49 protein-coding genes (1 of these 49 cut by a window edge) are annotated in these 56,521 nt (G+C 62.9%); 35 read left to right on the forward strand and 14 right to left on the reverse strand.

Going from position 1 to position 56,521, the window contains the following annotated elements; all coding sequences use genetic code 11:
* Positions 1–368 precede the first annotated feature (368 nt).
* The 3 genes from ACJRW5_RS05755 to ACJRW5_RS05765 all read left to right on the forward strand — a co-directional run bounded on the left by ACJRW5_RS05755 (position 369) and on the right by ACJRW5_RS05765 (position 3,434).
* The gene (locus tag ACJRW5_RS05755) at positions 369–1,742 is read left to right on the forward strand and encodes a multicopper oxidase family protein (protein ID WP_484569578.1); all 1,374 of its coding nucleotides are present in this window, start codon (positions 369–371) and stop codon (positions 1,740–1,742) included.
* 59 nt (positions 1,743–1,801) lie between these two features.
* The gene (tadA, locus tag ACJRW5_RS05760) at positions 1,802–2,278 is read left to right on the forward strand and encodes a tRNA adenosine(34) deaminase TadA (protein ID WP_484569579.1); all 477 of its coding nucleotides are present in this window, start codon (positions 1,802–1,804) and stop codon (positions 2,276–2,278) included.
* Between the two features lie 340 nt (positions 2,279–2,618).
* The gene (locus tag ACJRW5_RS05765) at positions 2,619–3,434 is read left to right on the forward strand and encodes a substrate-binding periplasmic protein (RefSeq protein WP_484569580.1); all 816 of its coding nucleotides are present in this window, start codon (positions 2,619–2,621) and stop codon (positions 3,432–3,434) included.
* A gap of 88 nt (positions 3,435–3,522) precedes the next feature.
* Here ACJRW5_RS05765 and mltF read toward each other — a convergent pair whose 3' ends face one another.
* Complete coding sequence (mltF, locus tag ACJRW5_RS05770) at positions 3,523–4,989, reverse strand: membrane-bound lytic murein transglycosylase MltF (protein WP_484569581.1); 1,467 nt, start codon at positions 4,987–4,989, stop codon at positions 3,523–3,525.
* 167 nt (positions 4,990–5,156) lie between these two features.
* Here mltF and purL point away from each other — a divergent pair, with 167 nt between their 5' ends.
* From purL to ACJRW5_RS05785, 3 genes are all read left to right on the forward strand, one after another.
* Positions 5,157–9,053, forward strand: coding sequence for a phosphoribosylformylglycinamidine synthase (gene purL / locus ACJRW5_RS05775; protein ID WP_484569582.1), 3,897 nt, complete (start codon positions 5,157–5,159; stop codon positions 9,051–9,053).
* Between the two features lie 329 nt (positions 9,054–9,382).
* Complete coding sequence (locus ACJRW5_RS05780; protein WP_484569924.1) at positions 9,383–9,559, forward strand: CDGSH iron-sulfur domain-containing protein; 177 nt, start codon at positions 9,383–9,385, stop codon at positions 9,557–9,559.
* Positions 9,560–9,715: 156 nt separating this feature from the next.
* Entirely contained in the window at positions 9,716–10,033 is a 318-nt protein-coding gene (locus tag ACJRW5_RS05785) for an NGG1p interacting factor NIF3 (protein WP_484569583.1), read from the forward strand.
* Positions 10,034–10,069: 36 nt separating this feature from the next.
* Here the strand turns inward: ACJRW5_RS05785 and ACJRW5_RS05790 are convergent, their stop codons facing one another.
* Together ACJRW5_RS05790 and ACJRW5_RS05795 are read right to left on the reverse strand one after the other, a co-directional pair.
* Positions 10,070–10,573 carry a L,D-transpeptidase family protein gene (locus ACJRW5_RS05790; RefSeq protein WP_484569584.1) on the reverse strand — a complete coding sequence of 168 codons (504 nt, stop codon included), beginning with the start codon at positions 10,571–10,573 and terminating at the stop codon, positions 10,070–10,072.
* A gap of 19 nt (positions 10,574–10,592) precedes the next feature.
* Positions 10,593–11,147, reverse strand: a complete 555-nt coding sequence (locus ACJRW5_RS05795; protein WP_484569585.1) for an NUDIX hydrolase — start codon at positions 11,145–11,147, stop codon at positions 10,593–10,595.
* Positions 11,148–11,295: 148 nt separating this feature from the next.
* On the opposite strand from ACJRW5_RS05795, the gene ACJRW5_RS05800 reads away from it, so the two are divergent.
* The 5 genes from ACJRW5_RS05800 to ACJRW5_RS05820 are packed head-to-tail and all read left to right on the forward strand — an operon-like array spanning position 11,296 to position 14,565.
* Positions 11,296–11,898 carry a CoA pyrophosphatase gene (locus tag ACJRW5_RS05800; RefSeq protein WP_484569925.1) on the forward strand — a complete coding sequence of 201 codons (603 nt, stop codon included), beginning with the start codon at positions 11,296–11,298 and terminating at the stop codon, positions 11,896–11,898.
* Between the two features lie 21 nt (positions 11,899–11,919).
* Positions 11,920–12,444 (forward strand): gamma carbonic anhydrase family protein, encoded by a 525-nt coding sequence (locus tag ACJRW5_RS05805; protein WP_484569586.1) that lies wholly within the window; start codon positions 11,920–11,922, stop codon positions 12,442–12,444.
* Positions 12,437–12,631: a DUF1289 domain-containing protein gene (locus tag ACJRW5_RS05810; protein ID WP_484569587.1), complete on the forward strand. Its 195-nt coding sequence runs from the start codon at positions 12,437–12,439 to the stop codon at positions 12,629–12,631. Before ACJRW5_RS05805 ends, ACJRW5_RS05810 begins: the two co-directional genes overlap by 8 nt.
* Before the next feature lie 21 nt (positions 12,632–12,652).
* A complete protein-coding gene (gene purT / locus ACJRW5_RS05815) occupies positions 12,653–13,834 on the forward strand; it encodes a formate-dependent phosphoribosylglycinamide formyltransferase (RefSeq protein WP_484569588.1) in 1,182 nt (393 codons plus the stop codon).
* Positions 13,831–14,565 (forward strand): SGNH/GDSL hydrolase family protein, encoded by a 735-nt coding sequence (locus ACJRW5_RS05820; RefSeq protein ID WP_484569589.1) that lies wholly within the window; start codon positions 13,831–13,833, stop codon positions 14,563–14,565. Before purT ends, ACJRW5_RS05820 begins: the two co-directional genes overlap by 4 nt.
* Here ACJRW5_RS05820 and ACJRW5_RS05825 read toward each other — a convergent pair.
* The gene (locus ACJRW5_RS05825) at positions 14,537–15,823 is read right to left on the reverse strand and encodes an HlyC/CorC family transporter (protein ID WP_484569590.1); all 1,287 of its coding nucleotides are present in this window, start codon (positions 15,821–15,823) and stop codon (positions 14,537–14,539) included. The genes ACJRW5_RS05820 and ACJRW5_RS05825 overlap by 29 nt on opposite strands.
* Positions 15,824–15,833: 10 nt before the next feature.
* The gene (locus ACJRW5_RS05830) at positions 15,834–16,634 is read right to left on the reverse strand and encodes a cytochrome C assembly family protein (RefSeq protein WP_484569591.1); all 801 of its coding nucleotides are present in this window, start codon (positions 16,632–16,634) and stop codon (positions 15,834–15,836) included.
* Positions 16,635–16,791: 157 nt separating this feature from the next.
* Here ACJRW5_RS05830 and ffh point away from each other — a divergent pair, with 157 nt between their 5' ends.
* From ffh to ACJRW5_RS05860, 6 genes are all read left to right on the forward strand, one after another.
* Positions 16,792–18,168, forward strand: a complete 1,377-nt coding sequence (ffh, locus tag ACJRW5_RS05835) for a signal recognition particle protein (RefSeq protein ID WP_484569592.1) — start codon at positions 16,792–16,794, stop codon at positions 18,166–18,168.
* 141 nt (positions 18,169–18,309) lie between these two features.
* Entirely contained in the window at positions 18,310–18,561 is a 252-nt protein-coding gene (gene rpsP / locus ACJRW5_RS05840; protein ID WP_009867795.1) for a 30S ribosomal protein S16, read from the forward strand.
* 8 nt (positions 18,562–18,569) lie between these two features.
* Positions 18,570–19,106 carry a ribosome maturation factor RimM gene (gene rimM, locus ACJRW5_RS05845; RefSeq protein WP_484569593.1) on the forward strand — a complete coding sequence of 179 codons (537 nt, stop codon included), beginning with the start codon at positions 18,570–18,572 and terminating at the stop codon, positions 19,104–19,106.
* A 5-nt stretch (positions 19,107–19,111) separates the two neighbouring features.
* Positions 19,112–19,855, forward strand: a complete 744-nt coding sequence (gene trmD / locus ACJRW5_RS05850; RefSeq protein ID WP_484569594.1) for a tRNA (guanosine(37)-N1)-methyltransferase TrmD — start codon at positions 19,112–19,114, stop codon at positions 19,853–19,855.
* A gap of 42 nt (positions 19,856–19,897) precedes the next feature.
* Entirely contained in the window at positions 19,898–20,248 is a 351-nt protein-coding gene (rplS, locus tag ACJRW5_RS05855) for a 50S ribosomal protein L19 (RefSeq protein WP_003246155.1), read from the forward strand.
* 99 nt (positions 20,249–20,347) lie between these two features.
* The gene (locus ACJRW5_RS05860) at positions 20,348–20,761 is read left to right on the forward strand and encodes an acyl-CoA thioesterase (protein ID WP_484569595.1); all 414 of its coding nucleotides are present in this window, start codon (positions 20,348–20,350) and stop codon (positions 20,759–20,761) included.
* Positions 20,762–20,773: 12 nt separating this feature from the next.
* Here the strand turns inward: ACJRW5_RS05860 and ACJRW5_RS05865 are convergent, their stop codons facing one another.
* Both ACJRW5_RS05865 and ACJRW5_RS05870 read right to left on the reverse strand, forming a co-directional pair.
* Positions 20,774–21,454: a cyclic di-GMP-binding domain-containing protein, MshE-related gene (locus ACJRW5_RS05865; protein WP_484569596.1), complete on the reverse strand. Its 681-nt coding sequence runs from the start codon at positions 21,452–21,454 to the stop codon at positions 20,774–20,776.
* Between the two features lie 93 nt (positions 21,455–21,547).
* Positions 21,548–23,389 (reverse strand): cation:proton antiporter, encoded by a 1,842-nt coding sequence (locus tag ACJRW5_RS05870; protein ID WP_484569597.1) that lies wholly within the window; start codon positions 23,387–23,389, stop codon positions 21,548–21,550.
* Between the two features lie 427 nt (positions 23,390–23,816).
* Here ACJRW5_RS05870 and xerD point away from each other — a divergent pair, with 427 nt between their 5' ends.
* The gene (gene xerD, locus ACJRW5_RS05875) at positions 23,817–24,713 is read left to right on the forward strand and encodes a site-specific tyrosine recombinase XerD (RefSeq protein ID WP_484569598.1); all 897 of its coding nucleotides are present in this window, start codon (positions 23,817–23,819) and stop codon (positions 24,711–24,713) included.
* A 60-nt stretch (positions 24,714–24,773) separates the two neighbouring features.
* Here the strand turns inward: xerD and ACJRW5_RS05880 are convergent, their stop codons facing one another.
* Genes ACJRW5_RS05880 through ACJRW5_RS05890 form a run of 3 tightly spaced genes read right to left on the reverse strand, consistent with a single transcriptional unit; the run spans position 24,774 to position 26,559 of the window.
* Positions 24,774–25,790, reverse strand: coding sequence for an alpha/beta hydrolase (locus ACJRW5_RS05880; protein ID WP_484569599.1), 1,017 nt, complete (start codon positions 25,788–25,790; stop codon positions 24,774–24,776).
* A 35-nt stretch (positions 25,791–25,825) separates the two neighbouring features.
* Entirely contained in the window at positions 25,826–26,074 is a 249-nt protein-coding gene (locus ACJRW5_RS05885) for a DUF2790 domain-containing protein (RefSeq protein ID WP_484569600.1), read from the reverse strand.
* Positions 26,075–26,133: 59 nt separating this feature from the next.
* Positions 26,134–26,559 carry an organic hydroperoxide resistance protein gene (locus ACJRW5_RS05890; RefSeq protein ID WP_036994554.1) on the reverse strand — a complete coding sequence of 142 codons (426 nt, stop codon included), beginning with the start codon at positions 26,557–26,559 and terminating at the stop codon, positions 26,134–26,136.
* 301 nt (positions 26,560–26,860) lie between these two features.
* On the opposite strand from ACJRW5_RS05890, the gene dsbC reads away from it, so the two are divergent.
* From dsbC to thrC, 3 genes are all read left to right on the forward strand, one after another.
* The gene (gene dsbC / locus ACJRW5_RS05895; protein ID WP_484569601.1) at positions 26,861–27,586 is read left to right on the forward strand and encodes a bifunctional protein-disulfide isomerase/oxidoreductase DsbC; all 726 of its coding nucleotides are present in this window, start codon (positions 26,861–26,863) and stop codon (positions 27,584–27,586) included.
* A gap of 305 nt (positions 27,587–27,891) precedes the next feature.
* Positions 27,892–29,196, forward strand: coding sequence for a homoserine dehydrogenase (locus tag ACJRW5_RS05900; protein WP_484569602.1), 1,305 nt, complete (start codon positions 27,892–27,894; stop codon positions 29,194–29,196).
* A 92-nt stretch (positions 29,197–29,288) separates the two neighbouring features.
* Positions 29,289–30,698, forward strand: a complete 1,410-nt coding sequence (thrC, locus tag ACJRW5_RS05905; protein ID WP_484569603.1) for a threonine synthase — start codon at positions 29,289–29,291, stop codon at positions 30,696–30,698.
* Between the two features lie 46 nt (positions 30,699–30,744).
* Here the strand turns inward: thrC and ACJRW5_RS05910 are convergent, their stop codons facing one another.
* On the reverse strand, positions 30,745–30,996 hold the full coding sequence (locus tag ACJRW5_RS05910; RefSeq protein WP_484569604.1) for a hypothetical protein: 252 nt from the start codon (positions 30,994–30,996) through the stop codon (positions 30,745–30,747).
* A gap of 288 nt (positions 30,997–31,284) precedes the next feature.
* On the opposite strand from ACJRW5_RS05910, the gene bacA reads away from it, so the two are divergent.
* The 9 genes from bacA to ACJRW5_RS05955 all read left to right on the forward strand — a co-directional run bounded on the left by bacA (position 31,285) and on the right by ACJRW5_RS05955 (position 45,168).
* Complete coding sequence (gene bacA, locus ACJRW5_RS05915; RefSeq protein ID WP_484569605.1) at positions 31,285–31,905, forward strand: biofilm formation regulator BacA; 621 nt, start codon at positions 31,285–31,287, stop codon at positions 31,903–31,905.
* 14 nt (positions 31,906–31,919) lie between these two features.
* Complete coding sequence (locus ACJRW5_RS05920; RefSeq protein ID WP_484569606.1) at positions 31,920–32,615, forward strand: PspA/IM30 family protein; 696 nt, start codon at positions 31,920–31,922, stop codon at positions 32,613–32,615.
* A gap of 67 nt (positions 32,616–32,682) precedes the next feature.
* On the forward strand, positions 32,683–33,324 hold the full coding sequence (locus ACJRW5_RS05925) for a hypothetical protein (RefSeq protein ID WP_484569607.1): 642 nt from the start codon (positions 32,683–32,685) through the stop codon (positions 33,322–33,324).
* A gap of 83 nt (positions 33,325–33,407) precedes the next feature.
* On the forward strand, positions 33,408–35,441 hold the full coding sequence (locus tag ACJRW5_RS05930; RefSeq protein WP_484569608.1) for a hypothetical protein: 2,034 nt from the start codon (positions 33,408–33,410) through the stop codon (positions 35,439–35,441).
* A 168-nt stretch (positions 35,442–35,609) separates the two neighbouring features.
* Entirely contained in the window at positions 35,610–35,849 is a 240-nt protein-coding gene (locus ACJRW5_RS05935; RefSeq protein WP_037049404.1) for a hypothetical protein, read from the forward strand.
* Positions 35,850–35,969: 120 nt separating this feature from the next.
* Positions 35,970–41,207, forward strand: coding sequence for a DNA repair ATPase (locus tag ACJRW5_RS05940; protein WP_484569609.1), 5,238 nt, complete (start codon positions 35,970–35,972; stop codon positions 41,205–41,207).
* The gene (locus ACJRW5_RS05945) at positions 41,204–41,755 is read left to right on the forward strand and encodes a rhomboid family intramembrane serine protease (protein ID WP_484569610.1); all 552 of its coding nucleotides are present in this window, start codon (positions 41,204–41,206) and stop codon (positions 41,753–41,755) included. The genes ACJRW5_RS05940 and ACJRW5_RS05945 overlap by 4 nt, the downstream gene beginning before the upstream one ends.
* Positions 41,756–41,767: 12 nt before the next feature.
* A complete protein-coding gene (locus tag ACJRW5_RS05950) occupies positions 41,768–42,457 on the forward strand; it encodes a phospholipase D-like domain-containing protein (protein WP_484569611.1) in 690 nt (229 codons plus the stop codon).
* The gene (locus tag ACJRW5_RS05955; protein ID WP_484569612.1) at positions 42,457–45,168 is read left to right on the forward strand and encodes a DEAD/DEAH box helicase; all 2,712 of its coding nucleotides are present in this window, start codon (positions 42,457–42,459) and stop codon (positions 45,166–45,168) included. Before ACJRW5_RS05950 ends, ACJRW5_RS05955 begins: the two co-directional genes overlap by 1 nt.
* Before the next feature lie 8 nt (positions 45,169–45,176).
* Here the strand turns inward: ACJRW5_RS05955 and ACJRW5_RS05960 are convergent, their stop codons facing one another.
* Positions 45,177–46,913 (reverse strand): hypothetical protein, encoded by a 1,737-nt coding sequence (locus ACJRW5_RS05960; protein WP_484569613.1) that lies wholly within the window; start codon positions 46,911–46,913, stop codon positions 45,177–45,179.
* Between the two features lie 242 nt (positions 46,914–47,155).
* On the opposite strand from ACJRW5_RS05960, the gene gtfA reads away from it, so the two are divergent.
* From gtfA to recJ, 3 genes are all read left to right on the forward strand, one after another.
* Positions 47,156–48,595: a sucrose phosphorylase gene (gene gtfA, locus ACJRW5_RS05965; RefSeq protein ID WP_484569614.1), complete on the forward strand. Its 1,440-nt coding sequence runs from the start codon at positions 47,156–47,158 to the stop codon at positions 48,593–48,595.
* Positions 48,596–48,659: 64 nt separating this feature from the next.
* Positions 48,660–49,199, forward strand: a complete 540-nt coding sequence (locus tag ACJRW5_RS05970) for a YaeQ family protein (protein WP_484569615.1) — start codon at positions 48,660–48,662, stop codon at positions 49,197–49,199.
* Between the two features lie 154 nt (positions 49,200–49,353).
* Positions 49,354–51,063 (forward strand): single-stranded-DNA-specific exonuclease RecJ, encoded by a 1,710-nt coding sequence (gene recJ, locus ACJRW5_RS05975; protein ID WP_484569616.1) that lies wholly within the window; start codon positions 49,354–49,356, stop codon positions 51,061–51,063.
* Positions 51,064–51,081: 18 nt separating this feature from the next.
* On the opposite strand, the gene dapA is transcribed toward recJ, so the two are convergent.
* A complete protein-coding gene (gene dapA / locus ACJRW5_RS05980; protein WP_484569617.1) occupies positions 51,082–51,948 on the reverse strand; it encodes a 4-hydroxy-tetrahydrodipicolinate synthase in 867 nt (288 codons plus the stop codon).
* Between the two features lie 378 nt (positions 51,949–52,326).
* Here dapA and ACJRW5_RS05985 point away from each other — a divergent pair, with 378 nt between their 5' ends.
* Positions 52,327–53,070: a tellurite resistance TerB family protein gene (locus ACJRW5_RS05985; RefSeq protein ID WP_484569618.1), complete on the forward strand. Its 744-nt coding sequence runs from the start codon at positions 52,327–52,329 to the stop codon at positions 53,068–53,070.
* Positions 53,071–53,083: 13 nt separating this feature from the next.
* Here the strand turns inward: ACJRW5_RS05985 and ACJRW5_RS05990 are convergent, their stop codons facing one another.
* On the reverse strand, positions 53,084–54,859 hold the full coding sequence (locus ACJRW5_RS05990; RefSeq protein ID WP_484569619.1) for a SulP family inorganic anion transporter: 1,776 nt from the start codon (positions 54,857–54,859) through the stop codon (positions 53,084–53,086).
* 171 nt (positions 54,860–55,030) lie between these two features.
* Between ACJRW5_RS05990 and ACJRW5_RS05995 the strand changes: the two genes are divergently transcribed.
* On the forward strand, positions 55,031–56,521 hold the 5' portion of the coding sequence (locus ACJRW5_RS05995; protein ID WP_484569620.1) for a GMC family oxidoreductase. It continues 162 nt past the right edge of the window; only the first 1,491 of its 1,653 coding nucleotides appear in the window; it begins with the start codon at positions 55,031–55,033; its stop codon lies off the right edge, out of view.

The raw sequence follows: 56,521 nt of genomic DNA on the forward strand, positions 1-56,521 counted from the left end.
GTAACGCTTCAACCCTGTATCGATGCACTTTCCAGTTCAGGCCAGGTGAGGCGGGGCAAATGCCCCGCCTCATCTGGCCTGATTGGGTGCTGGGCGATTTCGTTTTGATCAGACACTTGTGCCACCTAAAGCTGAGGATTTATTTACCGAGGCGTTGTCCTCTTCTGGCGAATTCAGGCTCGTGCGACCGGTTCAAGATGGTCAGAGGCGGTCTGTGCAGTAGGCGTCCTCAGCGTTAGGTGGTCTTCCGTTTGGGAGATACCCCACTGGAATCGCGGCAATTTGTCCTTCCATGATGCTCGTCTCTTTACTCATGAAAATGAGAAGATACTGCAATTGAGTATGCCCGCAGATTGCTGAGGATGAAGATGTCGTTTTCCCGCAGACAAGTGCTCGCCGGCCTGGCCGGTCTTGGTGTCGTTGGCCTGGGTGCTGGTGGCGTGCGCTACTGGTTGGGGCGCCCGGAGAATGTGGCGACCCATGATTACGAGCTGATCGCTGCTTCGGTCGATATGGAATTGGTGCCGGGGCATGTGACGCCGGCCTGGGGGTACGGCGGGCAGGCGCCGGGTGTCGAGCTGCGTTGCCGCCAGGGTGAGCGGCTGCGGGTACGCTTCATCAACAAGCTGGAGCAGCAGAGCACCATCCACTGGCATGGCATCAGGCTGCCGCTGGAAATGGATGGCGTGCCCTATGTCTCGCAGGCGCCGGTTTTGCCGGGCGAGTACTTCGACTATGACTTCATCTGCCACGACGCCGGCAGCTTCTGGTATCACCCGCATACCACCAGCGCCGAGCAACTGGGCCGGGGTCTGGTCGGGCCGCTGATCGTCGAGGAGCGCGAGCCGACCGGTTTTCGCCATGAGCGCACGCTGAGCCTGAAGACCTGGCATATCGATGAGCAGGGCGCCTTCACACCGTTCATGGTGCCGCGCCAGGCCGCGCGTGAAGGCACCCGCGGGCGCCTGACCACGATCAATGGCGAACCGAACCCGACGCTGGAGCTGCCGGCCGGGCAGGTGGTGCGCCTGCGCCTGATCAACCTCGACAACACCGTTACCTACCGCCTCAACCTGCCGGGTGGCGAGGCGCGTATCTATGCGCTGGACGGCAATCCTGTACAGCCTCGGCCGTTGGGCAAGGAGTACTGGCTTGGCCCGGGTATGCGTATCGATCTGGCGCTCAAGGTGCCGTCAGCCGGCGAGGAGTTGTCACTGCGCAATGGTCCGCTACGCCTGGCGACGCTGAAAGGTGCAGTCAGCACCGAGGCGGCCGGTGACTGGCCACCGGCGTTGCCGGCCAACCCGATCGCTGAGCCTGATCTGTCGCGTGCCGAGACCTTGCGCTTCAACTTCGAGTGGGCGGCGGCTTTGGCGTCGCCGGCCGATGAGGCTGCCGGACGCTACAAGTATTGGCAGATCAACGGTCAGGCCTGGGATATCAACGACAAGACGTGCGCCGACCGGCCCATCGCCACGTTGAAGAAGGATGGTCACTATATCTTCGTACTGCGCAACATGGCGCAGTACCAGCATCCTATCCATCTGCACGGCATGACCTTCAAGGTGCTGGGCTCCGACCGGCGCAAGATCATTCCGTACTTCACCGATACCTATCTGCTGGGCAAGAACGAGACGGCGCGCATCGCCTTCGTCGCCGATAACCCCGGCGTATGGATGTTCCATTGCCATGTGATCGACCATATGGAAACGGGACTGATGGCCGCCATCGAAGTGGTGTAGGGTGAGCGCCGTTTGCAGACCTGCCCGGATGGCGGGTCGCCCTACGGATTATTGATGCAATGAAACGACCGCAGATCATCGACCGCTCGCGCGACGAGCACTTCATGCGCCTGGCGCTCGACCAGGCACGCCTGGGTGCGGAGCAGGGTGAGGTGCCGGTCGGTGCGGTGCTAGTCCAGGACGGTGAGGTGGTGGGGCAGGGCTACAACTGCCCGATCCTGCGCCATGACCCCAGTGCGCACGCCGAGATGGTGGCGATCCGCGCTGCCGCGCAATCGGTGCAGAACTACCGGCTGCCGGGCAGCACCCTGTACGTCACGCTGGAACCGTGCAGCATGTGCGCCGGGCTGATCGTGCATGCACGTATCGCCCGTGTGGTATTCGCAGCCAGCGAGCCGCGTGCCGGGGTGGCGATCAGTCAGGGGCAGTTCTTCGATCAGGGCTTTCTCAACCATCGGGTGTTGGTGGAAGGCGGCTTGCTGGCCGAGGAGAGCGGGGCGCTGCTGAAACAATTCTTCAAGGCCCGGCGTGGCTGAGAGGTTACAGGGCGCTGCGACGACGAAACGAGTGATGACCCTGCTGACCGCCCCGGCTGTAGGCGCGGTATGTGCAGAGTCGTTTCTCGGCGGTTTGCAGTAGACGTTAGCTAAGCGCTCCGCAAGCCTTACCCTCAAACGTGGGCGCTTAACGCGCATCAAATCGCAGCGTGCAGCGAGCAATACCACGTCTTCCATACACTGTGCCGCCGACAGGCGTTAGAGCAGGCAAGGTGAAATCGGTGGGTTTCACCAGCGCAGGGCGCTTTTCTCGGGCCATCCTCAGGCTGAGCTATCCTTGCCGAGGGCGTTGTTGCCTGGGAGCGGGCTGATGATAGGTATGGGTATCGCCGGTATCCGGATTTTTTCAGGATACCTGAGGCGATTGTATTTGATGGGCGCTCTTGGGCTTGCATGGAGTTATTGCAGCGCAACTTATGCAGCCCCACAAACATTGATTATTGTCACCAGCGAGTTGCCCCCCTATACCAGCGCTGAACCGCAGAACAGTTTTCTAAGCTCGTTACTGCAGGAAGTGGGCAAGGTAATGGGTGTCAATTTCGAGTTCCGTTTTATGCCCTGGGCGCGTTGTGAGCAAGCCGTGGATTCGCTGCAAGCATGGGCCACCATGCCTTATGTTCAGACGCCGGAGCGTGAGAAGAAGTTTCTGTTCTCCAACCCTCTGTATGCCAAGCGAACAATGCTCTTTCACTACAATGAAGAGCCACCGACACTTCCGCTGACCTTCACTGATTTGAGTGAACTCAGCCAATATAAAGTCGGCGGTGTGCGCGGCTATTACTACGAAAGCGTTTTTTCTGAAGCCGGAGTGAGGCTATCGCTTGCTTCAAGCGATGAGCAGGGTTTCAGAATGCTGCGTGCTGGCCGCGTTGATCTGATGCCAGCCCTGGAGGTGGTGGGCTGGGATATCATCCGTCATATGTTTCCGCTTGAAGAGCAAGCTAACTTCCATGTCATGGAGACGCCTCTGAATGTCGGCCACAACTACCTGATGACTTCGCGTCGTTACCCGCAGGCCGAGCAACTGCTTGAGCGTTTCAATCATGCACTGCGTGTTCTGGAGCTGAACGGCGTTTATCGCAAGTTAGCTATCCGGCACGGTATCGTTGACAGCCGTCGAGCAAGCGCTGAATAAGACCGCCTGATTTTGGAAAAACATCCGAATTCCATTCATCGTTTTTTCCGAGAAGGCAGATGACTTCGGTGAGGGGGCGCCTGCGAAGTTACAGCGGCGGGGTTTCTTCTTCGGGCTTGCGCTTGTCGATGCCCGGCACATGGATGCCACTTTCGGCGACTTGTGTGCCTTCCAGTTGCGGCTGGGTCACCCAGGTAAGAATGTCGTAGTAGCGGCGGATGTTGCGCACGAAGTGCACCGGCTCGCCGCCCCGGGCATAGCCATAGCGCGTCTTGCTGTACCACTGTTTCTGCGCCAGGCGCGGCAGGATCTTCTGCACGTCGGCCCATTTGTTCGGGTCCAGGCCTTCGGCCTCGGTCAGCTTGCGCGCGTCTTCCAGATGACCGCCGCCGACGTTGTAGGCTGCCAGGGCGAACCAGGTGCGGTCCGGCTCGGCGATGCCTTCCGGCAGTTGCTGATGAACCTGGATGAAGTAGCGGGCACCACCGTCGATGCTCTGCTTGGGGTCGAGTCGGTTGGACACGCCGACCGACTGCGCAGTGCGCTGGGTGAGCATCATCAGGCCACGCACACCGGTCTTGGACGTGGCGTTGGGCTGCCACAGCGATTCCTGATAGCCCATCGCAGCCAGCAGGCGCCAGTCGATCTGATTGGCCTGGCCTGCCTGGCGGAACATCTTCTCGTAGCGCGGCAGGCGTTTTTGCAGGTGCTGGGCAAAGGTGTAGGCGCCAACGTAGCCGAGTACGTCGACGTGGCCGTAGTAGCGTTCCTTGAGGCGCTGCAGGGTGCCGTTGGCCTGAGCGCGCTCGAGGAAGGCGTCGATTTCCAGCAGCAGGCTTTCGTCTTCGCCAGCGGCTACCGCCCAGCGCATGGTGTTGGTGTCGCCCAGGTCGAACGCGACGCGCACGTTGGGGAAATACACCTGGTTCATCGCCAGTTCGTTGGAGTCGACCAGGGTCAGGTCGATCTGCCCTTCGTCGACCATACGCAGCAGGTCGACCACTTCGACGGCGTCGGAGACTTCGAACTTGAGCTCGGGGAATTGCTGCTTGAAGGCTTCCAGTTGCTCGGCATGACTGCTGCCGGCCAGTACCAGAATGCGTTTGCCGACCAGGTCTTCCGGCTTGGTCGGGCGAGACTCGCCGTTGCGGTAGATGACCTGCGGCGTGACTTCCAGGTAAGGGATGGAGAAGCGTGCCTGGCGCTGGCGCTGCGGCGTATCCACCAGGCCGGCTGCAGCCAGAACCGGGCCATCAGGACGTTCGAGGCTGGAGAATAACGTGTCGAGGTTGTCTGCCGTCTCGATCTTCAGCTCCAGGCCCAGGTCGCTGGCGAAGCGCTTGGCCAGTTCGTACTCGAAACCGGTGGCGCCGTTGCGGTCCTGGAAGTAGGTGGCCGGGCTGTTGCGAGTGACCACGCGCAGCTCACCCTCCGCCTTTACCTGCTCGAGTACGCTGGGCTTGGGTTCTTCGCCACAGCCAGTGAGCATCAGGAGGGTTCCAATCGCCAACAGCCCTGTGGCGCAACGCATGCGTGTCGCAGGTCGTGCAAACATCGGCGCAGTATACGCAAAGCATCGTCGCTGCCATATCTCGACAGCGCTTCGCTTCTCTGCTAGCGCTCGCCCGTCTCGAAAGCGCCCGGCACGGGTGCTGAGCGCGCGGCTTTAGGCTAGAATGCACGGCCTCCAAGTACACCCCTTCTCCAGAGGCTGTTCCGACGATGTTGATCCTGCGCGGCGCTCCCGCCCTTTCCGCTTTCCGCCATGGCAAATTGCTTGAGCAACTGACCAGCAAGGTGCCGGCCGTGACCGGGCTGTACGCCGAGTTCGCGCATTTCGCCGATGTCACCGGCGTACTCAACGCCGATGAAGAGCAGGTGCTGGCGCGACTGCTCAAGTATGGCCCGAGCGTTGCGGTGCAGGAGCCCAGCGGTAAGCTGTTCCTGACCATCCCGCGTTTCGGCACCATCTCGCCCTGGTCGAGCAAGGCCAGCGACATCGCCCGCAACTGTGGCCTGGCCAAGGTCCAGCGCCTGGAGCGCGGTATTGCCTATTACGTCAGCGGCGAGCTGAGCGAAGCCGATAGCGCTGCCGTCGCCGCGCTGCTGCATGACCGCATGACTCAGCTGGTGCTGAGTACCCTCGAGGATGCTGCCGCGCTGTTCAGCCATGCCCAGCCCAAGCCGCTGACCGCCGTGGACATTCTCGGTGGTGGCCGCGCCGCGCTGGAGCAGGCCAACCAGGATCTCGGCCTGGCCCTGGCCGAGGACGAGATCGACTATCTGGTGAAGAGCTTCAATGACCTGGGACGCAACCCGCACGACATCGAACTGATGATGTTCGCCCAGGCCAACTCCGAGCACTGCCGCCACAAGATCTTCAATGCCAGCTGGGACATCGACGGCCAGAGCCAGGACAAGTCGCTGTTCGGCATGATCAAGAACACCTACGAGATGAATCGCGAAGGTGTGCTCAGCGCCTACAAGGACAACGCCTCGGTCATCGAAGGCTTCAGTGCCGGACGCTTCTTCCCCAATCCGCAAAGCCGTGAGTACGGTGCGGTGCAGGAGCCGGTGCACATCCTGATGAAGGTGGAGACGCACAACCACCCGACCGCCATTGCGCCGTTCCCTGGTGCCTCCACCGGCTCCGGTGGCGAGATCCGTGACGAGGGTGCGACCGGCCGTGGTGCCAAGCCGAAGGCGGGCCTGACCGGCTTCTCGGTGTCCAACCTGAATATCCCCGATTTCCTCCAGCCCTGGGAAAAGCCCTACGGCAAGCCCGAGCGCATCGTCAGCGCGCTGGACATCATGATCGAAGGCCCGCTGGGCGGCGCCGCGTTCAACAACGAGTTCGGTCGTCCGGCGCTCAACGGTTATTTCCGTACCTTCGAGCAGGCGGTCGGCAGCCCGCGTGGCGATGAAGTGCGCGGCTACCACAAGCCGATCATGCTCGCCGGCGGCCTCGGCAATATTCGCGAGAATCATGTACAGAAGGGCGAGATTTCGGTCGGCGCCAAGCTGATCGTGCTCGGTGGTCCAGCCATGCTCATCGGCCTCGGCGGCGGCGCCGCTTCGTCGATGGCCACTGGTGCCAGCTCGGCCGACCTGGACTTCGCCTCGGTGCAGCGCGAGAACCCGGAAATGGAGCGCCGCTGCCAGGAGGTCATCGACCGCTGCTGGCAGCTGGGCGAAGCCAACCCGATCAAGTTCATTCATGACGTTGGCGCCGGTGGTATCTCCAACGCCCTGCCGGAGCTGATCAACGACGGTGGCCGTGGTGGTCGCTTCGAGCTGCGCAAGGTGCCCAACGACGAGCCGGGCATGGCCCCGCACGAAATCTGGTGCAACGAGTCGCAAGAGCGCTACGTGATGAGCGTGGACGCCGCCGACTTCGAGCGCTTCCAGGCCATCTGCGAGCGCGAGCGTTGCCCGTTCGCCGTGGTCGGCGAGGCCACTGCCGAACCGCACCTGACCGTGACCGACAGCCATTTCAGCAACACTCCGGTGGACATGCCGCTGGAAGTGCTGCTGGGCAAACCGCCGCGCATGCACCGCAGCGTGCAGCGCGAAGCCGAGCAGGGCGACGATTTCGCCGCCAGCGCGGTGGCCATTGGTGAAGCGGTGGAGCGCGTATTGCGTCATCCGGCCGTGGCCAGCAAGAGCTTCCTGATCACCATTGGCGACCGCACCATCACTGGCTTGGTTGCTCGCGATCAGATGGTTGGCCCGTGGCAGGTGCCGGTAGCCGACTGCGCCGTCACCGCCACCAGCTTCGACGTCTACACCGGTGAAGCCATGGCCATGGGCGAGCGCACGCCGCTGGCGCTGCTCGATGCCCCGGCTTCCGGGCGCATGGCGGTGGGTGAAACCATCACCAACCTGGCAGCCGCACGTATCGGCAAACTGTCCGACATCAAACTGTCGGCCAACTGGATGGCCGCTGCCGGCCACCCGGGTGAAGACGCACGCCTGTACGACACCGTCAAGGCCGTCGGCATGGAGCTGTGCCCGGCACTGGGCATCACCATTCCGGTGGGCAAGGACTCCATGTCCATGAAGACCCGCTGGCAGGACGAGGGCGTCGACAAGAGCGTCACCGCGCCGCTGTCGCTGGTGATTTCCGGCTTCGCGCCGGTGCAGGACATCCGCCAGACCCTGACCCCGCAGCTGCGCATGGACAAGGGCGAAACCGACCTGATCCTTATCGACCTGGGGCGCGGCCAGAACCGTATGGGCGCGTCGATCCTGGCGCAGGTCTATGCACAGATCGGCCAGCAGGCGCCGGACCTCGACGATGCCGAAGACCTCAAGGCCTTCTTTGCCGTGATCCAGGGCCTGAACGCCGACGGCCACCTGCTCGCCTACCACGACCGCTCCGACGGCGGCCTGCTGACCACCGTGCTGGAAATGGCTTTCGCCGGTCACTGCGGCTTGGCGCTGAATCTCGACGCTCTGGCTGATGATGCCTCCGAGCTGCCGGCCGTGCTGTTCAACGAAGAACTGGGCGCGGTGATTCAGGTGCGCCAGGACGCCACTCCGGAAGTGCTAGCGCAGTTCAGCGCGGCAGGTCTGGATGACTGCGTGGCAGTGATCGGCCAGGCGGTGAACAACGGCGAAGTCAGCATCAGCTTCAATGGCGAGCCGGTGTTCACTGGCGAGCGTCGTCTGCTGCAGCGTCAGTGGGCGGAAACCAGCTATCGCATCCAACGTCTGCGCGATAACGCGCAGGGCGCCGATCAGGAATTCGACCTGCTGCTGGAAGAAGACAACCCCGGTCTGTCGGTCAAGCTCGGCTTCGATGTCAACCAGGACATCGCCGCGCCCTACATCAAGAAGGGTGCGCGTCCGCAGGTGGCGATCCTGCGCGAGCAGGGCGTCAACGGTCAGGTGGAAATGGCCGCGGCGTTCGACCGTGCGGGATTCTCGGCCATCGACGTGCACATGAGCGACATCCTCGCCGGTCGCGTCAGCCTGGAAGAATTCAAGGGCCTGGTGGCTTGCGGTGGCTTCTCCTACGGTGACGTGCTCGGCGCCGGTGAAGGCTGGGCCAAGTCGGTGCTGTTCAACAGCCGCGCCCGTGATGCCTTCCAGGGCTTCTTCGAGCGCCGTGACAGCTTCACCCTCGGTGTGTGTAACGGCTGCCAGATGATGAGCAACCTGCACGAGCTGATTCCGGGCACCGAGTTCTGGCCGCACTTCGTGCGTAACCGCTCCGAGCAGTTCGAAGCGCGCGTGGCCATGGTTCAGGTGCAGGAGTCGGCGTCGATCTTCCTGCAGGGCATGGCTGGTTCGCGCATGCCGATCGCCATCGCCCACGGTGAAGGTCATGCCGAGTTCGAAAGCGAAGAGGCGCTGCTGGAGGCGGACCTGTCCGGCACCGTGGCCCTGCGCTTCGTCGACAACCACGGCAAAGTCACTGAAACCTACCCGGCCAACCCCAACGGTTCGCCGCGTGGTATCACTGGCCTGACCAGTCGCGATGGCCGTGTGACCATCATGATGCCGCACCCGGAGCGGGTGTTCCGCGCCGTGCAGAACTCCTGGCGCCCGGACGAGTGGCAGGAAGACGGCGGCTGGATGCGCATGTTCCGCAACGCTCGCGTCTGGGTGGACTAACAGCGGCCGCGTAGCGGCCCTCTGATGACCCTCTCCCGCTTGCGGGAGAGGGCCAAAGCGTCCAGCTTGAGCTTGCAGATGTCATACCGTCGATATCAGCAGGGCGTTATGGCCAACACCGAGCCCTCTCCCCTAAATGGAGGAGGGAGCCGATCGTGGAGCCCGTAGCCCGGATGCAATCCGGGACACTGCTGCCATACCTTCACCCGGATCCATCCGGCTACACAGGCCCAACCATGGCCGATGATCCTCTTCCCATCCTTCCAGAAGTTCGCCTGGTCAAACCCGGCGAAACTCATCACCTATGCCGCTGCGGGCATTCGCCCGAGATGCCTAACTGCCCACCCGACTGCGCCCAACCCCTGATCCTGCGTCCCGAACGCGAGCAACGGCTGCTGCTCTGCCGGTGTGGGCGTTCGGCCGAGTTGCCTTATTGCGATGGCAGCCACAGCCCGCCAGCCGCCGGCTTTGCCGACAAGTGGCGACGCTTTTTTAACGCTTGCTGAGAACGTCACGGCTGTTGCCCGAGTCGAAAGCAGCGAATCGTTTTGGTGCTGCTTGTGGATTTGTGCCGACAATCTCAAGATAATTGCATGTCAAAGTGACATCATGTGGGCGTCATGGTTTGCCCGTTGGTCGGCAGCCCATCTGCGGAGAGTTTGATGTACAAACTGTGTTTCTACGTGCCGGAAACCCATCTGGAACCGGTGAAAAAAGCGGTGTTCGCAGCGGGAGGCGGGCGCATCGGTCTCTATGACAGTTGCTGCTGGCAGGCGCTCGGCCAAGGGCAGTTCCGCGCCCTGGAGGGCAGCCAGCCGTTTCTGGGGCAGGTTGGCGAGATCGAGCAGGTCGCCGAGTGGAAGGTGGAGATGGTCGTGGCAGACGAGCTGATCCACGATGCGGTCAAGGCGATGAAGAAGCACCATCCCTATGAAACGCCGGCCTTCGAGGTCTGGCGTCTGTCCGATCTGCAGTTCTGAAAAAGGCGCCGATGGCGCCTTTCTCTTGAGTCCGTATCAGGGGCGAATCTCGATCAAGGTGCCGTCCTTGACCAGGCTCCACACCTCGCGCATGTCGTCGTTCTTCATGGCAATGCAGCCCTCGGTCCAGTCCAGGGTGTGGAAGAACCACTCCGGATATTCCTCATCCAGCGGTGTACCGTGAATCATGATCATGCCCCCGGGCGGCACGCCGGCCTTCCTGGCATGCGCCAAGTCACGGGCGTTGGGGTAGGAAATGTGCAGCGACAGCTGGTACTTGTCGCTCGGCTTGCGCCAGTCGATCCAGTAGAAACCTTCCGGTGTACGCAGGTCGCCTTCGCGTTGCTTGGCGCCATTGGGTTGTTTGCCCAGGGAGATGCGGTAGGACTTGATGGTTTCGCCGCGCTGCTGCAAGTGCAGCTTGCGCTCGGATTTGAGGATCAGCACCTTGTCGACGGTGCGGCTGCTGTTCGCGGGCGTGGTGCTGGCGACGGCATTCAAGCTGAGGATCAGGCAAAGCAGGGGCAACAACCAGCGCATCGGGGAGCATCCGCAAGGGTCAACGGGGTATGTAGTGGGCGCGCAGCGCTTCGAGGGGCTCGTTGCGTACCGGGAAGAGGTTCTGCCGGCGATCGGCGAAGAAGCATTCTAAGGTACGGCCTATGGTCGGGAAAGCCAGCTCTGACCAGGGGATCTCGCTTTCTTCGAACAGGCGTACCTCGAGGCTTTCCTCGCCTACTGCAAAGTCGAGGTCGACCAGTTGTGCGCGAAACAGCATGTACACCTGACTGATATGCGGCAGGTCGAAGAGGGTGTAGAGGCTGAGGTCGCGTACCCGAGCGCAGGCTTCCTCCAGGGTTTCGCGGGCGGCGGCCTGCTCGATGGTTTCGCCGTTTTCCATGAAACCGGCAGGCAGCGTCCAGTAGCCTCGGCGCGGTTCGATGGCGCGCCGGCACAGCAGGACCTGTTCACCCCAGACGGGCAGGCAGCCCGCGACGATACGCGGGTTCTCGTAATGCACGGTGGTGCATTGGTTGCACACATGGCGCATGCGGTTGTCACCTGCGGGGATCATGCGGGTGACGGGGTTGCCGCACTGACTGCAGAATTTCATGCCTGATCCTCGTTCATGGCGTTATCTTGGCGGTCCTGATTCAGGCCGGCAAGCCCGCGATTCTGGCCAGCCAGCCCTTTCGTCGGGGTTGGGCGTGTGGCTGCTTTCATGCCATGATGCCAGGCAAAACAAGACTCCGAGTATGGCCATGCTGGACGAGTTACTCCATCGCGTGCGTGATTATCGACCGCGCCCTCTGGAGGCCGGGCACAGCTTCCCCGAGGCGGCAGTGCTGGTCCCGATCACCCGTAGCGACGAACCTGAACTGGTACTGACCCTGCGTGCCAGCGGCCTGTCGACTCATGGCGGTGAAGTCGCTTTCCCTGGCGGGCGACGGGATCCGGAGGATCGTGATCTGGTGGATACCGCGCTACGCGAGGCCGAGGAGGAGGTGGGATTGCCGCCGGGGCTCGTGGAGGTGGTTGGGCCACTCAGCCCGTTGGTGTCCCGCCACGGTATCCGCGTCACGCCCTATGTCGGGCTGGTGCCCGATTACGTCGAGTACAAGGCCAACGATGCGGAAATCGCCTCGGTGTTCTCCGTGCCGCTGGCGTTCTTCCGCAGTGATCCGCGTGAAGTCACCCACCGTATCGACTACCTCGGGCAGAGCTGGTACGTGCCGTCCTACACCTATGATCAATACCGCATCTGGGGGCTGACGGCGATCATGGTCGTGGAGTTGGTCAACCTGCTGTACGACGCCGATATCGCCCTGCACCAGCCCCCCGAACACTTCATACACCTGCGCTGATAGCGCCGAGGACTGACGAGCATGAAATATCGCCTGGGAAGCTCCCGTGTCGACGCCCATCCCGATAGCTGGGTCGCACCCAGCGCCGACCTGATCGGCAAGGTTCGCCTGGAGGCAGGTGCCAGTGTCTGGTTCGGTGCCGTGCTGCGTGGCGACAACGAACTGATTCATATCGGTGAGAACAGCAACGTCCAAGACGGCACCGTCATGCACACCGATATGGGCTTTCCGCTGACGCTGGGCAAGGGCGTCACCGTTGGTCACAACGTGATGATGCATGGCTGTACGGTGGACGATTACAGCCTGATCGGCATCAATGCGGTCATCCTCAACGGCGCGAAGATTGGCAAGAACTGCATCATCGGCGCCAACAGCCTGATTCCCGAGGGCAAGGTCATCCCCGATGGCAGTCTGGTCATGGGCAGTCCGGGCAAGGTGGTGCGCGAGCTCACTGACCAGCAGAAGAAGATGCTGGAAGCCAGTGCCGCCCATTACGTTCATAATGCGCAGCGCTATGCCCGAGAGCTGGTTGTTGACGATGAATGACGAGAAACCCGTGCGCTCTCCCTGCGTGCACGTCTGTGCGCTGGACGAGCAGGACATCTGCATCGGCTGCCAGCGCACGGCCGCTGAAATCACCCGCTGGGGCCGCATGGACAATGCCGAGCGCCGCGAGGTGCTGCAACACTGCCTGGAGCGCGCCCGCGCTTCGGGTCTTTTAATGCCTTCCTGATTCACTGTTCGAGGAACCCTCATGCCCCGTATTGGAACCCCTTTGTCGCCGTCCGCGACCCGTGTACTGCTGTGTGGCTGCGGCGAGCTTGGCAAGGAAGTGGTCATCGAGCTGCAACGTCTGGGCTGTGAGGTGATTGGTGTCGACCGCTACGCCAACGCCCCGGCCATGCAGGTCGCCCATCGCTCCCACGTGATCGACATGCTCGACGGCGCCGCCCTGCGTGCCGTGATCGAGCAGGAACAGCCGCACTACATCGTTCCGGAAATCGAGGCCATTGCCACCGCCACGCTGGTCGAGCTGGAGGCTGAGGGCTTCAACGTGGTGCCGACTGCGCGTGCTGCGCAGCTGACCATGAACCGCGAGGGCATTCGTCGCCTTGCGGCCGAAGAGCTGGGACTGCCGACTTCGCCTTACCATTTCTCCGATACCTTCGAGGATTACGCTGCGTCGGTGAAATCCGTCGGCTATCCCTGCGTGGTCAAGCCGATCATGAGTTCTTCCGGCAAGGGCCAGAGCGTGCTGAAAAGCGATGCCGACCTGCAGAAGTCATGGGACTACGCCCAGGAGGGCGGGCGTGCCGGCAAAGGGCGGGTGATCGTCGAGGGCTTCATCGATTTCGATTACGAGATCACCCTGCTCACCGTGCGTCATGCCGGTGGCACCAGCTTCTGTGCCCCGATTGGTCATCGCCAGGAGGGTGGCGACTATCAGGAGTCCTGGCAGCCGCAACCGATGAGCCCGAAGGCGCTGGCAGAGTCCGAGCGCGTGGCGCTGGCGGTGACCGAGGCGCTGGGTGGTCGCGGCCTGTTCGGCGTCGAGTTGTTCGTCAAGGGCGATCAGGTGTGGTTCAGCGAAGTGTCGCCGCGCCCGCATGACACCGGTCTGGTCACGCTGATTTCCCAGGAGCTCTCCGAGTTCGCCCTGCATGCGCGTGCGATTCTCGGTTTGCCGGTTCCGGTCATTCGCCAGATGGGCCCGTCGGCGTCGGCGGTGATCTTGGTCGAAGGCAGTTCGCAGCAGGCCAGTTTCGCCAATCTCGGCGCCGCCCTGAGCGAAGAAGACACGGCCCTGCGCCTGTTCGGCAAGCCTGAGGTCAAAGGTCAGCGCCGCATGGGTGTGGCGCTGGCGCGTGACGAGTCCATCGAGGCCGCCCGCGCCAAGGCGCTGCGCAGCGCACAAGCGGTTCGCGTTCAGCTGTGAGTCGGCTGGCGCAGTGGTGGCTGGTGGCGTTGCCGCTGCTACCACTGGCGCTGCCGTTGGCCTTGCATACCCGGCGTACGGCCCTGCGCCTGCCGGTGGCGCAGGGCGAACCCGTGGGTGTCGCTGCAGCGGATTTGCCGGGTAAACCACTACGCCTGCTGCTGATCGGTGAGTCGACGGTGGCGGGTGTCGGTGTGCAGGGCGTCGATCAGTCCCTGGCGAGCTGTCTGGCTGCGGCGCTGGCCCGGCATCTGGAGCGCCCCGTGCACTGGCGTGCGTATGGCGAGAATGGCATCACCGCAGACCAGGCGTGTGAATGTCTGTTGCCGCAGGCGCTGGATGAGTCGGCCGATCTGGCGTTGCTGGTATTCGGCGTCAACGACACCACCCATCTCACATCTGCCGCTCGTTGGCACCAAGCGCTGGCCAGGATGGCTGCAGCCCTGAGTGCGCAGGGGGCTTGCGTGGCATTCAGTGCAGTGCCACCGCTGCAGCACTTCGCGGCGTTGCCCTGGCTGTTGCGGCAGTTGCTGGGCTGGCGGGCGAGCCTGCTGGATGACGAGCTGCAAGCGTTGACGCGGCGCGTGGGAGCGCTGCATTGCGCGCTGGATCTACCGTTCGAGGCGCACTATCTGGCCGAGGATGGCTATCACCCGTCGGCGCAGGGCTATCGAGTATGGGCCGATGGCCTGGCGGCGCGTCTCAGTCCGCTGCTTCAGCGTCTGTCTTGACCTTCTCTATCTGCCAGACACGCACGCTCTTCACCCGGTTCTCGGCGGCCTGCAGGATTTCCAGGCGATAGGGGCCGATCTTCAGGCAGACCGCGCTGTCGGGAATGCTTTCCAGCGCTTCGGTGATCAAGCCGTTGAGGGTCTTGGGACCGTCGCTGGGCAGGTGCCAGCCGAGGGTCTTGTTCACTTCGCGGATATAGGCCGCGCCATCGATGACCAGGGTGCCGTCTTCCTGCGGGTGGATATCGGGGCTGCGCAGGCTGTCCTGATTGCTGAAGTCGCCGACGATTTCCTCGAGGATGTCTTCCAGGGTGACGATACCGATGACCTCGCCGTACTCATCGACAACGATACCGATGCGCCGCTTCTGTTTCTGGAAGTTGATCAGCTGGGTCGACAGCGGCGTGTTTTCCGGCACGAAATAGGGTTCGTGGCAGGCGGCCAGCAGCGCATCCTTGGTCAGCTGGTTGTGACTGAGCAGGCGGGCGATCTGGCGCATGTGAACCACGCCTTCGATCTGGTTGATGTCGCCGCGAAATACCGGCAGGCGCGTGTGCGGGGTGCTGCGCAACTGGCCGACGATGCTTTCCAGGTCGTCATCGAGGTCGATGCCGGCGACCTCGTTGCGCGGGATCATGATGTCGTCGACCGTGACCCGCTCCAGATCGAGGATGCCGAGCAGCATGTTCTGGCGGTTTACCGGCAGTTCGGAGCCGGACTCGCGCACCACGCTGCGCAATTCCTCGGTGGACAGGCTGTCGCTGGCCCGTTGCGCCGGATCGACGCCGAACAGGCGCAGCAGGCCGTTACTGATCACGCCAGTCAGCCAGACCACGGGATAAAGCACGCGTTGCAACAGGCTCAGTACGCGGCTGGCAGGGAAGGCCACCAGTTCCGGGCGCAGCGCCGCCAGGGTCTTGGGGGTGATCTCGCCGAAGATCAGCACGACGATGGTCAGGCCGGCTGTGGCGATGGCGATACCGGCCTCGCCCCACATGTCCACGGCCAGCACGGTGGCAATCGAGGCAGCGAGGATATTCACCACATTGTTGCCGACCAGAATGGTGCCGAGCATGCGATCGGGGCGGTCGAGCAGGCGAGTGACACGCTTTGCGCCGCTGTGTCCTTCCTTGGCCAGGTGTTTGAGTCGGTAGCGGTTGAGGCTGAGCATTCCAGTCTCGGAGCTGGAGAAGAACGCCGAGCAGAGAATCAGGAAAATCAGCAGGCCGAGCAGGTAGCTCGAATGAAAATCGTCCACGACGGCTGCCTCAGATGTGCAGGATGAATTCGCGTACCAGCTTGCTGCCGAAATAGGCCAGCATCAGCAGGCAGAACCCGGCGAGGGTCCAGCGAATGGCCTTGTGGCCGCGCCAGCCCAGTTGATGGCGACCCCACAACAGTACGGCGAAAACCACCCAGGCGAAGCAGGAGAGAATGGTCTTGTGCGCCAGGTGCTGGGCGAACAGATCATCGATATACAGCGCGCCCGACAGCAGCGACAGCGACAGCAGCAGCCAGCCGGCGAAGAGGAAACCGAACAGCAGGCTTTCCATGGTTTGCAGCGGCGGGAAGTTGCGGATCAGCCCGGATGGGTGCTTGTGCTTGAGTTGGTAGTCCTGAAGCAGCAGCAGGACCGACTGGAATACGGCGATGGTCAGCATGCCGTAAGCCAGGATGGAGAACAGGATATGGGCGAGGATGCCCGGGTGCTCGTCGATCGGGTTGATGGTGCCACTGGGCATGAATTCGGCTGCCAGCACGGTCAGCGTGCCAAGCGGGAAGAGCAGCAGCAGCAGGTTTTCGACCGGGATGCGCAGGCACGCCAGGAGAATCAGGGCGATGACCGCGCAGGCGATCAGGCTGGCTGCATTGAAGAAGTCCAGGTTGAGGCCGCGTACGTCATACAACTGGAAAAACAGGCTGGCGACATGCAGGCATAAAGCGAGTGCGCCGAGCGCTACCAGCAGGCGTTTGTCGGGAATGCTGCGCTTGGTCAGGCGCAGACCTTGGTAAGCAGTGGCGCCGGCATAAAGGAGGGCGGCGGCAAGAGTGGGCAACAGAGGGTGCATAAATCCGTGTAAGGCGAGCCCGAAAGGCGCTGAGTGTGGCACAGAAGGGTATCGGCACGAAAGACTGCCGGCGGTGTCGGCAGCTCGGCGACTTCGCTATAATCCGCCGCCTGTCGCACATCCGGCACGCCGGGTCGCACCCTATTAAGGAACGCGCATGTTCGAAAATCTTACCGATCGCCTGTCCCAGACGCTGCGTAACGTCACGGGCAAGGCCAAGCTGACCGAAGACAACATCAAGGATACGCTGCGCGAAGTGCGCATGGCCCTGCTCGAGGCCGACGTGGCCCTGCCGGTGGTCAAGGACTTCGTCGGCAAGGTCAAGGAGCGTGCCGTTGGCACCGAGGTGTCCAAAAGCCTGACGCCGGGCCAGGCCTTCGTGAAGATCGTCCGTGCCGAGCTCGAAGAGCTGATGGGGGCGGCCAATGAGGATCTGGCGCTCAATGCTGCGCCGCCAGCCGTGGTGCTGATGGCCGGTCTGCAGGGGGCGGGCAAGACCACCACCGCGGGCAAACTGGCCAAGTTCCTCAAGGAGCGCAAGAAGAAGTCGGTGCTGCTGGTCTCTGCCGACGTTTATCGTCCGGCCGCGATCAAGCAGCTGGAAACCCTGGCTGGCGATCTGGATGTTGCCTTCTTCCCCTCCGATGCCAGTCAGAAGCCAGTGGATATCGCCAATGCGGCTATCCGTGAGGCCAAGCTGAAGTTCGTCGATGTGGTCATCCTCGATACCGCCGGCCGCTTGGCCGTGGACGCCGAGATGATGGCCGAAATCCAGGCGCTGCATGCGGCGGTCAAGCCGGTGGAGACCCTGTTCGTGGTCGACGCCATGACCGGTCAGGATGCCGCCAATACGGCCAAGGCGTTCAGCGATGCGCTGCCGCTGACCGGTGTGGTGCTGACCAAGGTCGACGGTGACGCCCGTGGCGGTGCCGCGCTGTCGGTGCGCCATATCACCGGCAAGCCGATCAAGTTCATCGGTATGGGCGAGAAGAGCGATGCGCTCGAGCCCTTCCACCCCGATCGTATCGCTTCGCGCATTCTGGGTATGGGTGATGTGCTCAGCCTCATCGAGCAGGCCGAGCAGACCCTCGACCGCGAGAAGGCCGACAAACTCACCAAGAAGCTGAAGAAGGGCAAGGGCTTCGATCTCGAAGACTTCCGTGACCAACTGCAGCAGATGAAGAACATGGGGGGGCTTGGCGGCCTGATGGACAAGCTGCCGTCCATCGGCGGAGTCAATCTGTCGCAGATGGGCAACGCCCAGGGCGCTGCCGAGAAGCAGTTCAAGCAGATGGAGGCGATCATCAATTCGATGACGCCGGCCGAGCGCCGTGACCCGGACATCATCAGCGGTTCGCGCAAGCGCCGTATTGCGCTGGGTTCCGGCACCCAGGTGCAGGACATCGGGCGGCTGATCAAGCAGCACAAGCAGATGCAGAAGATGATGAAGAAATTCACTGCCAAGGGCGGCATGGCCAAGATGATGCGCGGCATGGGCGGCATGCTCCCTGGCGGCGGCATGCCGAAATTCTGATGTTTGTAGCCCGGTCGAAGGCCGGCTGGAAAAAGAGATTTGCAAACCGCCGCATAATCCTTAAAATATGCGGCCTTTCGGGCCCAGGCCCATTTTTAATGTGTGCCTCAAGTTAGCACCGACTATAGGAACGATGTTCACATGGTAACCATCCGTCTTGCTCGTGGCGGCTCCAAAAAGCGCCCCTTCTACCACCTGACCGTGACCAACAGCCGCAATGCGCGCGACGGTCGCTTCGTTGAGCGTATCGGTTTCTTCAACCCGATCGCCTCGGGTGCTGAAGTGAAGCTGTCCGTCAATCAAGAGCGTGCAGCCTACTGGCTGAGCCAAGGCGCTCAACCGTCTGAGCGCGTTGCTCAGCTGCTCAAGGAAGCTGCCAAGGCTGCTGCCTAAGCATCTTTATGAGTACGACGCCGGCCGTCGCCGAGGACCTGATCGTTCTTGGCAAGATTGTTTCGGTGCACGGCGTCAGGGGTGAAGTGAAGGTGTATTCCTTTACCGACCCTATCGATAACGTGCTCGATTACCGTAACTGGACGCTCAAGCGTGACGGTGAGGTAAAGAAAGTTGAACTGGCCAGCGGCCGCCTGCAAGGCAAGGTGCTGGTAGCCAAGTTGAAAGGTCTGGATGATCGCGAAGTCGCGCGTAGCTACGCCGGTTTCGAGATCTGTGTGCCGCGTAGCGAGCTGCCAGAGCTGGATGATGGCGAGTTCTACTGGTACCAGTTGCAGGGCTTGAAGGTCATTGATCAGGCAGAGCAGTTGCTCGGTGTGATCGACCACTTGTTCGAGACCGGTGCCAACGATGTGATGGTGGTCAAGCCCTGCGCGGGTAGCCTGGATGATCGCGAGCGTCTGTTGCCCTATACGGCGCAATGCGTGCTTTCGATCGATTTGGCAGCCGGCGAGATGCAGGTCGACTGGGATGCGGATTTCTAAGGCTCATGCGCGTAGAAGTCATCACGCTGTTCCCTGAGATGTTCGCCGCCATCGGCGAGTACGGCATCACCAGTCGTGCGGTGAGGCAGGAGCTGCTCAAGCTCAACTGCTGGAATCCGCGGGACTACACAACGGATCGCCACCATACGGTGGATGACCGTCCCTTTGGCGGTGGCCCGGGGATGGTGATGAAGATCAAGCCTCTCGAGGATGCCTTGGCTAGCGCCAAGCAGGCCGCGGGGGAGACGGCGAAGGTGATTTACCTGTCGCCGCAGGGACGTCGTCTGAATCAGGCGGCGGTCCGCGAGCTGGCGCAGGAGGATGCACTGATCCTGATTGCCGGTCGTTATGAAGGCATCGACGAGCGTTTCATCGAAACGCATGTCGATGAGGAATGGTCGGTTGGCGACTACGTCCTGTCCGGCGGTGAGCTGCCGGCCATGGTGCTGATCGATGCGGTGACGCGCCTTTTGCCTGGTGCATTGGGTCATGCCGATTCGGCCGAGGAGGACTCCTTTACGGATGGCTTGCTCGACTGCCCGCACTACACCCGCCCGGAGGTGTATGCGGATAAACGTGTTCCCGAAGTGTTGCTTAGTGGCAACCACGAACACATCCGGCGCTGGCGTTTGCAGCAGTCCCTTGGTCGGACCTGGCAACGTCGCGCTGATCTTCTGGATAGCCGCTCGCTTTCTGGAGAAGAGAAGAAGCTGCTGGAGGAATACATCCGCCAGCGGGACGATAGTTAACGTATCGATGGCAGGCCGGGAGGCTTGTCTTAGGAGCGCAGCATGACCAACAAGATTATCCAGATGCTCGAAGCCGAGCAGATGAACAAAGAAATCCCGACTTTCGCCCCGGGCGACACCGTTGTCGTGCAAGTGAAAGTGAAGGAAGGCGACCGTCAGCGTCTGCAGGCCTTCGAAGGCGTTGTTATCGCCAAGCGTAACCGCGGCCTGAACAGCGCGTTCACCGTGCGTAAAATCTCCAGCGGTGTAGGCGTTGAGCGTACCTTCCAGACCTACTCGCCGCTGGTCGACAGCCTGAGCGTCAAGCGTCGCGGTGACGTGCGCAAAGCCAAGCTGTACTACCTGCGCGACCTGTCCGGCAAAGCCGCGCGCATCAAGGAAAAGCTGTCCTAAGTTCGGACGCTTCTCTAAAAAAAGCAGCCTACGGGCTGCTTTTTTCGTTTCTGGACGGCGCTGACCGTCAGGTCCATCCATTGCATGAGTAGTCGTGGCATGACCCCGAGAGAGCAAGAAATCCAGCGGCGCATCGCGCTGTCGGAAACCCGTGTGACCAAGGCGGTGTTCCCGCCGACCACCAATCATCACAACACCCTGTTCGGCGGTACTGCGCTGGCCTGGATGGACGAGGTATCGTTCATCGCTGCCACGCGTTTCTGCCGGCTGCCGTTGGTGACGGTGTCCAGCGACCGTATCGATTTCAAGCATGCGATCCCGGCCGGCTCCATCGTCGAGCTGGTCGGGCGGGTGATCAAGGTCGGCAATACCAGCCTCAAGGTGGAGGTCGAGGTGTTCGTCGAGGGTTTGTATCAGGAAGGACGCGAGCGGGCCATCAGCGGCAGCTTCAGCTTCGTTGCTGTCGACGAGCAGCAGAAGCCCGTGCCGGTGTTGCCCGGCTTCGCGCAGTAGGTATGCGGTGGCTCAGGGGCGCAGGCTGACTTTCAGGCTGGCCTGCGACAGATCGATGTTGTGCAGGCTCAGGTTGCCGAAGCTCTGCCCGGCGGGGCCTCCCTTGACGCGGATATTGTCGAAGCGCAGCTCGCCGATCGAGCTGGGCAGATTGACGTTGAACGAGCCGTCGTTGTTCAGCGTCGAGCGCAGCTTACCTGTGTCGTAGCGCACGTCGCTCAGACGGGTTTCGGCGTCCAGGTTGTCGAGCACCGGCATCACCAGCTTGGCCAGCTGCTTGACCGTGCCGAGCCCGTCGTCGCTTTCCGCGCGTAGCAACAACCCTTGCAGGGCGTCGTCCAGGCCCTGCGCGCTGACCTCGCTCATCTCGCGGTCACTCAGCGACTGCATGCCTCGCGGCGTTTCGTCCTGGCTGATGCTGCTGGGTGGTTGCAAGCGCTGGATATCAGCACTGGCCATCTGGAAGGGCGTCATCAGGGCGGCCACCAGGGTGGCGGCGAGGCGCAGACTGCTCTGCTTCTTCAGTGCCTTGCTCAGTTGCTTCTGGGTCAGCAGACCCTGTTCTACCAGCACTTCGCCGAGGCGCTTGTGGCTGGTCAGCTGTACCTTGATGGCAACATCCAGCTGCGTAGCGCTGATCAGTCCCTTGTTGATCAGTATCTGGCCGAGTCGTGAATTGACGTGTTGGGACATAGAGAGCTACCGGTAGGGTGATGGCATGGTGCAATCATGCGCGCGACTTCCCTGTCTGTCACCCAACCAAAGATAGGCTGCGCTGCCGGGCGTTCATGTGGCGGCGGGGCATTCCTCTACAGGTGCCGCAGGGGCCGTTTCCTCTGTTTCGATCAGTGCCATTAGCGTCCAGCCCGCGCCGGGGGTGAAGGTCAGTGGTTGGGTGGCGATATGCAGCCAGCCATTGGGTGCGCGAGCCAGCAGCAAGGTGGCGCGCTTGCCGTATCGAGTCGTGTAGGCATTCCAGTCGAATGTCTCGGTCAGCGTGGTGCTGCGAACCTCGTCGCCACGTGCCAGCCGGCTGGCGAACTGCGGGTAACTGAGCGCTTGGCCGCCCATCGCTGTGCCGCGTACCTCATCGCTGCTGCGATGCTTGTCGCTGCGCCTGCCATCGGTGCTGGTGGGCAGGGTGAAGCGCCGGTTGCTCGGGAAGTCATGGCGAAAATGCATGCAAGCCAGAGCGTTGAGTTCTGCTGATGGGGCCAGTGCCAGCAGGTGGCCGAGGCCGACCAGATCCAGATGCGCTTCGGCATGTTGCGAGGTGGGGTTGCCGAAGTAGGTTGGCAGCCCGGCCATGCGTGCCGCGCGAATGTTCTCCCAGCTCGAGTCGGTCAGCAGTACCTGGCTGCCGAGCCCCTGGATGGCCTTGCCTACTGCCCTGGCGACCGGGTTGGCGCCGACGATCAGGAAGCCGCTTGGTGAAGGCTCTGCCACCTTGAGCAGGCGAGCCAGCGGGCGCGCCGTCGCGCTTTGCAGGACCACGGTACCGATGATGACCAGGAAGGTCAGTGGCACCAGCAACTGGGCCTGTTCATTGCCTTGCTGCTCCAGGCGCAGGGCGAAGATCGCCGAGACCGCTGCGGCGACGATGCCGCGTGGGGCGATCCAGGCGAGCAGAGCGCGTTCGCGCCAGTTCAGGCTGGAGCCCAGGGTGCAGGCGAGGATGTTCAGCGGGCGGGCGATCAGCTGGATCACTGCGAGCAGCGCCAGTGTCGCCGGCCCCTGTGCCAGCAGGGCGTACAGGTCTAGCCGGGCGGCGAGGATGATGAACAGGCCGGAGATCAGCAGCACGCTGAGATTCTCCTTGAAATGCAGAATCGGCCGGATGTCCACGCCGCGCATGTTGGCCAGCCACATGCCCATGACCGTTACGGCCAGCAGGCCGGACTCATGCACCAGCAGGTTGGCGGCGATAAAGATGCCCAGCACGGCGGCCAGCGAGGCGAAGTTGTGCAGATACTCCGGTAGCCAGCGCCGGCGCAGCACGATGCCGAAGGCCCAGCCGGCGGCGGCGCCGAGCAGGCTGCCGCAGGCGATCACTGCGGCGAAGGTGCTGAGGCTCTCGCTCAGTGCGTTGCCTTCGCCGTAGCTGACGATGAAGGCGAAGGTCACCACCGCCAGCAGGGCGCCGATGGGGTCGATGACGATGCCTTCCCAGCGCAGGATGTTGGCGACTGCCGACGTGGGACGAACCACGCGCAGCATCGGGGCGATCACCGTGGGGCCGGTGACCAGCGTCAGGGTGCCGAACAGCAGGGCAAGATCCCAGGCGAAGCCCAGCAGGTAGTGGCTGGCCAGGCTGATCACGGCCCAGGTGAGCAGGGCGCCGAGGGTCACCAGGCGATGCACGACCTTACCGATCTCGCGCCATTCGGAGAGGTGCAGGGTCAGGCTGCCTTCGAACAGGATCAGCGCGACGGCCAGCGAGATGAAGGGAAACAGTAGCGGGCCGAACAGCTCCTGTGGATCAAGCAGGCCCAGCAAAGGCCCGGCGAGAATGCCGCCGAACAGCAAAAACAGGATGGCCGGCAGGCGCAGTCGCCAGGCCAGCCATTGGCTAGCCAGTGCCAGCAGGCCAATGCCGCCCAGGCTCAGCAGGATCTGTGTTTCTGTCATCGGATCTCCTTATCGGATTACAAAAAAACTTCCGGGAGAAGTTTTTGATGTCGTGCAGCGACGGCCCTGAGGGTAGCCCCGGGGATGGCAGACCACAAAAAACTTCCGGGAGAAGTTTTTGACGTCGCGTAGTGACGGCCCTGAGAGTAGCTCCGGGGATGGCAGGCCACAAAAAACTTCCGGGAGACGTTTTTGACGTCGCGTAGCGACGGCCCTGAGGGTAGCCCCAGGGATGGCAGGCCACAAAAAACTTCCGGGAGAAGTTTTTGACGTCGCGTAGCGACGGCCCGGAGGGTGGCCGCCAGGGATGGCAGGCCACAAAAAACGATCTCCGCTGCCGGGGCTGCGCTGACAGTCTCGAAGTTTGCGCTGCCATGATGCAATGGGGTTGTGGAACACTAGCGGCTTATTTTGTCATGGGCTTTCGATGTCAACGTTAACTCATCCCCTGATCGACCGCTTCCTCGAAGCATTGTGGCTGGAAAAGGGGCTTTCCGCTCATACTCAGGCTGCCTACCGCAGCGACCTGGAGCATTTCAACGCCTGGTTGGATGCGCGTGGCCTGGCGCTGCAGCACATCGGCCGCGATGCCATTCTCGATCACTTGGCCTGGCGGCTCGAACAGGGGTACCAGGCGCGTTCGACGGCGCGGTTTCTATCTGGCTTGCGCGGTTTTTATCGCTTCTTGCTGCGCGAGAATTTGATCAGCGAAGACCCGACGCTGCAGGTCGAGCTGCCACAGATTGGCCGGCCACTGCCCAAGTCGCTGTCGGAGGCGGACGTCGAGGCCCTGTTGCAGGCGCCTGATCTGGACGACCCCATTGGGCTGCGTGATCGCGCCATGCTCGAGGTGCTCTACGCCTGCGGGCTGCGGGTCAGCGAGCTGGTGGGGCTGACGTTGGAGCAGGTCAATCTGCGCCAGGGCGTGTTGCGCGTGTTCGGCAAGGGCAGCAAGGAGCGCCTGGTGCCGCTGGGTGAGGAGGCCATTGCCTGGATCGAGCGTTATACGCGTGAAGCTCGCCCGCTGTTGTTGGGCGGTAAGCCCAGTGATGTGCTGTTTCCCAGCTTGCGGGGCGAGCAGATGACCCGGCAGACCTTCTGGCACCGGATCAAGCTCCAGGCCCGCGTCGCGGGAATTGCCAAGGCGTTGTCGCCGCATACTTTGCGCCATGCGTTCGCCACTCATTTGCTCAACCATGGTGCCGATCTACGTGTGGTGCAGATGCTGCTGGGCCATAGCGATCTGTCGACCACGCAGATCTACACGCATATTGCCCGTGCGCGTCTGCAGGAGTTGCACGCGCAGCATCACCCGCGGGGCTGACAACAGATAAACGAAACCCCCGCCATCGTTACCGAGGGCGGGGTGCGTTCTTTCGGAGGCTTATTTCAGGCTGTTTTTCAGTGCCTGGGCGGCCTGTTCCATGGCACTGCGTACCGCTGGAACTTCCGAAACCACGTTGAGCAGCCCGTAATCATGGATCATGCCGTTGTAGCGGATGGACGTGACCGCTACACCAGCAGCATTCAGGCGGCGGGCGTAGGCTTCACCTTCATCACGCAGCACGTCCATCTCAGCGGTCTGTACCAGTGCTGGTGGCAGGCCTTGCAGTTGCTCCAGGCTGGCGCGCAGCGGAGAGGCGTAGATCTCGTTACGCTGCTTCGGGTCGGTGGTGTAGTTGTCCCAGAACCACTCCATCATGCCGCGAGTCAGGAAGTGGCCTTCGGCGAACTGGTTGTAGGAGGCGTTGTTGAAGTTGGCATCGGTGACCGGCCAGAGCAGCAACTGGAAACGCAGCTTCGGCGTACCGGCAGCCTTAGCCTTCAGGGCCACTACAGCCGCCATGTTGCCGCCGACGCTGTTACCGGCTACGGCCAGGCGCGAACCATCGACACCGATATTGCTGCCGTTGTCTGCGACCCACTGGGTCGCTGCGTAAGCCTGGTTGATCGCGGTCGGGTACTTGGCTTCCGGCGACGGTGTGTAGTCCACGTAAATCGCCGCGGCGCCAGAACCTACCACCAGGTCACGAATCAGGCGCTCATGGGTCGGGTAGTCGCCCAGCACCCAGCCGCCGCCATGGAAGAACATGAAGCCGGGAAGCACGCCGCGAGCGCCTTCAGGACGGACCACCTTGAGGGTGATGGATTGGCCGTCGACCTCGATCACCTTGGTGTCAACGATGATGCCGGACAGATCCACTTTGACGCTGGCCTGAGCGCCCACCAGTACGGCGCGGGCGTCTTTCGGGGAAAGCGTCTCCAGTGGCTGGCCGCCGCCGGCTGCCAGTGCGTCGAGGAAGCCTTGGGTGTTGCGTTCTACGCCAGGGCTGCCGGCGGCGAAGCTGCTGCTTACGGCCAGAGCGAGCAGCCCGGCGGTCAGAGTGCGAGAAATGTTCATGGTCAAACTCCTGTCGATAGGTTGGGCTGCTGAGCTCAGTTCTGGTTGGTGCAAACGCTGGACAACTGCTCGTAGTCGAGGACTTCCACTTCACCCGCGCTATTGCGGTAGGTCATCTTGGCCGTCACGACCTCGCACTGCGGGCTGTTGGGAACCTCGATGGAGATCACCTTGGCGATATCCAGCGTCTGGCCATAGCGGTAGGAGGTGGCCTCTGCGCTGTGGGCGAGAGAGCTCAGCGAGAGAGCGGTCAGGGCGATTGCGAACAGGGTGCGAGTTTTCATGGAAGTTCTCCTCATGGGGCCGCGCTCGGGCTGTGGCCGCGAGCGCTGGCTGCTGTCTGTCAGACGATGGTTAGGGTGACGTCGATGTTGCCGCGGGTGGCGTTGGAGTACGGGCAGACGATGTGCGCGCGATCCACCAGGGTCTGTGCCGCTTCAGGGGCCAGGCCGGGAAGGCTGATACGCAGCTCCACTTCGATACCGAAGCCGGTGGGGATGGCGCCGATACCGACGGTGCCCTCGATGAAGGTGTCAGCCGGGATGCTCAGCTTGTCGCGAGCTGCGACGAATTTCAGTGCACCGAGGAAGCAGGCGGAGTAGCCGGCGGCGAACAGTTGCTCCGGGTTGGTGCCGTTGCCACCTGCACCGCCCAGTTCTTTCGGGGTGGTCAGGGCGATGTCCAGAATGCCGTCGGAGGAAACGGCGCGGCCTTCACGGCCACCAAAAGCTTCAGCAGTTGCGCGGTACAGAACGTTTTCGATAGTCATGGCGGTAATCCTCTTGGGTTAGGTTGGATGGATTGGCTTGCTAATGTTTTGTGTGCAAACCGTTTCCATGGAGCGAACTGTATTGCGCAAAAGATTAGCGCGCAAGTTATATTTATCGAGTATTTCGCTATATGCATATGACTCAAGTGAATAAATGGTGCCGGAGCGCCTGGAGGTGGGCGCTGGAAATGTTCAGGCGCTATATACGCAGGCGCCATCTGTTAGCTGTTCGGCTGTCTGGGTCGCCATCTGTGATAGGCTGTCGGGATTTTCACCGGTCCGTCGTTCGACAGGAGTGTTCATGTCCCTGACCCGTATTTCCGCTGCCTTGGCGCTCATGCTGGGCACCGGCGTTTCCATGGCTGCAGATCCTGACCAGACCATTCGCCAGACGCTGAAGTCGCTCGACGCCAATCTGCCGATCGAAGCCATTGCCGAGAGCCCTATGTCGGGCATTTATCAGGTCCAGCTGGAGGGGGGGCGCCAGCTCTATACCAGTGCTGACGGTCAGTTCCTGATTCAGGGCTATCTGTTCCAGGTCAAGGATGGCAAGGCGATCAATCTCACCGAGATCGAAGAAAACCGTGCGGTGGCCAAGCAGATCAATGCCATTCCGGAAAAGGAAATGGTGGTGTTCGCACCCAAGGCGCCGAAAACCCATATCACCGTGTTCACCGACACCGACTGCGGCTATTGCCAGAAGCTGCACAGCGAAGTGCCGGAGCTCAATCGTCTGGGCGTCGAAGTGCGTTATGTGGCTTTCCCGCGCCAGGGCCTGAACAGCCCGGCGGCCAAGGAGCTGGCCAATGTCTGGTGCAGCAAGGATCGCCAGGAGGCGATGAACCGCGCCAAGACACGCAAGAGCGTGGCGGACGCGACCTGCGACAACCCGGTGGCCAAGCAGTATCAGCTCGGCCAGATGATCGGAGTCAACGGTACGCCGGCTATCGTCCTGGCCAATGGCAAAATGATTCCGGGTTATCAGCCGGCGCCGCAGTTGGCCAAGATAGCGCTGGAGTCTAACTAAGAACCTATTCACGACCTGCTGCGCGTCGGCTCTGCTGCGTCAAAAACAGGCTCGGAGAGCCGCTTGCGGCTAACGCACTTCAGTGCGGCCCGAAAGGGTGAGCGAAGCGAGTAATGCTCATTTACAGCTCGTAAACTGCGCGTCCTCGCCTATTTTTTTCTTGCATAGCTCTAGCTCGCGAGTTCGTGAAAAGGTTCTTTTGGGCATGGATTGACTAACAAACAGCCGCTTCGTAATGTGCGGCTCTTTTCGGCGGCCGGGGCATGTCCCGGCCGTTTTATGCAGTGCTGATGGGGATATAGAGCGTGAAGCCGGTCAAAGTGGGTATCTGTGGGCTGGGCACCGTCGGTGGCGGTACTCTGAATGTACTCAAGCGTAACGCCGAGGAGATTACCCGGCGCGCTGGTCGCGGTATCGAGATTACCCAGATCGCGATTCGTTCGCCGAAGCCCCAGTACGACACCACCGGTATTCAGATTACCCAGGACGTCTTCGAGCTGGTCAATAACCCGGAAATCGATGTGGTGGTCGAGCTGATCGGCGGCTACACCCTGGCCCGCGAACTGGTGCTCAAGGCCATCGACAACGGCAAGCACGTGGTCACGGCGAACAAGGCGCTGATCGCCGTGCATGGCAACGAGATCTTCGCCCGCGCCCGTGACAAGGGCGTGATCGTCGCCTTCGAAGCGGCGGTCGCTGGTGGCATTCCGGTGATCAAGGCGATTCGTGAAGGCCTGTCGGCCAACCGCATCAACTGGCTGGCCGGCATCATCAACGGCACCGGCAACTTCATCCTCACCGAGATGCGCGAGAAGGGGCGTGCCTTCGAAGATGTACTCAAGGAAGCGCAGGCGCTGGGTTACGCCGAAGCTGATCCGACCTTCGACGTCGAGGGCATCGACGCCGCGCACAAGCTGACCATTCTGGCCTCGATCGCCTTCGGTCTGCCGCTGCAGTTCGACAAGGCCTACACCGAAGGCATCACCAAGCTGACCACCGCTGATGTGAACTACGCCGAAGCGCTGGGCTACCGCATCAAGCACCTCGGCGTGGCCCGTCGCACCGAGGCCGGCATCGAGCTGCGCGTGCACCCGACGCTGATCCCGGCCGACCGCCTGATCGCCAATGTCAACGGCGTGATGAACGCGGTGATGGTCAATGGCGACGCCGTTGGCAGCACCCTGTACTACGGTGCCGGGGCCGGCATGGAACCGACCGCTTCGGCGGTGGTGGCCGACCTGGTCGACGTGGTGCGTGCGCTCACCACCGATCCGACCAACCGCGTGCCGCACCTGGCCTTCCAGCCTGATTCGCTGTCCGATCACCCGATCCTGCCGATCGAGCAGTGCGAAAGCGCCTACTACCTGCGTATTCAGGCCAAGGATCACCCGGGCGTGCTGGCGCAGGTGGCGAGCATCCTCTCCGAGCGCGGCATCAACATCGAGTCGATCATGCAGAAGGAAGCCGAGGAGCAGGACGGCCTGGTGCCGATGATCCTCGTGACCCATCGTGTGGTCGAGGCGCGTATCATCGAGGCCATCGCCGCCATGGAAGCGCTGGATGGCGTGACCTCGCCGGTCATGCGTCTGCGCGTCGAACAGCTCAATTAACTCGGGCTGCAGGCTACAGGCTGCAGGCCGCAGGCGAACTTGCCTGGAGCCTGAGGCCTGGAGCCTGAAGCCAAAACCGAAGGTTTTGAACAATGCGCTATATCAGTACCCGCGGCCAGGCGCCGGCCCTGAATTTCGAAGACGTGCTACTCGCTGGTCTGGCCAGCGATGGTGGTCTCTACGTGCCGGAGAATCTGCCGCGTTTTACCGTCGAGGAGATCGCTTCCTGGGCCGGGTTGCCTTACCACGAGCTGGCCTTCCGGGTGATGCGTCCGTTCGTCGCCGGCTCCATCGCCGATGCCGACTTCAAGAAGATCCTCGAAGAAACCTACGGTGTGTTCGAGCACAACGCCGTGGCGCCGCTGCGTCAGCTCAACGGCAACGAATGGGTGCTGGAGCTGTTCCACGGCCCGACCCTGGCGTTCAAGGACTTCGCCCTGCAGCTGCTTGGCCGCCTGCTCGATCACGTGCTGGCCAAGCGCGGCGAGCGTGTGGTGATCATGGGCGCCACCTCCGGGGATACCGGTTCGGCGGCCATCGAAGGCTGCAAGGCCTGCGACAACGTCGACATCTTCATCATGCACCCGCACAACCGTGTCTCCGAGGTGCAGCGTCGGCAGATGACCACCATTCTCGGCGACAACATCCATAACATCGCCATCGAAGGCAACTTCGACGACTGCCAGGAGATGGTCAAGGCCAGCTTCGCCGACCAGGGCTTCCTCAAGGGCACCCGTCTGGTTGCGGTCAACTCGATCAACTGGGCGCGGATCATGGCCCAGATCGTCTACTACTTCCACGCGGCCTTGCAGCTCGGTGGTCCGGCGCGTTCTGTGGCGTTCTCGGTGCCGACCGGTAACTTCGGTGACATCTTCGCCGGTTATCTGGCGCGCAACATGGGCCTGCCGATCAGCCAACTGATCGTTGCCACCAACCGCAACGACATCCTGCATCGCTTCATGAGCGGCAATCAGTACGTCAAGGACACCCTGCATCCGACCTTGTCGCCGTCGATGGACATCATGGTCTCGTCCAACTTCGAGCGCCTGCTGTTCGACCTGCACGGCCGCAATGGCGCTGCTATCGCCAGTCTAATGGACAGCTTCAAGCAGGGCGGCGGTTTCAGTGTCGAGGAAGATCGTTGGACCGAAGCGCGCAAACTGTTCGACTCGCTGGCCGTCAACGACGAGCAGACCTGCGAGACCATTACCGAGGTGTACAAGGAGTGCGGCGAGCTGCTCGACCCGCACACCGCCATCGGCGTGCGTGCTGCGCGTGAATGCCGCCGCAGCCTGGCGACGCCGATGGTGGTGCTGGGTACCGCGCATCCGGTCAAGTTCCCCGAGGCGGTTGAAAAGGCGGGGATCGATGCCGTTCCGACGCTGCCGGAGCACCTGGCAGATCTGTTCCAGCGCGAAGAGCGCTGCACAGTGCTGGCCAACGATCTGAAGACGGTGCAGCAGTTCGTCGCTGCTCACGGCAATCGCGGCAAGCCGCTCTGAGGCTATCGCTTCGATAAAACCGGCGCCCTCGTGGCGCCGGTTTTGTTTACAGGGCGAAGATCAGGCCGGCTAGCGCCATCAGGATGATCAGCGTCAGCCAGATCAGGGCATTCAAACGGCTGGCGCGGACGACGCCAGCGCCGCGCAGGTTCACCGGTGGGTCGTTCTCCAGGTACTGGTCGATGCGGCGTTCGGCTTCCTGTTGGTCCGCTGCCAGGTACTCGCTCAGCAGGTCGATGGCGGCCTGGCGTTGGCCGGCGTGCACGAGCTGGCGTACTGCGGGTGGGAGTTCGTTCATGGCGCTGCCTGTCTCTGAGTAGGGTCGGGGTCACAAGTGCGACCCGGTTGGCGCTTTTTTTCGTGCGTAATGCAAATGTGTGCGGTTTAATTCGACACCTCGCGAATGGAAGCGTTTTGTTCGAGTCATGGATGAGCCCGTGTGCCTGCCTCTCTTATTTCCCATTCCCTTCTGGTCTTCGGCTTTTTGCGCCGAGGACTGATCCTGCGCGCTCGTCTGACGAACGGCATCACATTTATCACATGTAATTACTTTACGGCTCACATGTAAGGGTCTAGGCTGTTGTCCATGGAAAGCAAATCATCAGCCCATTACCAGCGTCTTTATCGTCAGCGTTTGCGTGAGCAAGGGTTGGTGAAGAAGGAGGTCTGGATATTGCCCGAGCACGCGCCGCTGCTGGTTGCGTTCGAGCGCAAACTACGCCAGCCGCAGTCGATGCTGGTTTCGATGGAAGAGGAGGAGGGTATGAGCATGGCTCAGGTTTGGACTGCCAAGACGCTGCATGAGGCTCTGGTGGCAACGGAACTGTTCCAAAGCGGGCAGGCTGCTATCGAGTTGATTCAGGGCGCCGACGCCAGTCTGCATATCACCATGCGCGAATACGGTGATCTGCCGCTGTTCATCGCTGTATATGGTGAGCAGATCATCGTCGAGGCGCTGCTCTGGCCAGCTGCGGATGTGAACGACTCAGCTGCTTTCAATGAGGAAGTGTTGCGCACGCACAAGCTGTTCCCCCTGTCGTCCATCGGCCTGGAGAAGATGGCCGACGGGCGTGACTGCTACACCATGTTCGGTGCGCTGAGTTCCTATTCCACGCTGTCCGACGTGGTATTCGAGATCGAGCTGTTGGCGGACAACGTGATCAAGGCCACCGAAGCCTACGAAGGCTTCCTCAAGTCCGGCGCCTGAGAGGAGAGACCCCCATGAACGTTTGGAGCAAACTGCTGACTGCGCTGCGTGGCGGCGCTAATGAAATGGGCGAGGCCGTAGTCGATAGTCAGGCACTGCGTATTCTCGATCAGGAAATTCGCGACGCCGACCTCGAGCTGCGCAAGTCCAAGGAAGCGCTGGCCGAGATCATGGCCAAGCACAAGCTGGCCAGCGACAAGGTCAGCAAGAGCGCGGCCAGTATTGCCGAGTACGAACAGTACGCCCTGAAGGCGCTGGACGCCGGCAACGAAACCCTGGCCAAGGAAGTGGCCGAGAAGATCGCCAATCTGGAAGTCGAGCAAGCCAGTGAGCGCGAGCAGGCCGACGGCTTTGCCGCCAGCGTTGCGCAGCTGCGCAAGGCTGTGAGCCAGGCAGAGGGCAATATCAAGCGCCTCAAGCAGCAGGTCGATACGGTCAAGGCCACCGAAAGCGTGCAAAAAGCGCAGATGGCCGTTGCCCAGCGCTACGGCGGTTCGCAGGCCAAGCTGCAGACGGCGGTCGAGTCGCTCGAGCGTATCAAGCAGAAGCAGGCCGAGCGTGGCGCGAAGATGGAAGCCTCGGCCGAACTGGCCGCGACCAGCGCGCCGGACGATTCGCTTGAGGCCAAGCTGCGTGCCGCCGGTATCAAGGCCGACAGTGCCAGCGCCGACAGCGTGCTGGCGCGCCTGAAGGACAAGTCCAAGGCCTGATCAGGCCTGCATGCACCGAAAGGCGCGAGCGATCGCGCCTGCCGTACGGATTCGGGAAAGGAAAGCCATGGAACTCTTCCTGCAGACAGCGCTGTCATTCCCCACCGCCATCTACAGCTTTCTGCTGTGTGTGGCAGTCATTTACTGGCTGGTGGTTGCCGCCGGCCTGCTCGAGGTCGACCTGCTCGACATCGAGGCCGATTCGGTGATGGAGGGCGGCGGCCAGACCGAAGGCCTTGCTGGCCTGCTCTACAAGCTCAAGCTCGACGGTGTACCGGTTACGCTGGTGCTGACGTTGCTGTTCTTCTTCGGCTGGTTCGTCTGCTACTTCATTGAACTCTGGCTATTGCGCCATCTGCCACTGGGCATTCTCCGCTACCCGTTGGGGCTGCTGGTGATCGCCGGCGCTTTTGTCGTGGCAGCGCCGCTGTGCGCGGCAATCTGTCGGCCACTGCGTCCCTTGTTCCACAAGGTCGAAGCAATCAGCAGCAAGTCGGTGTTGGGGCAGGTGGCGGTGGTGCGCAGCGGCAAAGTCACCACGCGCCATGGGGAGGCTGTGCTGGAAGACGGTGGTGCGGGGTTGATCCTGCGCGTGCGTGCTGATGAAGCCCTGGGTTTCAAGCGTGGCGACCGCGTCGTGTTGCTGGAATACCTGGTAGCCGAGCATGCCTATCGGGTCATCACTGAAGAAGAGTTTCGAGGCGTCTAGCCACAATCGGTACGTAACAGACGACTGGCAGGCTACGGCACCGCCGAACCTGCCTGCACAATTAGCAAAGGAGTACAGCAGTAATGGAAAACCTCATCCCCTTCATCGTCGGGGCAGGGCTGGTCGTCCTCTTCGTGATCGCCCTGATCGCGCTGTTCAAGGCGTTCTATATCAAGGTCCCGCAAGGCACCGCGCTGATCGTCAACGACATGAGCTCGACGCCCAAGGTGCACTTCACCGGTTCCCTGGTGTACCCGGTGATCCACCTCAAGGAGTTCATGAAGATCTCCCTGATCACTCTGGAAGTCGACCGCCGTGCCAAGGATGGGCTGATCTGCCGCGACAACATGCGCGCCGACATCACCGTGGCTTTCTACCTGCGCGTTAACGAGACCCAGGAAGACGTGCTCAAGGTGGCCAAGGCCATCGGTGTCGACCGTGCCTCCGACCGTGGCGCGGTCAACGAGCTGTTCAACGCCAAGTTCTCCGAAGCGCTGAAGACCGTCGGCAAGCAGTTCGACTTCGTCGAGCTGTTCGAGAACCGTCAGGACTTCCGTGACCGTATCGTCGAAGTGATCGGTAACGACCTCAACGGTTACGTGCTGGAAGACGTGGCCATCGACTACCTGGAACAGACCTCCAAGGCGTCCCTGGACCCGAGCAACATCCTCGACGCCGAGGGTATCCGCAAGATCACCGAGCTGACCGCCGCGCAGAACGTCATCACCAATGACCTGGAGCGCAACGAAGAGCTGGCGATCAAGAAGAAGAACGTCGAAACCCGCGAGGCGACTCTGTCGCTGGAACGCCAGCAGGCCGATGCCGAAGCACGGCAGAAGCGCGAGATCGAAACCATCCGCGCCCGTGAGGAAGCGGAAACCCTCAAGGTGCGCGAAGAAGAGCGCCTGAAGGCCGAGCAGGCACGCATCCAGACCCAGCAGGAGCTGGATATCCGCGCCGAGAACCATCAGCGTGAAGTGGAGGTGGCGCAGCAGAACCGCCAGCGTGCCGTGGTCATCGAGGTGGAGAAGGTCACCCGCGCCAAGGAGCTGGAAGTGGTCTCCCGCGAGCGCGAGGTCGAGCTGCAGCGCATCGAGAAGGAAAAGGCGCTGGAAGAAGAGCGCAAGAACATCGCCGCCGTGGTGCGCGAGCGTGTGGCGGTCGAGAAGACCGTGGCCCAGGAAGAAGAACGCATCAAGGAAGTGCGCGAAGTGTCCGAGGCCGAGCGCTTGAAGCAGGTCACCGTGCTCAACGCCCAGGCCGAAGCCGAGCAGGAACTGGTGCGTCAGGTCAAGCAGGCCGAAGCCGACGAGACCCGTTCCAAGCACAAGGCTGTGGAAATCAACACCCTGGCCCAGGCCGAGCTGGAAGCGGCTGCCAAGAGCGCCGAGGCCAAGAAGAAGCTGGCCGAAGGTATCGAAGCCGAGCGCGCCGCGCCTGGCCTGGCCGATGCGCGTGTGCGTGAAGTCACTGCCGCGGCCAAGGAGAAGGAAGGTCTGGCCGAGGCCCGCGTACAGGCCGAGCGCCTGATCGCCGAAGCCAAGGGTGAGCAGGAGAAAGGTCTGGCCCAGGCACGTGTTACCGAGGCGCAAGCAGCCGCCAAGGAAAAAGACGGCCTGGCCGATGCCAAGGTGCTGGAAGAGAAGCTCGGCGCCCAGGCACGCGGCGAGGAGCAGCTCGGTACCGCCAAGGCCAAGGCCACCCAGGATCTGGGTATGGCCGAAGCGCAGGTGCTGCTGGAGCGCCTCAACGCCGAAGCCGAAGGTCTGGGCAAGAAGTTCGGTGCCCTCGATGCACTCAGCGACAACGCGCGCCAGCACGAGGAGTTCCGCATGCAGCTGGAGAAGAACTTCGAGGAAGCCATGGCGGCCATCGCCGCCAACAAGGACATCGCCAAGGATCAGGCCGAAGTGCTGTCCACTGCGCTGGCCAAGGCGAAGATCGAGATCGTCGGCGGCGAGGGCGACTTCTTCAACTCCTTCGCCAAGTCGCTGTCGGTGGGCAAGGCCATCGAAGGCGTGGTCGGCAAGAGCCCGGTGGTGCAGGACGTGATTTCCCGCCTGCTGGCTGGCAAAGCAGCCCCGGTCGCCCCGAGCGCGGGCTCGGAGCAAGCCTGAGCCTAGGGTGGGCAGCGCGCAGCTTGTCCACCGCTTGCATCGCTAAAGGTGGACAGAAAGCGTTGCCCACCCTAGCGATCATCAATTCAATGCCAGGTCTGGTGGAAGGCGCTTGAGCGGCTCAAGCCATCCCACGGTCCTACCGTTCGACCAATCAGGGACTACGCAATGTCAGAATCAAGAGACTACCTGGAGATGACCTTTCGCTCGATCCAGTGCTTCAGCAACGACGGCCGCCTGGATGCGCAGGAGCTCAAGAGTCTGCTGGAGATCGCCGAGCGCGATGGCGTGATCGACGATAACGAAGTCCGGGTGCTGCGCAAGATCATCGCCCAGGTCCGCCCCGAGGAAATCGACGCGGCGCTGCGCGACAAGATCGCCATCGTCGAGCAGAAGATCGGCGCGTAAGCCACCGGGTGGCTTGCCCACCCGCAGTGCGGCCCTCACCGGCGCACTACGTATTTCTCAGCAGCCTCAGCGCACGGCGCGGGCGAGGCTGCTCGATGCCGCATATCCAGGAAGAACACGATGTCGGACGTACAGACACAGGACGTATTGGACAAGGCTGTCGCCGAGGGCGGCGCCTACGAGGTGCTGCACAAGCGCCTGCAGGAGCAGGGCCAACGCCTGCGCGGACTGACCGAAACGCTCAACGGCCAGCGCCTGGCCGAGTTCGGCAGCAGCGCGATGGAGGCCATCGGTCGGGTGCGTATCCGTACCGAAAACAACTGCATCGCCCGCGACATCGTCCAGGTCGGTGACTGCCTGCTATTCGGCTACAACGTGTTCATCGGCCTGAAGAAGGAAACCACGGTTTCCGACGTGTTCTCCCTCTACCGCCTGGTGCAGGGGGCGGAAGGCTTCGAGGCCGAGCCGGTCGCGCTGGACGGTTCGTTCCTGGCCCAGGCCAGCTTCGTCGCCGACTTCAACGAGCTGTACACCTACTACAAGAACACCCGCCTGCTGCAGCTGGCCATCCGCGACGGCAAGCTGCTGGCGAGTTTTCAGATCGGCGAGCGGGTCAGCGACATTCGCGTGTTCCGCTGGTCGATCTCGGTCGATGGTCGCGAGGTGCGCTACATCGACAACCGCGGTGAGCGCGATATCGCCTTGCCCGCGCCGTTCGATTTCGAATGGCAGAAAACTTCCCGCGAGATGGTGGTCACCGGCCGCCATCCGCACATGAACATTCTCGACACCGTGTTCGTCGAGACCGTCGGTGGCGACCTGACCATCAAGGTCGAGAACAACACCCAGGACGGTCTCGGTATCTACCGCGAGCCGGTGGTGGACAAGACCCAGTCGCTGGACGACGCGCAGATTGAGTACGCGCGCCTGGGCAGTCTGATCCTGCTCAAGGTGCTGCCGTACCGCGAGGAGCAGTGGCGCTACCTGGTATTCAACAGCCTGACCAATCAGGTCGAGCGCATCGACGCCATTGGCCTGGCCTGCGTGCAGCTGCCGGAAGACCACGGCATCATCTTCCCCGGTGGTTACTACCTGCAGAGTGGTGAGTACAAGACCTTCGAACAGCCCATGGACGGCATGCGCTTCAAGCGCTCGGTGCGCTCGCCCAACGGCGAGGACGTGCAATACATCTTCTACCATCCGGAAGAAGGCCGTTCGGCGCTGTTCACCTACAACATGATCAAGCGTCAGTTGCACAACCCGATCTTCGGCCACGGTTACGCGCGCCTGGAAGACGGGCGCATGGTGATCTTCTCCGCCGAGGGCAGCGAGCCGACGCGCATCCACCCGATGCAGATCTGGCAGACGCCGTTCGAGAGCGACGACTACGCCGCCCGTCAGCCGGCGCGCAGCGGCTTCTTCGGGCGTATCGGCAATGCCGAGCTGGTACGTGGAGTGTCCGACCTGCTCAACCTCAGCCGCGAGATCGACAGTCGCGAAGTGTCGGTGGCGCGCTACACCCAGCTGTGTCAGAACACCCGCCGCCTGTTCGACGTTTACCACTGGCTGGATGACGCCCAGTGCGCCGAGCTGGCGCCGCTGTTGCGCGAAGTGGCCGCCACCTCCGAGCTGGTGCTCGACGAGTTCGAGAAGGTCGAAAGCATCCGCCAGCAATCGGCGCGGGCCATGGCCGAGGCCGAGACACGGCACAAGAGCCTGCTTTCCAGCCTGCTGGTGGACAGTTGGGACGAGGTGCAGCACTTCGTCGAGGCGCTCAACGCGATCAATGCCCAGCGCGGCCAACTGCTGACCATCCGCGACTACCGCTACATCGATGTGGCGCGTATCGACGCCATGGAAACCGAGTTGCTCGAAGCGCAGGATCGTGTGGCTACGGCTACCTCTGCCTTTCTTGCCAGCGATGCGGCGCTGCAACCCTACGTGCAGCAACTCGGTGAACTGGACGCCCTGGCGCAGAAGGCCGAGAGCGTCACCCAACTGAGCGAGCCGCTGGCCGAGATGCAGGCCATGGCCGGCAATCTGGACATGCTCTCCAGCCTGATGGCCTCGTTGAAGATCGACGACGCCACCCAGCGCACCGCCATCGTCGAGTCGATTTCCGAGGTCTACGCCCACCTCAACCAGGCCAAGGCGCGTGCCGAACAGCGGCGCAAGGGCCTGGGCTCGGCCGAGACCGTGGCGCAGTTCGGTGCCCAGTTCAAACTGTTCAGCCAGGGCATCACCAACGCCCTGGCGCTGGCCCAGGACCCGGAAAAGTGCGACGAGCAGTTGTCGCGCCTGCTGGTGCAGCTCGAAGAGCTGGAAAGCCAGTTCGGCGATCACGAAGAGTTCTTGAGCGACATTCTCGGCAAGCGTGAAGAGCTGTTGGAGACCTTCGAGTCGCACAAGCAGAGCCTGCTTGATGACCGCCAGCGCCGCGCCCAGGGCGTGCTCGACGCCGCCCAGCGCATCCTCGACAGCCTGGGCCGGCGCACCGCGCGCCTGACCCAGATGGAAGAGCTCAATTCCTTCTTCGCCGCCGACCCGCTGATTCTCAAGCTGCGCGAGATGGCCGAGCGCCTGCGCGAGCTGAAAGACAGCGTCAAGGCCGATGACGTCGAAGCGCGCCTCAAGGCGGCCCGCGACCAGGCAGTGCGCGCCCTGCGCGACAAGAGCGAGCTGTTCGAAGAGGGCGGCAACGTCATCAAGCTTGGCCCGCGTCACCGCTTCAGCGTCAACACCCAGGAACTCGATTTGACCCTGATGCCGCGTGGCGATGGCCTGTACCTGCATCTGACCGGCACCGACTTCCTTGAACCGTTGCGTGATGAAGCTCTGGAAGCGCTGCGTGACTACTGGCAGGTGTCGCTGGAGTCCGAGTCACCCTCGCTGTACCGCGCCGAATACCTCGCAGGCTTGGTGCTCGAGGCTGCTGTGGCCGGCCGTGAAGGGCTCAGCCTGGATCTGCTCAAGACCCAGCTTGCGCAGCCGGAGAACCTGACCCGCCTGATCCGCGATTTTGCCGCGCCACGCTATAAGGATGCCTACGAGAAGGGCATCCACGACCACGACGCGGCGCTGATCCTCAGCCAACTGCTGCCGCTGCGTGAAAGTGCCGCTCTGCTGCGCTTTGCGCCCACCGCGCGCGGCTTTGCCGCATTGTTCTGGAACCGTTGGGGCGCGGACATCGAGGCCGAACTGTGGCCGGAGCGGGCGCGTAGCAGCCTGCACCTGCGCCAGCTGTTCGGCAGCGAGGATGGCGTGCGCCGTCTGCAGGATGAAATCGATACGGCGATGCAGCGCTTCCTCGCCCAGCATCCGCTGCCGGTGGATGCTGCGCAGCGTCAGGCGGCTGCGGCCTATCTGATCGAGGAATTGGCGGCCAAGCCCGTCGAGTTCACCTTCAGCAAGTACGCCCGCCAGTTGCTCGACAGCCTGCAGCAGCGTATGCAGGCCAGTCACGTCTGGGACGACTACCGCGCCGCCCTGGACAACCTGCGCGGCCGGCCGCAGCAGCGTTGGTCGCTGGTGCAGACCTGGCTCGACGGCCTGTGCGCGCAGGACGAAGCGCTGCGTGAGCTGGTCGACTACGTGCCCGAGGCCATCGCCATCAGCCTGCTCGATGACGACTTCCCGCGGCGCTTCACCGAAGTTGACCTGCGCTTCACCGTCAGCGGGCTGCTCGGCGACCATCCGCGTGTGCAGGGCGGCAAGCTGGTGCTGGCCATCGACGATTACTTCGCCCGCCTGCAGCAGCATCTGGATCACTTCGTGCCGCAGCTGCAGCGCTACCAGACGCTGCGCCAGGAGGTCATCAACCGCGAGCGCGAGGCGCTGCGTCTGGCCGAGTTCAAGCCACGGCCGCTGTCGTCCTTCGTGCGTAACAAGCTGATCAACGACGTGTACCTGGGTTTCATCGGCGACAACCTGGCCAAGCAGATGGGCACCGCCGGCGAGAACAAGCGCACCGACCTGATGGGCCTGTTGATGCTCATCTCGCCGCCGGGCTACGGCAAGACCACCCTGATGGAGTACGTGGCGCATCGCCTGGGGCTGATCTTCATGAAGGTCAACGGCCCGGCGCTGGGCCATGAGGTGCGCTCCATCGACCCGGCGCAGGCGCCGGACGCCACCTCGCGCCAGGAGTTGGAAAAGCTCAACCTGGCGCTGGAGATGGGCAACAACGTGATGCTGTATGTCGACGACATCCAGCACACCCACCCCGAGTTCCTGCAGAAATTCATCTCCCTGTGCGACGGCACCCGGCGTATCGAAGGCGTGTGGAAGGGCAAGACCAAGACCTACGACATGCGCGGCAAGAAGTTCTGCGTGGTGATGAGCGGCAACCCGTACACCGAGTCCGGCGAGGTCTTCAAGATTCCGGACATGCTCGCCAACCGCGCCGACATCTACAACCTCGGTGACACCCTGGGCGGCATGCAGGAGGCCTTCGCGCTCTCCTACATCGAGAACAGCCTGACCTCCAACCCGGTGCTGGCGCCGCTGGCCACCCGCGACATGGCTGATGTCTACCGCTTCGTCGCCAAGGCCGAGGGCAAGCCGTTCTCCGCCAACGAGCTGAGCCACACCTACAGTGCCGCCGAGATCAACGAGATCAGCTCGACCCTGCAGCGCCTGATGCAGGTGCGTGATGTGGTCGGCCGAGTCAACCAGCAGTACATCGTCAGCGCCGCACAGGCCGATCAGTACCGTACCGAGCCGCCGTTCAAGCTGCAGGGCAGCTACCGCAACATGAACAAGATGGCGGAGAAGATCAGCTCGGTGATGAACGATGCCGAACTGCTGCAGCTGATCGCCGACCACTACCAGGGCGAGTCGCAACTGCTCACCACCGGCGCCGAGGAGAACCTGCTCAAGCTGGCCGAGCTGCGCGGTAATCAGACCCCTGAGCAGAGCGAGCGCTGGGCGCAGATCAAGCGTGATTTCATGCGCAACAAGGCCATGGGCGGTAGCGACAGCGATGTTGGCGGCCGCGTGGTGGCGCAGCTCAACGATCTGGTGGAGAGCGTGCGCGGCCTCGGCGCGGGCAAGCCTGCCGCGGAGGCGCCGGGCATCCCCTGGGAGCAGTTGCTGGCCGGGCTGGACAACCTGGGCAAGCTGCGCCCGCAGGTGGAGGTGGTTGCGCCGCCACAGCCGGGCACGCAAAAATTGCTCGAGAACCTGGCCGACAGCCTGGAAAACAGCTTCCTGCCGCTGATCAAGGCGATGGACAAGAAGATCGACATCGATTTGCGTACCCATAACCGCATGCTGGAAATCTCCACGCAACTGCGTGACCTCGGCACGCTGCTCGGCAACGAGCAGCGCAGCGACGCAGCGGATGACGAGGCGCCGTGAGGCGAGGCTGGCTGGTTGAGTTGCGTCCGCTGCTGCTGATCAGCGGCGCGATGCTGTCGGTGCAACTGGCCAATAGCGCCCTTGGCGGCGCCTTGAATCTCTGGGGGCTGGTGCCCCGGCATGTCGAGGCGTTGCCGGGCATATTCCTGGCGCCCTGGCTGCATGGCAGCTGGGCGCATCTGCTCAGCAATCTCAGCGGTCTGCTGGTACTCGGCAGTCTGGTGTTGCTGCGTTCGCAGCGCGATTTCTTCTTCGCCAGCGCCTTCATCATCATTGGCAGCGGCGTGCTGGTCTGGCTGTTCGGTCGTACCGGCCTGCATGTCGGCGCCAGTGGCTGGCTGTTCGGCTTCTGGGGCCTGTTGCTGGCGCGGGCCTGGTTCGAGCGCAGCCTGCTCGATCTGCTGCTGGCCGTGCTGGTGTTCTTTCTCTACGGCGGCTGGTTCTTCGGCTTGTTGCCGCGTGCCGGCGTTTCTTTCGAATACCACCTGGCGGGGGCTTTCTGCGGCGTGCTTTACGCTGCTTTGAGTCGTCGCCGTCTCACTCGATGAAAAGGATTTTGCATGGACTTCAACCGTCTCGATCAGCAACTGCGTGACAGTCTGGCCGACCTGCGACTGAGCAACGAGGAGCGTGACGAGCTGCGCCAGCTGGGCAGCGAGCTGAGCAGCGACCAGGTGCGCTTCATGCGCAACCGTGCCTTCGCCCTGGCCCGTGAACTGATGCAGGAGCCGGCCAATGTCGAGCCGGTACTGAAATGGCTGGAACAGGTGGTCAAGACCCTCGATAGCGTCGGTAATGCCCCGCGTGTGGAGTACGCCACGGCGCACTTCAGCCCTGGTGAGAGTTGCCGGCGCAAGATTCGCGAGCTGTGCCGCCAGGCGCGCAAGAGCGTGGAAATCTGTGTTTACACCATCTCCGATGATCAGCTCAGCGAAGAAGTGCTCGCCTGCCATGAACGCGGCATCGCCGTGCGCGTGATCAGCGACAACGAAAAACAGTTCGATGCCGGCAGCGACATCCAGTGGCTGCGTGAAAAGGGTGTACCACTGCGTATCGACGCCGGGCCGTACCATATGCACCACAAGTTTGCCCTGTTCGATGGCCGCCTGCTGCTCAACGGCAGCTTCAACTGGACGCGCAGTGCCAGCACCAGCAACGAGGAAAACCTGTTGGTGATCGACCATCCGCAACTGGTGGCGGCGTACAGCCGTGAGTTCGAAGAACTCTGGGCGCGCTACGAAGGTAACTGATGAACCATCCCCACGCCCGTCAGCTCCTTGGCTTCTATCGCAGTTGTTACCTGGCCGATAGTCGCGACCTGGACCTGGACAACCTCGGCAAGTTGCCCGGCAAGCGCTGGGCCTGGCTCGACGGGCGTGAAGAACTGGCCAGTGGTGGTGTGCCGCTGCTGCCCTTGTCGGCCGAGCTGGGGCGGGAATTGGCCGAGGCGCAGGCGCTGTATCAGCGCGAGTTGCAGCTGATCTACGGTGTGCTGCCGGTCTGTGGCCGCCTGCAATTGGAGGCCGGTGGTTCGCAAGCGATCTGCGGCCCGCTGTTCTATTACGAGGCCAGCCTGCAGCCGACCGCCGACGGGCAGGCGCAGTTGCTCAGCATCGATCCGCAACAGGTGCGGGCCAACTGGCGCCTGTTGCGTCGTCTGTTCGATGAGAGCGGTGCCGATAGCCTGGATGGTTTACCGTTGCCTGTGGGCGTTCTGGATGCGGCCGCGCTCGGGCAGTTGCTCGCCTGGGTGGCGCGCAATACGCAGGTGCGCGATGTCAGCGCAGCTGCTGGCTTTCCGCAACTGGTGGACGGTGCGACGCTGGCCCAGGCTCAGCGTCGGCGCAGCCTGTCGCTTCAGGCCGGTGCGTTGGTTGCCCTGGTGCCGCGTGGCAGTGGTAGCCGTGGTATCGCCCATGAGCTGCAGCTGTTGCAGGAGTCGCCGCAACTGTCGCCAGCACTGTTGCAGTTGCTCGGAGAGACACCTGCGCAGCAGGCGCCGGGCTCTGCCAGTACACCGCAACGTCTGCCGGCGCAGCTCAGCCTGGCGCAATGCCGTGCACTGGAAAATGCCGCACGTCACCCGCTGAGTCAGATATCCGGGCCGCCCGGTACCGGCAAGAGCTACAGCCTGGCGGCGCTGGCGCTGGACCGCTACCTGCAAGGCGAGAGCGTGCTGCTGGTCAGCCGCAGTGCTCAGGCGGTAAGAGTCATCGCACACAAGCTGCGCGAGGATTTCGGTCTGCGCGAAGGCATCCTCGAAGGTGACGGCCAGAGCCTGCGTCAGGCACTGCGAGAACGATTGCAGCGCATGCTGCAGGGCGAGATTTCCGATGTTTCCGAGCAGCTCGAAGCGCGCCAGCGCGGCGAGCTTGAGGTGTTGCAGCAGGCTGAGCGGCGATTGTCGGAGGACTTCCGCAAGCGCTGTGAGCAGGCGGTGCGCTGGAGTCGCCTGCTGCTGCGCGCCGGGCGTGGCAGCCTGCCTTTCTGGCGGCGCTGGCTGCAGGTGCCCTGGGTACGCAGGCGTATCGGCACCAGCGTACGTCCATGGGCGTTGCTGGACGAGTTGCGTGATTGTCAGCAGCGTCGCCAGCGTCTTGGTCGTGAGCACCTCAACAGCCATCACAGCCTGGCGCTCAAGCGTCTGCTGATGACTGATCGGGGAATGTTTGTGCGTTATAACCAGGCCATTCGCGCGCGCAATTCGCAGCGTCAGCTGGCCTTGTTCGAAGGCATCGACCCGGCGCGACTACTGGCTGCATTTCCCATCTGGGTGGTGACGCTGGACGAGCTGCACCGTCTGCTGCCATTGCATGCGCAGCTGTTCGACGTGATGGTGATGGACGAGGCGACCCAGTGCGACATCGCGTCGGCGCTGCCGGCTTTCCAGCGTTGCAAGCGGGCGGTGGTGACTGGCGATGCGCGCCAGTTGCGGCATATCTCCTTTCTCTCCCGCGTGCGCGAGACGCAGCTGTTGCAACGCGCCGGCCTGCAGGCCGAGGAGCGTGAAGCCTGGAGCTACCGCGACAACAGCGTGCTCGATCTGGTCGGCCTGCAGCTGGCCAGCCAGGAGGCTGTGGTGTTTCTCGACGAGCACTTTCGCAGTCGCCCGGCGCTGATTCGCTTCAGCAATGAGCTGTTCTACGACCAGCGCCTGCGGGTGATGAAGGAGCGTCCCGGCGCTGAGGCCTGCGACAGTCTGCAGTTGCTGCGTGTCGCCGGGCAGCGGGGGAGCAATGGCATCAACGAGGCGGAGGTCGAGCGGGTGCTCGAACTGCTCGTCGAGCACCTCGACACGTATCGTGACAGCCCGCTCAAGCCCAGCGTCGGTGTGCTGTCGCCGTTTCGCGATCAGGTCGAACGCATCCGCGTGCGTATCGGTGAAACGTTACCATTGGAGCTGTTGCGCGAGTTTCGTCTGCTGGTGGATACGCCTTACGGTTTCCAGGGCGAAGAACGCGACCTGATGATCCTCAGTTTCGCCATCGACGCCGAGTCGGGTCAGGCGGTCAGTTACCTGAACCGGGCCGATCTGTTCAACGTTGCCATCACCCGTGCCCGTGAGCGTCAGGTGCTGTTGTTCAGCGGGAACGAACGCCAGTTGCCGGCAACCCATCTGCTGCGCCGCTATGTGGAGTATCAGCAGAAGCCCGGTGCCCTCTGGCAGGCCGGGGCGGCCGATGTCGCTCGCCAGGCATTGTGTCGGGCATTGCAGGCGCAGGACGTCAGCGTGTGGAATCACTATCCACTGGCCGGACAAGTGCTGGACCTGTTTTGCCGCCGCGGTGACAAGTGTCTGGCCATCGACCTGATCGGCTTCCCTGGCGAGGGGGAAGGTTTTCTCGAACTGGAGCGTTATCTGGTGCTGGCACGCGCAGGCCTGGAGACGCTGCCGCTGAGCTATGGTCTGTGGCACGAGGCACCGGAGCAGGCGCTGCAGGCGGTGCTGGCTCGTTTGTAAGCCTGCGCTCAGGCGGTGGCGACTGGCTGTGCCTGCACCTGGCCCCAGCTGCGCCAGGCGTCGTCGTCGTTCAGGCATTGGAACAACTGGCTCTGCAGGCGTTGATAACGAGGTGGATCGCTGTCTTTCAGCGCGGCGATGCTCTGATGCAGGCGCTGCAGGTTGGTCGTGCCACAGCTGCCGATCAGCGTGTGAAAGTCGATGAAAGCGAAGGCTTCCTCCAGTCGCTCGGCATCGAGATAGGCCGTCAGCAGCGCATCTTTCAGGTCTCCTTCTGCACGCTCCTGCTGCAGCAGGTCCCTGGCGTTCTCGAGTTCGCCCATGGCGATCAGCGCTCTGGCGATCTCGCTGTAGAGGTAGGGTGCATCCTCGGCCGGGATGCCTTCGTCTGTGTCCAGTTGCTGGCGCAGCCGTTGTAACCGATCTCGGGCCGCTTCTGCTTCGCCCAGTTCATTCAGCAGTTGGGCGTGAATGAGGCCTTCGGTGAGGCTGTCCTCGGGTTTCAGTTCAGCCTGAAGGCCTTCGGCCTCTTCGAGGAAACTGCGCACCGACCAACTGTCGCGTTGGTGCGCTGGTCGCTTGGCCTGTTCGCGCAGCAGATGGCGCAGGTGATGCAGGCGCAGGTCTGGCCATGAGGCCTTGCCTTGCTCGCCGGCGAGCAGGCGTTCGGCCTGGCGCTGCAGGCGGCTCGCCCACGAGCTATTGGCCTCTGCGTGCTCCTCGGCCAGGCTCAGAAGCAGCCAGTGCTGGGCGGACGTTTCCAGCTGCTGCAGTTCTCGCTCCAGCAGTTGCTCGGCCTGGATCGTCTCGCCGCGTTGTGCGTACCAGCCGGCCAGGCATTGCAGCAACTCTGCCGCCAGCCCAGCCCTGGTGGTTTCGAGCAGGCGCTCCATCAGTTCGGGGCGCTGAGCCTCGATGAAGTGTTCGAAGAGCTGCCTGGTGTCGATCAGGTAGGTTTTCGAGCGTTCCGTTTGCCCAAGTACCATCAGTGCATCGTCATACTGGCCGTGGGCGGCCAGCAGTTCGACGATGTGGTGCCTGGGCAGGTCGTCGCGCTGGGCCAGTTTCAACAGATGTGCATAACGCTGCAGCTCGGCCAGTGTCTGCAGCAGGGGGTTCCAGCTGAAGTCGAACTCCGCATCGCTGCCGAGCATCGTTTCGACCTTGTGCAATGCCGCGTCGGCCAGATCTGGCTGTTGGCACGCGTCACGCAAGCGAGCGAGGTCCAGCAACTGTAGCTCAGTGAGTGGCTCGCCGGCGTCCAGGGCATTCAGCGCCTCACGGGCATCGTCCACCCTGTCTTCGGCCAGCAGCAGCTTGCTTTGAATCAGCGGCGAATTGCAGCCGGTAACGCCGAAGCGCCTCTGCACCTCGAGCGCCTTGGTGCAATCGCCTCTTTCCACCAGCTCCCGTTGCATCGTCTGCAGCGCTTGGTCGCGGTAGGGCGACTCAAGTTTCCAGAGCAGCGCCACGGCCTCTTCTTCGCGATCCAGCAGCATGAGCCTGGCACAGAGCGAAGCGTGGGCGAGATGCCAGGCGTCGCCCCACAACTGGGCGGCCATCTGCAACGCCAGATCGGGGGCGCTGAATTGCAGGGCGTAGATGCGATTGAGTTGAGTGGCCTCGGTGAGGGTAAGGCGGGCGCCACCGCCTTGTAGTTCGAGCCTTGGTTCTTCAGGTGTATTGACCAGGTGCAGAACGGCCAGAATCACTACGACGGCGACGATTGCAACGAACAACTCCACGGTGATTTCCTTATCAGTTAACGCTCCCTGTCCGGCCGCTCGACAACGCCCGGGTGGGGCGTCTTATACAGATTGCCAGACCGCCTGACAACCTTGTTCCCGTGCATTTGCCAACCGGTTCAGAGGCCTTGCGCCTGCGCTGGGTTGTACGCTGTCGCCGCGCCAATTGTTTAGGTTGGCTTGACGAACGAAACGAGAATGGCCTAGGTCTTCTGATAGATCATTACCGTGCCGGGGGGCTCATGACACTGCGTAATGCTGTTCAACTGATTACCTATCCCGACCGCCTGGGACGCAACCTAGGCGAACTTTACCAACTGCTGGACCGGCACCTGGGCGATGCCTTGGGCGGCGTGCATATCTTGCCGCTGTACCCGTCCAATGCCGATGGCGGCTTCTCGCCTCTGACGCACATGGAGGTGGATCCGCGCTATGGCGACTGGGCGGATGTCGAACGTATCTCCGCGCGTTTCGACCTGTGCGTCGACCTGGTGATCAGCCATATCGCCGACGAGTCGCCGGAGTTCCTCGATTTCGTCGCGCGCGGCCAGGACTCGCCCTACGCCGACCTGTTCGTGCTGGTCGACAGCTTGGGCGAGATCACCCATGACGACCTGGCCAAGATCCATATCCGCAAGGAGAAGGAGCCGTTTCGCGAGGTACGGCTGGCCAATGGCGAAACCTGCCGGGTCTGGTGCACCTTCACCGAACGGCAGATCGACCTCAACTACGATTCGCCGCAAACCTACCAGTTGATGGAACAGTACATGGCCTTTCTCGCCGCGCGTGGGGTCAAGCTGTTCCGTCTGGACGCCTTCGGTTACACCACCAAGCGCATCGGCACCAGTTGCTTCCTGGTGGAGCCGAACGTCTATCGCATCCTCGAATGGTTTCGCGAAACCGGGGCCAAGTACGAGACCGAGATGCTCCCGGAGGTGCACGACCATATCAGCTATCAGTACGCCATCTCGCGCAGGCAGATGCGCCCCTATGCGTTCGCCCTGCCACCGCTGGTGCTGCACGCTTTGCTCACGGGCAGCAGCCGCTACCTCAAGCACTGGCTGCGTATGTGTCCGCGCAATCAGATCACCGTGCTCGATACCCACGACGGCATCTGCATTCCGGATGTCGAGGGCATGTTGCCCGAGGCGCAGATCCAGTACCTGGTCGATGAGATCTCGACGCGCAGTGCCGACCCGATCATGCGCCGCTCGGCGGTGAACGCGCACAGCGTCGGTGCCATCTATCAGCTGACCTGCACTTTCTACGAGGCGCTGATGCGCAACGACGAGGCCTATATCGCCGCGCGGGCCATCCAGTTCTTCACCCCTGGCATTGCGCAGGTCTACTACGTCGGCCTGCTCGCGGGCTGTAATGACTTCGATCTGCTCGAGCAGACGGGAGAGGCGCGCGACGTCAACCGCCACTTCTACAGCCTGGAGGAGGCCGAGCAGGCTTTGCAGCAACCGCTGGTGCAGCGGTTGCTGGCGCTGATGCGTTTCCGTTGCCAGCACCCGGCCTTCGACGGGCGTTTCGAGCAGAACTATGCGGCGGACGACCAGCTCGCGCTGGCCTGGCGTCATGGCGAGCATTACTGCCGCCTGCACCTCGATCTGAGCAGCCTGCAGGCGAGCATCGAGTACAGCGACGAGCAGCGCGGGATCTGCCACATGACCTGCTGAAGGTCGGCGGGGGCCATGCTTTCGCGGTAGACTTGCGCTCTTTCGACCAGCCAAGAAGCCCGCCATGGCCCTGCCATCGACCACCTACAAGATCGACCTGAACCTCACCGATATGGATCGCAGCGTCTATCAGAACCTGCGTTTCACCGTCGCCCGCCATCCATCGGAGACCGAGGAGCGCCTGGCCGCGCGATTGATCGCCTATGCGTTGTTCTACGATGAGCAACTGGCTTTCGGCCGTGGCCTGTCGGACGTCGACGAGCCAGCGTTGTGTGAAAAGAGCCTGGACGATCGCGTGCTGCACTGGATCGAAGTCGGCCAGCCGGACAGCGAGCGCATGACCTGGTGCTCGCGGCGTACCGAGAAGTTCAGCCTGGTCGCCTACGGCAACCTGCGCGTGTGGCAGGGTAAGTGCCTGGACCCGGTGCGCAGCCTGAAGAACATCAACGTCGTCGCCCTCGGCCAGGAGGCGCTGGCCGAGCTGTCGCTGGACCTGCCGCGCTCGCTGAGCTGGAGTGTGATGATCAGCGACGGCGAGCTGTTCGTCACCGACGAACGCGGCCAGCACGAAATTCCCCTGGAGTGGCTGGCTGGTGAGCGCTGAGCCATCGCACGTTTGGCGCCCTCTCCCCCGGCCCCTCTCCCGCAAGCGGGCGAGGGGAGACAAGCCAGAGCCGTAGCCCGGATGCAATCCGGGGCCGCCTGCACCTAATCCCCGGTTTGCATCCGGGTTACACCTGAAAAGCGACCCTTTGTTCATGCGTATCGAATCCCGTCCTTTGCCCGCCCAGTTGCCCGATCTGGGTAACCTGCCGCCACTGCTGACCCGTCTCTACGCCGCCCGTGGTGTGCAGTCCGCCGAGGAACTGGACAAGGGCCTGGCACGGCTGATTCCGTATCAGCAGCTCAAGGGTATGGGCGAGGCGGTGGAGCTGCTGGTTGAGGCGTTGCAGCAGCGCCAGCGCATCCTTATCGTTGGCGACTTCGACGCCGATGGCGCCACCGCCAGCACCGTCGGTGTGCTCGGCCTGCGCCTGCTCGGCGCGGCACATGTCGACTACCTGGTGCCGAATCGCTTCGAGTACGGCTATGGCCTGACCCCGGAGATCGTCGCGGTGGCGCTGCAGCGTCAGCCCGATCTGCTGATGACCGTGGACAACGGCATCTCCAGTGTCGACGGCGTGGCCGCAGCCAAGGCGGCCGGGCTCAAGGTGCTGGTCACCGATCACCACTTGCCGGGCCACGAGCTGCCGGCGGCCGATGCCATCGTCAATCCCAACCAGCCCGGGTGTGACTTCCCGAGCAAGGCGCTGGCCGGGGTCGGGGTGATGTTCTATGTGCTGCTGGCGCTGCGCGCGCGGCTGCGCGAGCTGGGCTGGTTTGCCGGGCGCCAGGAGCCGAACCTGGGCGAACTGCTCGATCTGGTGGCGCTGGGCAGCGTCGCCGACGTGGTGCCGCTGGATGCCAACAACCGCATCCTCGTCCATCAGGGCCTCGCACGGATTCGCGCCGGGCGCGCACGGCCGGGGCTGCGCGCGATTCTCGAAGTGGCCGGACGCGATCACCGGCGCATCACCTCCACCGATCTCGGTTTCATCCTCGGCCCGCGACTGAATGCAGCCGGGCGCCTGGACGACATGAGCCTGGGCATCGAGTGCCTGCTCTGCGACGACGAGGCGCTGGCGCGCGATATGGCGGTGCAGCTCGATCAGCTCAATCAGGACCGCAAGGCCATCGAGCAGGGCATGCAGCGCGAGGCGCTGGCGCAGCTCAAGGATCTGCCCGTGGCGGATATGCCGTTCGGCCTGTGCCTGTTCGAAGCGGACTGGCACCAGGGCGTGATCGGTATTCTCGCCTCGCGCCTCAAGGAGCGTTATCACCGCCCGGCCATCGCCTTCGCCGATGCCGGCGACGGCATGCTCAAGGGCTCGGCGCGTTCGGTGCCGGGGCTGCATATCCGTGATGCGCTGGACGCCGTGGCGGCCAAGCATCCGGGGCTGATCAGCAAGTTCGGCGGGCACGCCATGGCCGCCGGCCTGTCGCTGCCGCAGGCCAACTTCGGCGCCTTCGCCGCGGCCTTCGATGCCGAGGTGCGCCGCCAGCTCAACGAGGATGACCTCACCGGCCGGCTGCTCTCCGATGGTCAGCTCGACGCCACCGAATTCCACCTGGAGCTGGCCCGCGCGCTGCGCAATGCCGGGCCCTGGGGACAGCACTTCCCCGAGCCGCTGTTCCATGGCGTGTTCCAGATCGTGGGCCAGCGTATCGTCGGCGAACGTCACCTGAAACTGGTACTCAAGACCGAGTGTGGCAGCGTGCAGCTCGATGGCATCGCCTTCAACATCGATCGCGAGGTCTGGCCCAACCCCACGCTGCGCTGGGCCGAGCTGGCCTACAAGCTCGACCTCAACGAGTTCCGCGGCAACGAAAGCGTGCAACTGATGGTGGCGCATATCGCCCCGCGCTGAGGCGGGGCAGGGGGGGCCTCAGTCCGCCAGTTCGGCCAGCACCTGACGCAGGCGCTCACGGTTGGCCGGCGAGCAGGGCAGGATCGGCGCGCGAACCTCATCGCCGCACAGCCCCTGCAAGGCGAGGGCGGCTTTCACCGCCGCCGGATTGGCCTCACTGAAGGCCGCCTGTATCCAGGGCAGCAGACGGTAGTGCAACTGCCGGGCGCCGGGCAGATCACCCTGCGTGATGCATTCATGCAGGCGTGTGTAAAGGTCGGTGCGCACGTTCGCCGAGGCCGAGATGGCGCCATGACCACCCAGGCACAGGGTGCTGAATATCTGCGTATCCTCACCGGTCAGCACCTGCACCTGACCGTCAGCGATCAGTGCCATGGTGGTTTCGCTGTCGCCTGCGCAATCCTTGATGGCCTGAATGTTGGGATGACGAACGATGCGTCGTAGCGTTTCACGCTCGATGCGCACGCCGGTGCGATAGGGAATGTCGTAGAGCACCAGCGGCACCGTGGCCGCGTCGGCCAGGGTGCTGAAGAAGTGCTCCAGCCCCGCCTGGGATGGCCGAATGTAGTAAGGCGCCGGCACCAGCAGCCCGGCCAGCGGGCGGTGCTGGATCTCCCGCTGCAGGTCGAGCAAGGCATTCAATTGATTGCCGGCCAGGCCCATGATCACCTGGTGCGGAGCTGCCTGGCGCAATACCGCATCGAGTACGGCGAGCTGTTCCTCCTGACTCAGGGCCGCTGCTTCGCCTGTGGTGCCGCAGACCACCAGGCCGGTTGCGCCATCGGCGAGCAGGCGCTGCACCAGTCGATCGAGACTGGCGAAATCGACTTCGCCGTTGCGAAACGGGGTGGCCAGGGCGACCCAGATACCATTGAAACTGGACATGCGAAACTCTCCTTGCGACTGACCGTCTGGTCGCCGTCAGGGAGGGTGCGGGGTACGAGCGGGAGGGAGATGCAACCTGGCGCTTGTCCTGTCAGCCCATCTGACGGGACAGCGCCCCGGTCAAATGAGCGACTGTTTCTTGGATTTCTTGGCAACGACGACGCACGCGCACTGGCAGGCAATAGGGCCTGGGAGCAGTGGCTGATGGTCGAAGGTGGCGTACATGTTGGGCCTGTTGCCTGAATCGTGCGCCGATGGTGCTTGGCCCGGCGCGCGGCTGTCAAGCCGCCACAGCAGTAATATCTGGAAGCATTCCGCAGGCTGCCGGGACAACGGCCCAGGCCTACACTCGAGCGGATTTCCTCAGGAGGATACTCGATGAATACCCGTGGCTTGCTCGATCAACTGCTTAAATCCGGACAGGACCTGCTGCAACAGAAAGGGGGCGGCGGCGCCTCGTCAGGGCTGGGCGGCGCGCTCGGTGGGTTGCTCGGGGGTGGAGCAGGTTCCGGCAAGAGCGGCGGTAGTGATCTCGGTGCCATGCTCAAGGGGGCCGGTGGCGGTGCTGCGCTGGCCATGCTGCTGGGCAACAAGCGGGTACGCAAGGTCGGTGGCAAGGTGGCGGTCTATGGCGGCCTGGCTGCGCTCGGCGTGCTGGCCTACAAGGCCTACGGCAACTGGCAGGCGCAGCAAGCTCAACAGGGCGGGGCGCAACCGCTCGAGCCGCAGACGCTGGACCGCCTGCCGGCACCGCAGGCCGAGCAACACAGCCATGCGATCCTCAAGGCGCTGGTGGCCGCGGCCAAGGCCGATGGCCACGTGGATGAGCGCGAGCGTCAATTGATCGAGGAAGAGCTCGGCAAACTGGCGCAGGACGCTGAGCTGCAGGCCTGGTTGCACACCGAGCTGAACAAGCCGCTCGACCCCGCCGATGTCGCCCGCGCCGCGACCACGCCGGAAATGGCCGCCGAGATGTACCTGGCCAGCGTGCTGATGGTGGACGAGGAGCACTTCATGGAACGTGCTTACCTCGAAGAGCTGGCCAAGCAGCTGAAGTTGCCCGATACCCTCAAGGCCGAGCTTGAAGCACAGGTGCGTCAGGAGCTGTCCACCGTTCGCTGACAGTGCGTGCGACTCAATCCGTATGCCAGGCGCGGCCTGGCATGCTGTTTTCGACCGGCCAATCGACGTCATGATCGGCGAGGTAGGCATCGACGGCGGCTCCCACCGTGGGCTGGATGCGCTGTTCCCGCTTCTCGCGCAGCAGGCCGAAGCGCCTGATCTTGTCCTTGACCGGTCCCTTGACCTCGGCGAAGTGCAGCTCGATGCCTGCCTCCCTCAACATCTGCTCCAGCTCGGCCAGCATGTCGGCGGAGGTAACGTCGATGCTGGTCAGCGGTTCGGCGGCTATCACCAGGCGTCGCACTTGCGTGGGCGATTGGGTGATCGCCTGCAGCACGCATTGCTGGAACTGTTCGGCATTGGCGAAGAACAGCGGTGCATCCCAGCGAAACAGAACCAGGCCCGGTATCAGTCGGGCCTCCGGGTGGCGCTGGATATCGTGAAAGCCGCGCACGCCGTCGACCTGGCCCAGCACCGCGTAGTGCGGACGCCAGCCATCCCAGAGAAATTCGATCACCGCCAGCAACACGGCGATGCCGATGCCGGGGATGGCACCGAAGGTCACGACGCCGGCGAAGCAGGCCATCGACAGCCAGAACTCCCACTGCTGCACGCGGTAGATGCGTCTGAGGTCGCGGATCTCGAACAGGCCGATCACCGCCGCGATCACCACGGCAGCCAGAGCGCTGGTGGGCAGGTGCTGCATCAGATTCGGCGCTGCCACCAGCAGCAGGGCGACCGACAGTGCGCCGACCACGCCGGCCATTTGCGTCTGCGCGCCGGCCGCCTCGGCTACCGGGGTCCGTGACGAACTGCTGCTGATGGGAAAACCCTGGAAGAAACCGCCGACCAGATTGGCCGCCCCGAGGCCGATCATCTCCTGGTTGGGGTCGACATGCCGGCCGTAGCGCGCGGCATAGGTGCGCGACAGCACGCTGGTGTCGGCGAAGGCGACCAACGCCGCGGCCACGCCGCCGAGTACGACGCTGGACAGGTCGATGCCGCTGAGCCAGGGCAGGGTAAGGCTTGGCAAGCCCTGGGGCAGCTCGCCGAGCACGCTGGCGCCGTATTGAGCGAGGTCCAGCCACTCCACGGCCAGGGTGGCGAGGGTGACGGCGATAAGGATGCCGGGCACGCGCTGGAAGCGTCGCAGCAGCAGGATCACTGCCAGTGTGCCGCCGCCGATGGCCAGGCTGGCCCAGTTGAATTGCGTGGCCCGCACGCCGCTGACAATGGCCCAGATATCCTGCACCGGCCCCTGGTGGTCGATGGAGAAGCCCAGCAGTTTGGGCGTCTGGCTGATCACCACGCTCAGGGCGATGCCGTTCATGTAGCCGTAGCGAATCGGCTTGGACAGCAGCTCGGTGACGAAGCCCAGGCGTAGCAGACCGGCGACGATGCAGGTCACGCCGGCTACCACCGCCATCATGCTGGCCAGCGTGATCGCGCGCAGCGGATCGCCAGCCGACAGGGGCAGCACGACCGCGAGAATCACCGCCGTCAGTGCTGAGTCGGGGCCGAGCACCAGGATGCGGCTGGGGCCGAACAGGGCATAGACCAGCAGCGGCACGATGGTCGCGTACAGGCCGTAGATGCCGGCGACACCCGAGGCTTCGGCGTAGGCGATACCCACCGGCACCAGCATGCTGGTCAACACCAGGCCGGCGGCGATGTCCTTGGGTAGCCAGTCCAGGCGGTAGTGGCGCAGTGTGTACAGACCAGGGAGCCAGCGTCGCCAGCCGCGCTGCTGCTCGATGGCGGGGAGCGATTTGTAGTGAGGGGTGGGCATCGCATGGCGCTCGGGATACAGGCGCTTAGTAAAGCGCAGAGTAGGGGCGCGTCACCAGCCTGGTGATTGCCGGAGCATTCATGGGCTGCATGTCAGACCAAAAGATCATTCTGTCCTGGCGTGATGCCCGCTAGGCTCCGGGCTTCGTTTCACCGCCTCGCGAGGATGCTCATGGCGCAGTTGCCCCTGGAGAAATACGACTACCTGATCGTCGGCGCCGGTCCTGCCGGTTGCCTGCTGGCCAATCGTCTGTCCGCCGACCCATCCGTCAGTGTGCTACTGATCGAGGCCGGCGGGCCGGACAACTACCCCTGGATCCATATCCCGGTCGGTTATCTCTACTGCATCGGCAACCCGCGCACCGACTGGTGCTACAGCACCGAGGCCGACCCCGGCCTGCATGGGCGCTCACTGAAATACCCGCGTGGTCGGGTGCTCGGCGGCAGTTCCTCGATCAACGGCATGATCTACATGCGCGGCCAGGCCGCTGACTACGATGGCTGGGCAGCGGCAGGCAATCCAGGCTGGGCCTGGAACGATGTGCTGCCGCTGTTCAAACGTTCGGAAAACCACTTTGCCGGAGCCAGCGAACTACACGGTGGTGACGGTGAATGGCGGGTGGAACGTCAGCGCCTTTCCTGGGAGATTCTCGAAGCCTTTCGTCTGGCGGCCGCGCAGACAGGCATCGCCAGCATCGAGGACTTCAACAGTGGTGACAACGAGGGGTGTAGTTACTTTCAGGTCAATCAGAAGCAGGGTGTGCGCTGGAACGCTTCCAAGGCGTTCTTGCGCGATATCAGCCAGCGTCAAAATCTGCAGGTGCTTACTGGGGCCGAGGCCGAGCGTTTGGAGCTGGAGCAGGGGCGTGCCAGCGCCGTGCATTTGCGTTGGCAGGGGCAGGCAGTGCGGGTTGCCGCTCGCCGCGAAGTGATTCTCTGCGCCGGAGCCATCGGTTCGCCCGCGCTGCTGCAGCGTTCCGGTATTGGCCCTCGGCCTCTGCTCGAACGTCTGGGCATTGGTGTGCGGCACGAGCTGTCGGGCGTCGGCGCAAATCTGCAGGATCACCTGCAGTTGCGTCTGATCTATCGGGTCGAAGGCGTGAAGACGCTCAACCGTATTGCTGCCACGCCCTGGGGCAAGCTGGGCATGGGGCTGGAGTACCTGCTCAAGCGCAGTGGCCCGCTATCGATGGCGCCCAGCCAATTGGGCGCCTTTGCCAAGTCCGACCCCGGTCAGGCGCGCGCCAATCTGCAGTATCACGTGCAGCCCTTGTCGCTGGAGCGTTTCGGCGAACCCTTGCATGACTTTCCCGCCTTCACCGCCTCGGTATGCAACCTGCGTCCGGAGAGTCGCGGCAGTGTCGAAATTCGTTCGGCAGATGCCAGTGCCGCGCCGGCGATCCGTCCCAATTATCTGAGTGACGAGCGCGACCAGCAGGTGGCTGCCGACGCGATTCGTTTGACCCGTAGCATCGCCGCGGCCCCGGCCCTGGCTGCCTATCGGCCGCAAGAGCACAAACCAGGACCGGACTATCGTGACGAGCAAGACCTGCGGCGCGCTGCGGGTGAGATCGGCACCACCATCTTCCATCCCGTGGGCACCTGCGCGATGGGCCAGGGGCAGGGCGCGGTAGTCGATGCGCGTCTACGCGTGCACGGCATT

Origin of the sequence: Pseudomonas pichavaramensis (assembly GCF_050473265.1) — a bacterium.
In the GTDB taxonomy this organism is placed as follows: Bacteria; Pseudomonadota; Gammaproteobacteria; order Pseudomonadales; family Pseudomonadaceae; genus Aquipseudomonas.

Bases quoted from the DNA above. Each gene is read 5' to 3' on its own strand.
- ACJRW5_RS05755 (WP_484569578.1), top strand. From the start codon at position 369: ATGTCGTTTTCCCGCAGACAAGTGCTCGCCGGCCTGGCCGGTCTTGGT.
- tadA (WP_484569579.1), top strand. From the start codon at position 1,802: ATGAAACGACCGCAGATCATCGACCGCTCGCGCGACGAGCACTTCATG.
- ACJRW5_RS05765 (WP_484569580.1), top strand. From the start codon at position 2,619: ATGGGTATCGCCGGTATCCGGATTTTTTCAGGATACCTGAGGCGATTG.
- mltF (WP_484569581.1), bottom strand. From the start codon at position 4,989: ATGTTTGCACGACCTGCGACACGCATGCGTTGCGCCACAGGGCTGTTG.
- purL (WP_484569582.1), top strand. From the start codon at position 5,157: ATGTTGATCCTGCGCGGCGCTCCCGCCCTTTCCGCTTTCCGCCATGGC.
- ACJRW5_RS05780 (WP_484569924.1), top strand. From the start codon at position 9,383: ATGCCTAACTGCCCACCCGACTGCGCCCAACCCCTGATCCTGCGTCCC.
- ACJRW5_RS05785 (WP_484569583.1), top strand. From the start codon at position 9,716: ATGTACAAACTGTGTTTCTACGTGCCGGAAACCCATCTGGAACCGGTG.
- ACJRW5_RS05790 (WP_484569584.1), bottom strand. From the start codon at position 10,573: ATGCGCTGGTTGTTGCCCCTGCTTTGCCTGATCCTCAGCTTGAATGCC.
- ACJRW5_RS05795 (WP_484569585.1), bottom strand. From the start codon at position 11,147: ATGAAATTCTGCAGTCAGTGCGGCAACCCCGTCACCCGCATGATCCCC.
- ACJRW5_RS05800 (WP_484569925.1), top strand. From the start codon at position 11,296: ATGCTGGACGAGTTACTCCATCGCGTGCGTGATTATCGACCGCGCCCT.
- ACJRW5_RS05805 (WP_484569586.1), top strand. From the start codon at position 11,920: ATGAAATATCGCCTGGGAAGCTCCCGTGTCGACGCCCATCCCGATAGC.
- ACJRW5_RS05810 (WP_484569587.1), top strand. From the start codon at position 12,437: ATGAATGACGAGAAACCCGTGCGCTCTCCCTGCGTGCACGTCTGTGCG.
- purT (WP_484569588.1), top strand. From the start codon at position 12,653: ATGCCCCGTATTGGAACCCCTTTGTCGCCGTCCGCGACCCGTGTACTG.
- ACJRW5_RS05830 (WP_484569591.1), bottom strand. From the start codon at position 16,634: ATGCACCCTCTGTTGCCCACTCTTGCCGCCGCCCTCCTTTATGCCGGC.
- ffh (WP_484569592.1), top strand. From the start codon at position 16,792: ATGTTCGAAAATCTTACCGATCGCCTGTCCCAGACGCTGCGTAACGTC.
- rpsP (WP_009867795.1), top strand. From the start codon at position 18,310: ATGGTAACCATCCGTCTTGCTCGTGGCGGCTCCAAAAAGCGCCCCTTC.
- rimM (WP_484569593.1), top strand. From the start codon at position 18,570: ATGAGTACGACGCCGGCCGTCGCCGAGGACCTGATCGTTCTTGGCAAG.
- trmD (WP_484569594.1), top strand. From the start codon at position 19,112: ATGCGCGTAGAAGTCATCACGCTGTTCCCTGAGATGTTCGCCGCCATC.
- rplS (WP_003246155.1), top strand. From the start codon at position 19,898: ATGACCAACAAGATTATCCAGATGCTCGAAGCCGAGCAGATGAACAAA.
- ACJRW5_RS05860 (WP_484569595.1), top strand. From the start codon at position 20,348: ATGACCCCGAGAGAGCAAGAAATCCAGCGGCGCATCGCGCTGTCGGAA.
- ACJRW5_RS05865 (WP_484569596.1), bottom strand. From the start codon at position 21,454: ATGTCCCAACACGTCAATTCACGACTCGGCCAGATACTGATCAACAAG.
- ACJRW5_RS05870 (WP_484569597.1), bottom strand. From the start codon at position 23,389: ATGACAGAAACACAGATCCTGCTGAGCCTGGGCGGCATTGGCCTGCTG.
- xerD (WP_484569598.1), top strand. From the start codon at position 23,817: ATGTCAACGTTAACTCATCCCCTGATCGACCGCTTCCTCGAAGCATTG.
- ACJRW5_RS05880 (WP_484569599.1), bottom strand. From the start codon at position 25,790: ATGAACATTTCTCGCACTCTGACCGCCGGGCTGCTCGCTCTGGCCGTA.
- ACJRW5_RS05885 (WP_484569600.1), bottom strand. From the start codon at position 26,074: ATGAAAACTCGCACCCTGTTCGCAATCGCCCTGACCGCTCTCTCGCTG.
- ACJRW5_RS05890 (WP_036994554.1), bottom strand. From the start codon at position 26,559: ATGACTATCGAAAACGTTCTGTACCGCGCAACTGCTGAAGCTTTTGGT.
- dsbC (WP_484569601.1), top strand. From the start codon at position 26,861: ATGTCCCTGACCCGTATTTCCGCTGCCTTGGCGCTCATGCTGGGCACC.
- thrC (WP_484569603.1), top strand. From the start codon at position 29,289: ATGCGCTATATCAGTACCCGCGGCCAGGCGCCGGCCCTGAATTTCGAA.
- ACJRW5_RS05910 (WP_484569604.1), bottom strand. From the start codon at position 30,996: ATGAACGAACTCCCACCCGCAGTACGCCAGCTCGTGCACGCCGGCCAA.
- bacA (WP_484569605.1), top strand. From the start codon at position 31,285: ATGGAAAGCAAATCATCAGCCCATTACCAGCGTCTTTATCGTCAGCGT.
- ACJRW5_RS05920 (WP_484569606.1), top strand. From the start codon at position 31,920: ATGAACGTTTGGAGCAAACTGCTGACTGCGCTGCGTGGCGGCGCTAAT.
- ACJRW5_RS05925 (WP_484569607.1), top strand. From the start codon at position 32,683: ATGGAACTCTTCCTGCAGACAGCGCTGTCATTCCCCACCGCCATCTAC.
- ACJRW5_RS05930 (WP_484569608.1), top strand. From the start codon at position 33,408: ATGGAAAACCTCATCCCCTTCATCGTCGGGGCAGGGCTGGTCGTCCTC.
- ACJRW5_RS05935 (WP_037049404.1), top strand. From the start codon at position 35,610: ATGTCAGAATCAAGAGACTACCTGGAGATGACCTTTCGCTCGATCCAG.
- ACJRW5_RS05940 (WP_484569609.1), top strand. From the start codon at position 35,970: ATGTCGGACGTACAGACACAGGACGTATTGGACAAGGCTGTCGCCGAG.
- ACJRW5_RS05950 (WP_484569611.1), top strand. From the start codon at position 41,768: ATGGACTTCAACCGTCTCGATCAGCAACTGCGTGACAGTCTGGCCGAC.
- ACJRW5_RS05955 (WP_484569612.1), top strand. From the start codon at position 42,457: ATGAACCATCCCCACGCCCGTCAGCTCCTTGGCTTCTATCGCAGTTGT.
- gtfA (WP_484569614.1), top strand. From the start codon at position 47,156: ATGACACTGCGTAATGCTGTTCAACTGATTACCTATCCCGACCGCCTG.
- ACJRW5_RS05970 (WP_484569615.1), top strand. From the start codon at position 48,660: ATGGCCCTGCCATCGACCACCTACAAGATCGACCTGAACCTCACCGAT.
- recJ (WP_484569616.1), top strand. From the start codon at position 49,354: ATGCGTATCGAATCCCGTCCTTTGCCCGCCCAGTTGCCCGATCTGGGT.
- dapA (WP_484569617.1), bottom strand. From the start codon at position 51,948: ATGTCCAGTTTCAATGGTATCTGGGTCGCCCTGGCCACCCCGTTTCGC.
- ACJRW5_RS05985 (WP_484569618.1), top strand. From the start codon at position 52,327: ATGAATACCCGTGGCTTGCTCGATCAACTGCTTAAATCCGGACAGGAC.
- ACJRW5_RS05990 (WP_484569619.1), bottom strand. From the start codon at position 54,859: ATGCCCACCCCTCACTACAAATCGCTCCCCGCCATCGAGCAGCAGCGC.